The sequence below is a fragment of the Arthrobacter sp. ISL-72 genome (assembly GCF_018613755.1).
Taxonomy (GTDB): Bacteria; Actinomycetota; Actinomycetes; order Actinomycetales; family Micrococcaceae; genus Arthrobacter.
Window position 1 is genome coordinate 54,955 of sequence record NZ_JAGGPP010000004.1, and the last position, 56,241, is coordinate 111,195.

A 56,241-nucleotide genomic window follows, 5' to 3' on the forward strand; every position below is an offset into this window, starting at 1 on the left:
GATCAACCTGGTCCATACGGTAACCGCGCAGCCCGAGGGAAAATCGGACGCGGTCGACGTCGGCAGGTGTGGCCTCGGCAGGAAGCAGCACGGGCGGCAGCGAGGCCACCGGTTCATCAAAGCCGTCCAAAAGCGCCGCGTCCCCGGACCGCCGGCGCCGGAAAATGCCCGACGCGGAATCAGCTCCGAAGAACAATGCGGCGCCGATCAGCGCGATGGCGAGGAAGATCAGGAAGAAACTCACAGGACCCATCGTGCCAGACGCCGCCGCACCCGCTATTCCGGACGCTGGTTCCCGTTCGGTGCGCCCCCCGCACCGTTGCTGGTGCCATCCACCGGCGACGGGCGGATGGCACCGTGGATGACGAGGTCCACAGCGTGTGCCGGCTCGTCGACCACCTGGATGAGGTCAAGGTCCTTCTCGGAAATCATGCCCTCCTCCACCAGCGTGCCCCGGATCCACTCGAGCATCGGCCCCCAGAAGGCGGCGCCGAGCAGCACGATGGGGAACGACGTGACTTTCCGGGTCTGGACCAGGACCATGGCCTCAAAGAGCTCGTCCAGGGTGCCCAGCCCGCCCGGCAGCACGATGAAGCCCTGGGCATATTTCACGAACATGGTCTTCCGCGCAAAGAAGTAACGGAAGTTGATGCCCAGGTCCACCCACTGGTTCAGCCCCTGCTCAAAGGGAAGCTCGATGCCGAGGCCCACGGAGACCCCGTTGCCTTGAACGGCGCCCTTGTTCGCGGCTTCCATCGAGCCAGGCCCGCCGCCGGTAATGACGGCCACACCGGCTTCGGCCAGTTTGCGGCCCACTTCAACACCGAGCTCGTAGTAGACGGAACCGGGCTTGGTACGGGCGGAACCGAACACGCTGACAGCCGGCCCCAGGTCCGCGAGCGCTCCGAAGCCCTCCACGAACTCGCTTTGGATCCGCAGCACGCGCCACGGATCCGTATGGACGAACTGCCCGGGGCCTTTGGTGTCCAGCAGATGCTGGTCAGACATCTCCACAGCCGCCTGTTTGCGGCGAAGCTCCAGCGGACCCTTGTGACGGGTGGCAATGGGAGGTGCTGTAGTTGCTGAAGGCTGCGGATCGGTACTCATCCACCAAGGCTAGCGCGGTTCCACCGGCACGCCACCACCGCGTGGCCGATCCTATGGACTGCGGCTCGCAGCCCGCTGACCTGCAGGTATCTCTTGAATCACGATCTGTAGGAACTTGGAGTGATTGGCGTCATAAGTGGCTAATGTTCGCTAGATTCTCTCTTATGACTACTCAAGTGCCCGGCGATTCGCTCGTCTCCCTGAAAGCCGTGAATAAGCACTACGGCCAGTTGCACGTACTCAAGGACATCAACCTTAACGTCCGCAAGGGCGAAGTTGTCGTGGTCATCGGGCCGTCAGGTTCCGGTAAGTCCACGCTCTGCCGGGCCATCAACCGCCTGGAGACTATCGATGACGGCAAAATCGCCATCGACGGTAAGGAACTGCCGGAGGAAGGCAAGGAACTCGCCAAGCTGCGTGCCGACGTCGGAATGGTCTTCCAGTCCTTCAATCTCTTCGCGCACAAGACGATCCTGGAAAACGTCACCCTTGGCCCCATCAAGGTAAAGGGCATGTCCAAGGGGCAGGCGGACAAGGACGCCATGGCGCTCCTGGAACGCGTGGGCGTGGGACACCAGGCGCCGAAGCTTCCGGCCCAGCTCTCCGGCGGCCAGCAGCAGCGTGTGGCGATTGCCCGCGCCTTGGCCATGAAGCCGAAGGTGATGCTGTTCGACGAGCCCACCTCGGCACTTGACCCGGAAATGATCAACGAAGTCCTTGACGTCATGATCCAGCTGGCCAAGGAAGGCATGACCATGGTCGTCGTGACCCACGAGATGGGCTTCGCCCGCAAGGCCGCCGACCGCGTCGTGTTCATGGCCGACGGCCAGATCGTCGAGGACTCCACGCCTGAAGAGTTCTTCACGAACCCGCAGAGCAACCGCGCCAAGGACTTCCTGTCCAAGCTCCTCACTCACTGATCACCCGAGACCGCACCTACTCATTTCGCACCCAGGCCACTACCGTGGCCGCCAATGAAAGGAAATGTCATGAAGGCATTTTTGACCCGACGGAAGTCCTTTGTGGTTGCAGCATCGGCAGCTCTCGCGCTGACCTTGAGCGCCTGCGGCGGGGGCGGCGGCGGCACCACCAGTAACCCCAGCGTCGCCGAAAAGCCGAGCTTCGCGGCCGGCAGCACCATGGAGAAGCTCGCCTCTGCCGGAACGATCAAGATCGGCACCAAGTACGACCAGCCGCTGTTCGGCCAGGTGGGCCTGGACGGCAAGCCGGTCGGCTTCGACGTCGAGATCGGCAAGCTGGTTGCCGCGAAGCTGGGCATTCCGGCGGACAAGATCGAGTGGTCCGAGACCGTGTCGGCCAACCGCGAACCCTTCATCGAACAGGGCAAGGTGGACTTGGTAATCGCCACTTACACCATCAACGACAAGCGCAAGCAGGTTGTCAGCTTCGCCGGACCGTACTACGAAGCCGGACAGGCACTTATGGTCAACAAGGACAATGACACCATCAAGAAGCCGGAGGACGTCGCCGGCAAGAAGGTCTGCTCCGTGACGGGCTCCACCCCTGCCGCCACCATCGTGGACAAGTACAAGGCCGTGCTGGTGCCGGCCGCGACGTACTCCGCATGCCTGGAGCCGCTGCGGAACAAGCAGGTTGAAGCAATCACCACGGACAACGTCATCCTCGCCGGTTTTGTGGACAAGGAGCCGGATGCCTTCAAGCTGGCTTCGGATGAAACCTTCACCAAGGAGCCCTACGGCATCGGCCTGAAGAAGGACGACACCGTTTTCCGCAACTGGATCAACGACCAGCTGGAAGAGTTCGGCAAGGACGGATCGTACAAGAAGGCCTGGGAAGCAACCGCCGGCTCCGTCATCAAGACTGCCCCGGAACTCCCGACCATCAACCGTTACTAATTACCGACGGCGGTTGCCGGGTCAGCTGCTCCGTGCAGCCCCGGCAACCGCCACTCCTTTTTCGCCCGCCTACGCCCAGAGCCGAAGGATCCTATGGACGTCATCATCGAAAACCTCCCGTTATATTGGGAAGGCCTTCTCCGCACCCTTTTCCTGTCTGTCGTCTCCGGGATCATCGCGCTGGTACTCGGGACCTTCCTGGCCGCAGCCCGTGTCTCCCCCGTGGCCGCCCTCCGCGGCTTCAGCACGGTCTATGTGGAAGTTCTCCGGAACACTCCCTTGACCATTGCGTTCTTTTTCGCGGCGATCGTCCTGCCCCGCCTCGGCGTGACTTTCGAGCAGTTCGAAGTGGCCGCCATCATCGCCCTTAGCGCCTACACGTCGGCCTTCATTGCCGAAGCTGTCCGTTCCGGCGTCAACAGCGTGCCGGTCGGCCAGGCTGAAGCAGCGCGCAGCATTGGCATGAAGTTCGGCCAGGTGCTGTCACTCATCATCCTGCCGCAGGCCCTCAGGACGGTCATCCCGCCGATGATCAACATCCTGATTGCCCTCGTGAAGAACTCCTCGGTTGCGGGCGCATTCTTCGTCCTGGAACTGTTCGGCTATGGCCGCCAAATGGCCAACGCCAACGGAGACCAGGTCATGGCCGTGCTGCTGGGCGTGGCGTTCTTCTATCTGCTCCTCACCGTTCCGCTGGGCATCCTCGCCAGCACGGTGGAGCGAAAGGTGGCGATTGCCCGATGAGTTCAGTCCTTTACGATGTTCCCGGCCCCAAGGCGCGCCGGGTATCCCTGATCGGTTCGGTGATCGGGTCAGTCCTGATCATTGGACTGCTCGCCTGGATCATTATGACCCTCGCCCAGCAGGGCATCTTCGAAGGACGCCGCTGGGCGATCTTCACCCGCGGGGATGTCTGGATGCTGCTCGGCAACGGCATCGGGGCCACGCTCAGCGCGGCCGCCATTGCTGCGGTCATCGCCTTCCCGCTGGGCCTGATGCTCTGCCTGCTGCGGATCTCCCTGGTTCCCTGGATCCGGATCCCCACCCGGGTGGTCCTCGAGTTCCTGCGCGGCATGCCGGTTGTCCTGATGATGCTGTTCGTCCTGCTGGTGTTCGGCACCAGTTCCTTCATCGCCGTGGTGGCCGGCCTCGTGCTGTACAACGCGGCCATCTTCGCGGAGATCCTCCGAGCCGGCATCCAGTCACTGCCCAAGGGACAGCGGGAGGCCGGCCTGACAATCGGTTTGACCAGCTTCCAGTCCCGGATGCTCATCGAGCTGCCCCAGGCCGTCCGCCGCATGATGCCCTCACTGGTGGCCCAGCTGGTGGTGCTGCTGAAGGACACCTCTCTCGGATACATCGTGGCGTACGGCGAACTGCTCCGTGCCGTGCAGGTCATGGCGGACTTCCTGGGCAACGCCTACCTGTTCCCCATCTTCTTTGTGGCCGCCGCCATCTACATTGCGATCAACATCTGCGTTTCCCGCTTGGCAGTGTGGATCGAGCGCCGCGGCTCCAAGAAGGCCGCCGGCGGCGTGGCCAAGGCTGAAGCCGCCGCTGTTGAGACTGCCGCCAAGTAAATCCCGGCAAGCAAAAGGAGGGCCGGATCCGCCAGGATCCGGCCCTCCTGCGTCCCCCGGGTGCCGCTGGTTAGCCCAGCCATGTCCGCAGCGCCCGCAGGCACTCACGGATGGCGTCGGCGTCGACGTGTTCGTTGTCCTTGTGCGCCAGGAGCGGGTCGCCGGGTCCGAAGTTCACGGCCGGGATGCCCAGCTCGCTGAAACGCGCGACGTCGGTCCAGCCGTACTTGGGCTTGGGCTCCGCGCCGACGGCGGCCACGAAGGACGCGGCGGCCGGGTGGTTCAGCCCGGGCCGGGCGCCGGCGGCGGCGTCCGTACGGACGACGTCGAACCCGTCGAGGAGTTCGCGGACGTGGGCTTCGGCGTGGTCGGTGGACTTGTCGGGAGCGAAGCGGTAGTTGATTTCGACGACGCAGCGGTCCGGGATGACGTTACCGGCGGTGCCGCCATGGATTTTTACGGCGTTGAGGCTTTCCCGGTAGTCCAGGCCGTCCACATTGACGGTGGCCGGCTTGTAGGCCGCCAGCCTGGCCAGGATGGGTGCGGCGGCATGTATGGCGTTGCTCCCCATCCAGGCGCGGGCGGAATGCGCGGCTTCGCCAATGGTGGTCGCTTCGAAGCGCATGGTGCCGTTGCACCCGCCTTCCACTGTTCCGTGCGTCGGCTCCAGCAGGATGGCAAAGTCGCCGTCAAGCAGCTCTCCGTGGTTGCGCACCAGCCGGCCGAGTCCGCTCTTGACCGCTTCCACTTCCTCATGGTCGTAGAACACGAAGGTGACGTCCTTGCTCGGTTCCGCCCCGCCGTCGAACATTGTTGCGGCCAATGCCAACTGGACCGCGACTCCGCCTTTCATGTCCGTGGTGCCGCGGCCGTACAGAAGCCCCTCCCCCGGTGCCCCGGAGGGCCAGAACGAGGGCACGGTGCCGAGGGCTCCTTCGGTGGTGGGCAGCGGCACCGTGTCCAGGTGCCCCGCCAGGATGACCCGCTCCGGGCGGCCAAGGGAGGTGCGGGCAATGATGGAGTCGCCGTCCCGGACAACGGCAAGCTGCGGAATCTGCAGCAGCGCATGTTCGACGGCGTCGGCCAGCTCCTTCTCGTTGGCCGAGACACTGTTGATGTCGATGAGCGCAGCAGTGAGGAGGGCGACGTCCTGGCGGAGATCCAGGCGGACAGAGGCGGTTTGAGCAGTCACGATGACAGTCTAGTTCGAGACCTGCTCCCGCCTCTCGATAGACTGGGGCCATGACTGAAACCGCTGCTGCTTCCGCCGTGCCCGCTGACAACTCCGCGTCCACCGACGCCCGCTCCGCCTATGGCTATGGTGTGGCCACCATCTCCACCCGCAATGGCGAGTCCACGGTGCTGGATGTCTGGTTCCCGGCCCCGTCCCTCGGAACCGCAGCGGACAGCCTCCAGGACGTTGAGAACGCTGATCCGGTGCTGGCCGAGATCGCAGCGGGCGGCGCCGATGCTGACCGCGGCACTGAGCAGCAGGTGGTGTTCGCCCAGGTGAACCTCGACGAAGCCCCTGCGGACACGGTGGATGCCTACCTCCGCCTGCACCTGCTCTCGCACCGCCTGGTCCAGCCCAACACCATCAACCTGGACGGCATCTTCGGCAAGCTCCCCAACGTCGTCTGGACCAACTTCGGGCCCGCGGCCGTTGAGGGCTTCGAACTGACCCGCGCGAAGCTGCGCAAGCGCGGTGCCGTCACCGTCTACGGCGTGGACAAGTTCCCGCGCATGGTGGACTACGTGGTTCCCGCCGGGGTCCGCATCGCCGACGCCGACCGCGTCCGGCTTGGCGCCCACCTTGCCGAAGGAACCACGGTGATGCACGAAGGTTTCGTGAACTTCAACGCCGGCACCCTGGGCACCTCCATGGTGGAAGGCCGCATCTCGGCCGGAGTCGTGGCGGGGGACGGCACCGACGTCGGCGGCGGCGCATCGATCATGGGCACCCTGTCCGGCGGTGGCAAAGAGAAGATCTCCCTTGGCGAGCGCGTACTGCTGGGCGCCAACTCCGGAGTCGGAATCAGCATCGGTGACGACTCGGTGGTGGAGGCCGGCCTGTACGTCACGGCCGGGACCCGTGTCAGCGTCGTGGGGCCGAAGGACGCCGACGGCGAAGACACCACCAAGGTGGTCAAGGCCGTGGAACTCTCCGGTGTGCCCAACCTGCTGTTCCGCCGCAATTCCACCAGCGGCGGCGTGGAAGTGCTTCCCCGCAAGGGCCAGACCGTGGAACTCAATGAGGCACTCCACGCCAACTGATCCATCCGCCCGCCGAAGTTCAACCGGCCCGTCCAGGGCCTGAGGGAGTAGCCTCGTGTCACGGAAACGTGGCCTGCGCCGCCTGGCAGTGCTGGGGCTGGCCCTGGCCCTGGTTGCCGGAGCGCTCTATACGGCCTTGGCCATCATCCAGCGTTCGGAGACGCTCGTCGCCGAAAAGTGCACCGTCACCGTGGGATCGCGCACTGCTGAACTGGCTACCGACCAGGCGGCCAACGCCGCCCTGATCACCGCCGTCGCCGTACGGCGTGGCCTGCCTCCGCGCGCGGCGAGCATCGCCCTGGCCACTGCCATGCAGGAATCAAAGCTGCGCAACATCGAGCACGGTGACCACGCCGGCCCCGATTCCCGCGGCCTCTTCCAGCAACGGCCCTCGCAGGGCTGGGGAACCGCGGAACAGGTGATGGACCCCTATTACTCCACCGGGGTGTTCTACGATGCGCTGGTGAAGATCCCGGGGTACGACTCCCTGGAAATCACGGCTGCCGCCCAGCAGGTCCAGCGGTCCGCCTACCCGCAGGCCTATGCCCAGCATGAGGACATGGGCCGGGCCTACGCCTCGGCCCTGACTGGGGAGTCGAGCGAAGCACTGGACTGCACCCTCAAGTCACCCGAAGGCCCCGGTGATGCCCAGGCTGTGCTTGACGAGCTGAATACGGCTTTCGGGAACGTCCCGGCGACGGCGGATGGCAGCACCATCGTGCTGGAGGCGAGCGGCCGCCAGGCCTGGGCGGTTGCTCAGTGGGCCGTGGCGAACGCGAAATCCCTGGCCGTAACGGAAGTCCGCGTGGAGGGACGAAGCTGGGACCGGTCGTCCCGGGACGGCTGGCAGGTTGCGGACGCGCCGTCCGGCCAGGTCACGGTCACGGTCGCAGCCGCTCCCTGAAATCGGAATGCGGCCCGCTGGATCGGGGCCAATGGATCGGCCCGCGGATCTTAGACCAGCAGCTCCACGACGGGCTGGACGTAGCTTCGGAACACCTCCGGCTGGGACAGCAGTTCCTTGCTCATGATGATCTTGTCCGGCTCCAGGTACCAGGCCCGCGGTTCCGTGAGCGGCAGTTCGATGATGGTCAACGTGAAGTCGCGCGAACTGCGGCCCACCTCCAGCAGCCGGTCCTCCACCATGTCGCCAAGCAGCTGCGGGGCGCCGCTGGCCTCCCGTTCGGCTTCCAGCTCGGTGTATTCGGAGCGGCGTTCCCGCGCCCAGGTCAAGGCCGAACCGAAATGGGCCTGCAGCACACGCTGCAGGGCCGGGGAGTTCCCAAAGGCATCAAAGTGGGGCGGCGTGACATCCGGGGTCATCTTGGGGTGCGCCTTCAGCAACTGCTCCCACCAGGCCTCCCATTCAGTCTTCAGCGCGCTGAACCCGCCTACTTCGGACGTGAGGTTGCTGTGGTCCACCGGCCGGATCTTCGGTGCCAGGTGGCAAAGTGCAGGGTGCCCGGCGCTGTCGAGTCCGGCGGCGTCGCGAACATACAATGCGATGAGCATGGGACCCGAGGTGTCCATGGTGATACGCCAGCCAGGACCGCCTGTGTCGTGCATCCGAATGGCCTCCCTTGTTTACTGTCCCAGTGTATTCCTCATGACTACTGACGTTAATGGCTGGCCGCAGACTCACCCAGGCTCTGCAGGTGGGAGGACAGAACGTCCCGGCACATGTCCTCATTCATCCATTCCGGCTGGAGCAGGGCGTGCATGGTGAGCCCGTCCAGCGTGGCCAGCAGCCGCTCCGCCTCGATGACCAGCGACTGTTGGCCCTGGCCGTCGCTTTCGGATTCCCCCGGTGGCCGGAGCTCCATGATGAGCCACCCGATGACGGCGGCCACAGCCCGGTGGCTACGGTCGGCTTCTCCCGCGAGGAAAGCCCTGATCCGGGCAGCATTCTTGAACGCCATCCACACGCAAGCGTCAACGGCCCGCTCCTCATCAAGCGGGAGGAACTGGCCCAGCAGGGTTAACACGCCATCCCGGTGCTCCGCGGTCCCGGGGACCAGCTGCGTCAGCTGATCGCGGGCCTGTTCCAGCCGGCCGGTGATGCGGTCCACCACCACGCCGAAGGAGTGGGCCAGCAGCTCGTCACTGCTGGAGAAGTAGTGGCGGACCGAACCCACCGCCAGTCCGGCCTCATCAGCCACTTCGCGCAGCGAGGCCCGTTCCAGCCCGTCCGCGGCGATGATCCTGAAAACTGCTTCCACAACTTCCTGTCGCCGGGCTGCGGCATCAACAATTTTCGGCACTCCTACTTTTTAGCACAGGTGTGCCGCCAAAGTGCGGGCAACACGGGCAGACGGAGGCCAATTGGGATAGCGTTGAGCCCATGAGAATTCTGGTTACGGGCGGCACCGGCTACATCGGGTCGCACACAGTACTATCCCTGCAGGAAGCCGGCCATGAGGTTGTGGTCATCGACAATCTGGTCAACTCAAGCGAGGAGTCGTTGCGCCGCGTAGCCGAGCTCAGCGGCAAGGAGGCGGTGTTCCACAACGTCGACCTCGTGGACGAGCAGGCCGTGGATGCCGTGTTCGCCCGCGACCGGATCGATGCCGTGATCCACTTTGCCGGCCTCAAGGCAGTGGGCGAATCCGTTACCCAGCCGTTGAGGTACTACTACAACAACCTCGTGGGCACGCTGAACCTGATCCGGGTGATGGACCGGCACGATGTCCGCTCCATCGTGTTCAGCTCCTCCGCCACCGTGTACGGCGAGCACAACCCCATCCCGTATGTGGAGAAGATGGAGATCGGTGCTAACAACCCCTACGGCCGGACGAAGGAGCAGATCGAGGACATTCTTTCTGACGTCGGTGCCGCGGACAGCCGCTGGCACATCGCCCTCCTGCGGTACTTCAACCCGGTGGGAGCACACCCGTCGGGCCGGATCGGCGAGGACCCCCAGGGCATCCCCAACAACCTGGTGCCGTTCATCGCCCAGGTCGCGGTGGGGCGCCGTGAAAAGCTGATGGTGTTCGGCGGCGACTACGACACCCCCGACGGCACCTGCCTCCGTGACTACATCCACGTCGTCGACCTCGCCGAGGGCCATGTTGCCGCGCTCAACCACGTGGCTGACCGTACCGGCGTGTTCCGCTGGAACCTCGGCTCCGGGAAGGGCTCCTCAGTGCTGGAGGTCCTGCGCTCCTTCGAAAAGGCGGTGGGCAAGCCGATCCCCTATGAGATCACCGGCCGCCGCGCGGGAGACCTCCCCGCGTTCTGGGCCGACGCCACGTCCGCGCTGGCGGACCTGAGCTGGTCCACCACCAAGACCGTTGACCAGATGTGCGAGGACCACTGGCGCTGGCAGAAGAACAACCCGCTCGGCTACAACTCCTGACGCCCCGTTGATCAACTAAAGCGGAAACAACGACGCCGGCCGCGCACCTGAGGTGCGCGGCCGGCGTCGTTGATTAATTCTTTGTCTACTGCATTGGGCGTACCGGGCTAGCTGGCCGGGTAGTTGCGCTCGGGCTCTCCTGTGTAGAGCTGGCGCGGACGGCCAATCTTGGTGCTGGGGTCATTGATCATTTCGCGCCACTGGGCAATCCAGCCCGGCAGGCGGCCAATGGCGAACAGCACGGTGAACATCTTCTCCGGGAAGCCCATGGCCTTGTAGATCAGGCCGGTGTAGAAGTCCACGTTCGGGTAGAGCTTGCGCTGGATGAAGTAGTCATCACCCAGGGCCTTCTCTTCCAGGCGCATGGCGATGTCCAGCAGTTCGTCATTGCCGCCGAGCTTGCCGAGCACCTCGTGGGCGGTGTCCTTGACGATCCTGGCCCGCGGATCGTAGTTCTTGTAGACGCGGTGCCCGAAGCCCATCAGGCGGACGCCGTCCTCCTTGTTCTTGACCTTCTCCATGTAATCCTCGGGCTTGATGCCCTCGGTCTGGATCTGGCGCAGCATCTTGAGGACCGCTTCGTTGGCACCGCCGTGAGCCGGGCCGAACAGTGCATTGATGCCCGCGGACACCGATGCGAAGAGGTTGGCGTTCGACGAGCCGACCAGGCGCACCGTGGACGTGGAACAGTTCTGTTCGTGGTCCGCGTGCAGGATCAGGAGGAGGTCCAGGGCCTTCACCATCACCGGGTCCAGTTCATACTGTTCAGCCGGGAGGCCGAAGCTGAGGCGCAGGAAGTTCTCCACGAGGTTCATGGAGTTGTCCGGGTAGAGCATGGGCTGGCCGATACTCTTCTTCAGCGCGTACGCGGCGATGACCGGCATCTTGGCCAGCAGGCGGTACGTGGAAACTTCGACGTGCTCGGCGTTGAAGGGGTCCAGGGAATCCTGGTAGAAGGTGGAGAGGGCGGACACGGCCGAGGACAGCACGGGCATCGGGTGGGCGTCGCGCGGGAAGCCGCCGAAGAAGCCCTTGAGCTCTTCGTGCAGCAGTGTGTGGCGGCGGATGCGCTGATCGAAGGCATCCAGTTCGGTGGGCGTCGGCAGGTTGCCGTAGATCAGTAGGTAGGAAACTTCCAGGAAGCTGGAGTGCTGCGCCAGCTGTTCGATCGGGTAGCCGCGGTACCGCAGGATTCCGGCATCGCCGTCGATGTACGTGATTGCCGAAGTGGTGGCCGCGGTGTTCATGAAACCGGGGTCAAAGGCAACGGCGCCTGTCTGCTTCAGCAGTTTGGAAACGTCATAGCCTTCGTTTCCTTCTACAACCTTGATTCGGGGGAGTTCGAGCTCGCCGCCCGCATGGCGCAGGGTTGCGCTGGTGGTCTCAGTCATGGAGTCTCCTCATGAGGCGTCTGGGCCTCTCTGTAGAAAGCTTGATCCAACCTCCGGTGGAGCCCGCCCGCGGAGCCTGCATGGACAGGGATTCCAACGGCCGGGCTGCCTTCTTGTAGAAAGCCACCATTGATAGTCAGTTAAAAAGTACCGCTCCGAGGCAAGGTGGCACTAATCCGCTAGTGCCGAAATGCCCCAAAAACGCCTCCATTGTGTTGCGTGTCACACCATTGTTACGGACCTGGGGCCCATTAAGGAGCAGCGGTCAGACGCGCCACTGCCGCGTCGATCCGCTCATCCGCGGCGGTGAGCGCAACCCTGATGAAGCCGTTGCCTGCATCCCCGTAGAACACACCCGGGCCAACCACGATTCCCAGCTCCGCCAGCCGGCCAACTGTGTCCCAGGTGGCCTCGCCCGCACTGCACCACAGGTAGAGCCCGGCCTTGGATTCGTGGATGGTCAGCCCGAACTCCTCCAGCGCGGGAACTATCCGTTCGCGCCGGCTGCGGTAGAGGTCCTTTTGCGCCTGGACGTGGGCGTCGTCGCCCAGTGCGACGCGCATCGCTTCCTGTACCGGGTAGGGAACAATCATTCCGGCGTGCTTGCGGCTGTTGACCAGGTTGGCCATGAGGAGCGGATCGCCGGCGATGAAGGCTGCACGGTACCCGGCAAGGTTCGATTGTTTGCTTAGCGAGTAGACCGCGAGCAGGCCCTCATGTGATCCGCCGGCAACACGCGGGTCCAGGATGCTGGGTACTGGCTGGCCGCCGCGCTGGACGTCCCACTCCCCCCAGCCAAGCTCCGCATAGCATTCGTCGGACGCCACCACGGCGCCAAGCTCACGTGCCTGGTCCACGATCCGCTTCAGTGAATCTGCGTCACGCACGCTTCCCGTGGGGTTGCCCGGCGAATTCACCCAGACCAGCCGGACGCGCTGCCGTGTCTCGTCATCAAGTTCGTCGAGGTCGTCAGCGGCAACCTGCTCGGCACCGGCGAAAGTCGCCCCGATGTCGTAGGTGGGGTAGGCCACGGTAGGACGGACGACGACGTCGCCTGGCTTGAGGCCCAAAAAGAACGGCAGCCACGCCACCAGTTCCTTGGAACCGACAGTCGGCATCACGTCCCGTGGATCGATCCCGGCAACGCCGCGGCGGCGCGCGAACCAGTCGGCGATGGCCCCGCGAAGCGCCGGAGTGCCGTGCACCGTAGGGTACCCGGGGGCGTCGGCGGCCTGCTGGAGCGCTTCCTGGATCAGGGCAGGCGTGCGGTCCACGGGGGTGCCGATGGACAGGTTGACCGCCCCGCCGGGGTGCTCGGCGGCCTTGGCAAGATACGGTGCCATGGCCTCCCACGGGTAATCGGGCAGGCTGAGGCCGAAGCTGCGTACCGCGGACGTCACGCCAGGTGCCTCAGTGATCCTGGTTCTGGGGCGGCAGGGCGGCAATCATGGGGTGGTCGGTATGGGTGTTGCCGACCTTCGCCGCACCGCCGGGCGAACCCAGGTCGTCGAAGAATTCGACGTTGGCCTTGTAGTAGTCGGCCCACTCGTCCGGAGTGTCATCCTCGTAGTAGATGGCCTCGACGGGGCAGACCGGTTCGCAGGCACCGCAGTCGACGCATTCGTCCGGGTGGATGTAGAGGGACCGCTCACCCTCGTAGATGCAATCGACGGGGCATTCTTCAATACATGCCTTGTCCTTGACATCTACACACGGCTGCGCGATTACGTACGTCACGTCCCTTGCCTCTCCACGTTGGTTCCGGCACCCGGCCGGTGATCACTTCCGGCCTGAGCGCCGGGCTGCTGACTTCAGAGCCTATTATCTACCAGCTTGCTCCCGCGAACCTAGCCGGGCGTCATACAAGCCGGGCATCACAGGCTCAGCATCCTAGTATGAAGTGGTGAATCCGCAGAACCCCGCTCCCCGGCAGTTCCTTGAAGGCGCGTCCCTGGGCACAAGGGTGGTAGTCCGTTACAGGATATCCGACGGGCTGACGGACGCACTCGGCGAGCTGGTGGGGATCAGCGCAACGGAATGTACGGTCCGGACCCGACGGGCCGACGTCGTTATTCCCTTGGCCCTGGTGGTGGCGGCGAAGCCGGTGCCGCCGGCTCCGCCGCGGCGCGCTCCCCGGACCGCACCCTAACCGGCAACTGCGCCGGACGGGCAGCACCGGACTGGCAGCACGGCGCAGTGATCGACAAGCGTCAATCACTGGTTGGCTACACTTTTCCTTATGGATCGGCCGGTGCAGGACACTGATGCGGACGTTGCGGCCAGGGGACGTGCCCTGAGCTCTCCGCTGCGACTGAGGATCCTCCGGCTGTGCCTGCACAAGTCCCGGACCAATAAGGAAATAGCAGATCTTCTGGACCTCAATCCGGCGTCCAGCCTGCACCATGTCCGGACGCTGGTGCGGACCGGTTTCCTCATGCCGGAAGAGCGCCGGAAAGGCAAGCGGGGTGCCGTCGAGGTTCCGTACATTGCCAGCCGAAAGTCGTGGCACACGCCGGTGGACAATGTGGCTCCGGTCCTGATCGAGACGTTCCTGCAGGAGACCCGGGATCTTCCGTCGGAGGACATTGAGGTCTGGCGGCTCGGAGTGAAATTCAATGCGGCACGCCGGGAGGAGATGCTCGGCAAGCTGCGGGCGATTGTCGAGGAATACGTCCGGCTCCCCGCTGACGACGACGGCGAGGCCACCTCGCTGATGATCGCCCATCACCGGGATCCAACCGCCGGCTGAGCCGCCGGCCGGGGCCGGTTCAGCTCGCCGTTTGCGGGTGCCGGTACCGGCGGCACCAGACAAGCATGACGACGGTTGCACCCGCAATGCCGTAGATCCAGATGTTCCCGGGAAGATCCCCCGCTATGAGCCGCTTGCCGGGCTCCAGCATGGACCACCAGCCCGCCAGCATGTAGCAGACCATGCCGCACACCGCCGTCGGGATCAAGGACCTGCAAGCCGTCCCAAGGAGCAGCTGGACGGAACCGAGAAGGACCAGCGCTGCCACGGCGCCCCAGGGTAGAACGATGCCGGAGAGCATCCACTGCTGGCGGTGCAGGGCCGTGCCTGCGGCAGCTACAAAAAGAGCTGCCGGCAGGGCGGCGGCGATGCCGCCTGCCATGCCGGCAGCTCTATTGTTCACGAGGCTGATGACCGGAACGGGCCGGGATCAGGCTTTGGCGCGGGCGCGGTTGGCCTTGGCACGCTCGTTGGTGTCCAGGATGACCTTGCGGATACGGATGGACTCCGGGGTAACCTCAACACACTCGTCCTCGCGGGCGAACTCGAGGGACTCTTCGAGGGTCAGGTCGCGCGGCGGCGTCAGGTTCTCGAAGGTGTCGGAGGAAGCTGCACGCATGTTGGTGAGCTTCTTTTCCTTGGTGATGTTCACGTCCATGTCATCGGCGCGGGAGTTCTCGCCCACGATCATGCCCTCGTAAACCTCGGAGGTGGGCTTCACGAAGAAGGAGCCGCGTTCCTGCAGGTTGATCATGGCGAACGGGGTCACAACACCGGCGCGGTCGGCGACCATGGAGCCGTTGGTGCGGTACTCGATCGGGCCGGCCCACGGCTCGTAGCCCTCGGCGATGGAGGCTGCAATGCCGGCGCCGCGGGTGTCCGTGAGGAACTTGGTCCGGAAACCGATGAGGCCGCGGGCCGGAACGATGAATTCCATCCGGCACCAGCCGGTGCCGTGGTTGGCCATGTTGGTCATGCGGCCCTTACGGGCGGCCATGAGTTGGGTGACAGCGCCGAGGTACTCTTCCGGCACGTCGATGGTCATGTGTTCCATCGGTTCGTGGATCTTGCCGTCGATGGTCCTGGTGACCACCTGCGGCTTGCCGACGGTCAGCTCGAAGCCTTCACGGCGCATCTGCTCAACCAGGATGGCGAGTGCGAGCTCGCCACGGCCCTGGACTTCCCAGGCGTCCGGACGCTCGGTGGGGAGAACCTTGATGGAGACGTTACCGATCAGTTCCTTGTCCAGGCGATCCTTCACCTGGCGGGCCGTGACCTTGGCGCCCTTGACCTTGCCGGCCAGCGGCGAGGTGTTGATACCGATGGTCATGGAGATCGCGGGATCGTCCACCGTGATGAGCGGCAGCGGCTGCGGGTTCTCGGCGTCGGTCAGGGTCTCACCAATGGTGATTTCCTCGATGCCGGCTACGGCGACGATCTCGCCCGGGCCGGCAGATTCGGTAGGAACACGGTCCAGTGCCTTGGTAGCCAGGAGTTCCGTGATCTTGACGTTCTTGAGTTCACCGTTAGCACGTGCCCAGGCAACGGTCTGGCCCTTGCGCAGGGTGCCGTTGTAGATACGCAGCAGCGCGAGGCGGCCAAGGAACGGCGAGGCGTCCAAGTTAGTGACGTGCGCCTGGAGGACACCGTTCGGGTTGTACGTCGGAGCGGGGATGTGCTCGATGATGGTCTGGAACAGCGGCTCCAGGTCTTCGTTCTCCGGAGCGGTGCCGTCAGCCGGCTGCTCGAGGGAGGCGCGGCCTACCTTGGCGGCGGCGTAGACAACCGGAACTTCGAGGATCTTGTCCAAGTCCAGGTCCGGAACTTCGTCGGCGAGGTCGGAGGCCAGGCCCAGGAGCAGGTCCATGGACTCGTGGACAACTTCTTCGATCCGCGCGTCGGGGCGGTCGGTCTTGTTGACCAGCAGGATCACCGGCAGGTGCGCGGCAAGGGCCTTGCGGAGCACGAAGCGGGTCTGGGGCAGCGGGCCCTCGGAAGCGTCAACCAGGAGTACCACGCCGTCAACCATGGACAGGCCGCGCTCCACCTCGCCGCCGAAGTCGGCGTGGCCGGGGGTGTCGATCACGTTGATGGTGATGGTCTCGCCCTTGGAGGACGGTCCGTTGTAGGCCACCGTGGTGTTCTTGGCCAGGATGGTGATGCCCTTTTCGCGCTCCAGGTCACCGGAGTCCATGACGCGGTCTTCGAGGTGGTTGTGCTCGGCAAAGGAGTTGGTCTGCTTGAGCATGGCGTCGACCAGGGTGGTCTTGCCGTGGTCAACGTGGGCCACGATCGCGACGTTGCGCAGATCACTGCGCGATGCAGTGGCTACCGCGGTGTTGGTGGTGGTTTCAGACATGCGTTATTGCTCGATTCAGTGGTGAAGTCAGCTGTGGTATCGCGACATTTCCAACCGGAACGCACGACGGATGAGACCCTTTGGCACAGGGCACCTTCTACAAGTCTAAGCGCTAGGTCATTTATTGGCCTAAAAACCCGAAAACGCCGTCCCTTTGGGGGCTGTTACCAGATCGTCACTGGCAGGGTGGTAAACAGTGCCCAAAGTTACTGGATTTTCCTAAAGTCATGCCCCATCATTACGGGGATAACAGCACTGCAAAGCCCGGAGACATAGATGCGAATCGCCTCGGCTCTGACCCGCTTCGTCGCTCCTATGATCGCCGCGGGCGTTCTGATGGCCGGCTGCGGGCAGACACCACAAACACCAGACGCAGCCCCCGAAGCGAACGGTCCCGACACCAGCGCCGCTGCCCGGCAGCAGTCCGGACAGGCGTCCGGGCAGCCGACCGGGAAGGCATCCCCGCAAGCGTCCGGGCAAGCGTCAGCCAAGGCCGCTCCCGCGAAATCAGCAGCCGCGCCCGTCGCTGCCGCGCCGGGCGAACCGGTGGCTGCCGGCTCCGCGGCGAAGGCGCAGCTGGTCCCGGAGCCCGACCCCGCCACCATGGTTCCCGGGTCCGTCTATAAGAACCCGGCGAACGGCCGCAATGAGGTCATTGTCGCCAACATCAAGCGGACCGCCGTCCTCATCGGCGATTCCCAGTCCGAACCCGAAGACGGCTGGCCCCGCCAAGGCCTGGCCAAACTCGGCTACAGTGTCCATTTCTGCGGCCGCGGCGGCACGGGCTTCGTTGCCGCCAACGGCAAGACCGGCAATTACATCGACGCGCTGCAGCGCGGTGACTGGCTGCTCCCCTACGGCGCCCCGCCCCTTGTAGTCATTCAGGGCGGCGGAAACGATGCCGGCCGTGGCGCCACGGACGCCCAGATCGTGGCCAACGCAGAGCGCCTGATCGCATCCCTCAAGCAGCGGTATCCGGGTGCCAGGTTTGCCATGATCGGCACCCTGGCCCGGGGCATCTACTACGGCGGCGGCCGCCGTTCACAAGTGGACGCGCTGCTCGGCACGGTGGCCGCCAAGCACGGCTTTCCGTTCGTCAGCGTGGGTGACTGGCTGACCACCTACGATCTGGCCAAGGAGCTGGCGGACGCGGTGCACATGAACGCCGAAGGCCGAACGGCGCTCGGCGGCCTCCTGGCCGCAAGGCTCCAGGAAGTGGGTGTCCAGGGCCCGGCCGCGACGCCCGCTACAGCCGCCCGCTAATTCGCCGGCAGCTGGGCGCGCAGTTCCCTTCGCTCACGCTGCTTCTCGGGGTCCGGAAGGGGTACGGCGGCGAGCAGCCGCTGCGTGTACGGTTCCTGCGGATCCCGCAGGATCTGGTCGCGGGTACCCTGCTCAACGATCCTGCCCCGCTGCATCACGCAGATGCGGTCCGCCAGCACGTCCACTACTGCGAGGTCGTGGGTGACGAACAGGCAGGCAAAGCCGAGGTCCTTCTGGAGGTTTTGGAACAGTTCAAGAACTTTTGCCTGCACCGACACGTCAAGTGCCGACGTCGGCTCATCCGCCACCATCAGCTTCGGCTTGAGCGACAGCGCCCGCGCGATGCCCACCCGCTGCTTCTGACCGCCGGACAGCTCATGCGGATACCGGTTGCGGTAGCTCCTGGGCAGCTCAACCTGGTCAAGAAGGGCTTCGATCCGCTTCTGCAAGGCACCTCCCTTGGCCTCCCCGGCAAGGAACATGGGCTCGCCGATGCTCTCGCCGATGGGCAGGCGGGGATTCAAGGACGACGACGGGTCCTGGAACACCATGCCGATGTGCCGCCGCAGGTGGTGAAGTTGTTTACCGTTCTTTTTGGCAGCGGAAATGTCCTGGCCGACCACCCGCATGGTGCCGCCGGCGACGGGAAGCAGTCCAACCGCGGCGCGCCCGATGGTGGTCTTGCCCGAGCCCGATTCGCCCACAAGGCCCACCACCTGGCCCGGATAGATCACGAGGTTCGCCCCCTCGACGGCCCGGAAGGCAGGCACCCGGCCCTGTTTCGGGTATTCGATGGCGACGTCAGTCAATTCAAGTACAGGGTCGCCCTGGGGCCGGACTGCAGCCGCGGCAGCGAGGGCCGCGGCGTTCTCGCGCTCCCGTCGGACCAGTTCCTCGTGGTCCACCGATTCCAGGTCGGCATGCGTGGCGGCAGCCAGGGCTGCGATGACATCCACTACCTCGCCTTGCTCGGCGCCGCCCTGGCCGAGGTGCGGCACAGCGGCCAGCAGTGCCTGGGTGTATTCGTGCCGCGGATTGCGGAAGATCTGTTCGGCCGTTCCTGTTTCCACAATCAGCCCCCGCCGCATGACGGCGATCCGGTCAGCCAGGTCAGCCACTACGCCCATGTCGTGCGTGATGAGCACAATGGCGCTGTCCAGCTTGTTCCTCAGGTTGCGCATGAGGTCCAGGATCTCCGCCTGGACCGTGACGTCCAAGGCCGTGGTGGGCTCATCCGCAATCAGGAGTTTCGGGTCGCAGGACAGCGATTGCGCGATCATGGCCCGTTGCCGCTGCCCGCCGGACAGCTGATGGGGGTAGGACTTGAACGCCTTCTCCGGATCCGGCAGTTCCACCAGTTCCAGCATCCGCAGGGCACGTTCCTTGGCCTGGTCCGGTGACACTTCGTTGTGGAGCCGCACCGTCTCAACGATCTGGGCGCCCACCGTGGACACCGGGTTAAGGGCTGTCATCGGTTCCTGGAAGATCACGGCCACATCCTTGCCGCGGACATCCCGGATGTTGGCGGCGTTGGCGCCGAGCAGCTCTTTTCCCGAGAGGCGGACGCTGCCAGATACCCGGCTGTTGCTGGGCAGGAGGCCGAGCAGGGCCATGGAACTGGCGCTCTTGCCGGAACCGGACTCCCCCACGATGGCCAGGACTTCACCCGCCCGCACCTCGTAGTTCAGGCCGATCGCCGCGGGCACCCATTTCTTCTCCACGCCGAAGTCGACACTGAGATCGCGGACCTCAAGGACCACCGACCCTTTGGCCGGCTCCTGCGCCGGGACGGTGCCCCTTCCGGGGGTGATGTTGTCAGTCATGACGGGTTCCCTTCCACCCAGACCACGACGGCACCGGAAATTAGTGCTGTGGCCTGGAATCCTGAATTATTAGGTGCATGAGCAGTGTGCCGCACGCCGGAAATGTTGAAGTCTTCAAAGCCCCCGCGAACAAATGGTTCGCCTGGCTTTCCTGGTTGATTGCAGCCCTTGGCCTCGCCGTCACTGCGGCCGTCGGCGGGCCGGCGGCCCTGCTGGGTGCCGGCCCGCTGCTGCTCGTTGCGTTCCTTGGCTGGCTGCTGTTCTGGATGCCTTCCGTGGTGGTGCACGACGGCGGCATCACCTTGGAGAATCCGTTCCGGTCCGTTGACGTTCCGTGGGCCGCCCTGGTGAACGTCGATACCCGCTACGCGCTGACGCTGGTCACCCCGGCCAGGAACTACGTCTCCTGGGCTGCCCCCGCTCCGGGCATCTGGGGAGGACGGAACGCCCGCCCGGAGGACCTCAAGGGGCTCCCCTCCGCCACGTACGGACCGGGGCAATCCGTGCGCCCGGGCGACCTGAAAACCACCGACTCGGGCCAGGCGGCCCGCCTGGTCCGCGGCCGCTGGGAAGAGCTGGTGGAAGCAGGGGCCCTGGACGCAGGAAACGCCGAAACCACGGCCGTCAGGGTGGCCGTTCGCTGGACGGCTGTCGCCGCCACCGTGGTGCTCCTGGCCGCCAGCTACTGGAGCGTCGCAGCCCTGTAGGGCGGATGCCGGGACGTACTGCATTCTCAGTCGCCTGCAGACCCGTCGGCTGTGGTCGCGCCGCCTGCGGGTGCCGGAACCTTGTCCGGCTCCCCGGCAGGCTTTGTGCCCCGGGCCTTCTTGGCGTTGAACTTCTTCTGCCGCGGATCGAACGCGTCCCGGAGGCCGTCGCCGATGAAGTTGATGCTGAGGCAGATCAGGACAATGAAAAGCCCGGGGAACCAGAAGAGCCACGGCCGGGTGGAGAAGGCCTCCTGGTTCTGCGAGATCAGCAGGCCCAGCGAGGTGTCCGGCGACTTCACGCCGACGCCGAGGTAGCTCAGTGCCGTTTCCAGGAGGATGGCAGCGGACATGGTCAGTGTGACGTTGACGATCAGGACGCCGATGGCATTGGGCAGGATGTGCTTGAAAATGATCCGTGCATTGCTGGCGCCTGAAATGCGCGCCGCGTCAACGAATTCACGTTCCCGGAGCGTGAGGAATTCCCCGCGCATCAGCCGGGCAAGGCCCACCCAGCTGACGAGGCCCAGGAAGATTCCAAGGATCAAGATGCCGTTGCTGGCCGCGAAGCCCGAAAACCATCCGCCCTGGTCCCGGCGGTTGACGCTCTGGGCCACCACGGCAGCCAGGAGCAGGACAGGAATGATGATGATGACGTCCGTGATCCGCATCAGGATCGCTTCCACCCACCCGCGGAAATATCCGGACAGGCCGCCGACCACAGTACCGATCAGTCCCGCGATGATCCCGATCAGGAGCATGATGATGATGGACTGCTGGGCTCCGCGCATGGTCATTGCAAAGAGGTCGCGGCCGATCCTGTCCTGCCCGAACGGGTGTTCGCCCCAGGCGGGCGGCCACAGCGAGGCCGTGGGAACGCCGTCGTTGACGAGGGGCGAGACGTCCAGGTGGTCGTACTTCCACCAGCCCGGGATCCCGGCCCAGCCCACGGAGGTGAAGGCCATCAGGAAGATGATGGCAAAAATGAACAGGCCGGCGATGGCACCGCTGTGGCCCAGGAACCGCTTGCGGACAATCTGCCCTTGGCTGAGCCCTTTCGCTTCTTCCTCGACGGGAGCTCCCGGCGGCCGGGGGTGTGACTGTTCGGCGAGGAATTCTTCCTGCTGGGTTGGCTGGCTCATGCCTTAATCCTTACGCGGGGATCGAGTGCGGAATACGCAAGGTCTGCTATCAGGTTGAACACCATCGCGGTCACGGCCACGCAGACGAAGACGCCCATCACGGGGTTCGGGTCGGTGTGCATGATGCCGTCCAGGAAGAGGAACCCCATGCCTCGCACGGAGAACACGGTCTCGGTAATGACGGCACCGCCGATCAGCGCCCCGATATCGAACGCCACGATCGTTGCGATGGGGATGAGCGCGTTGCGGAACGCGTGGCCCATCACGACGGACCGTTCGGAGAGGCCCTTGGCCCGGGCCGTCCTGATGTAGTCCATGTTCATGATTTCCAGCATGGATGACCTGGTGAACCTGGTGTAGCTTGCCAGCGACACAAGGATGAGTGCCGTGGTCGGCAGAATGAGGTGCGTGAAAGTGTCCAGGGTCAGGACCCAGAAGTCACCCTGGATGTTGGGGGTGCCGGCCCCGATGGTGGCGATGGGCCGGCCCCGCACCCTGCTGTTGCTGAAGTAGCTGGGCCAGGCCTGCATGAACCTGTCCATCAGGATCAGTCCGCCCACCAGGAAGGCCGTTATTCCGGCGGCGCGCATCGACTGGCCTCGGTCGTAGCCGCCCATCAGGTAGCCCGTCGCCACGCCGACGCCGATGGTCGCGACGCCGAGCAGGACGATCATGACCGCCGTCGCCTGGTTGAGCAGTGGCTGGACGGCGAAGTAGGCGACCACTCCCAGACCCACCACGATGAGGGAAGACTGCAGCGCCTTCCTGTTCTTGAGCCCGGACACCAGCAGCGTCACGGCAAAGGCAAGGCCAACTCCCGCAATGGCGATGACCACCGGTCCAAGACCCGGATTGCGGAACCACTGGACCACGGAGAAATAGATCAGGATGAGACTGACGGCGAGGAACACCATGCCGCCCGAAACCACCCGGCGGCGGGCCGCTCCACCCACGGCAACGGCAACGATGATGCCTGCGACGGCGCCAATTCCCAAGGCCACCGGCAGCGGAATTTCGGGGTTGCGGAGGAAATCGTTGAAACCGATGGCACCGTATTCCTTCAGCAGCACGGCAACCCAGAAGATGGGAAGCGAGAAGAACAGGAACGCCATGAACGTCACCCCGTAGTCCAGCGCACTGTACTGCCGGAGCGCCGTAATGATGCCGAGGGCAATACCTATGAGGATTGCGAGGATGGTGGCGCCGGTGACGAGGGTCAGGGTCTGCACCAGCGCGAACCCGAGGGCCTCGGTGATTGGCTGACCGGCGATGTTCTTGCCCAGGTCGCATGAACCGGCGAACGGAACCAGGCAGCGGGCCGCTCCGCCGAGCCATTTGAAGTACCGGAGCGGGGCAGGAGTGTCCAGATCCAGAAGCTCGCTGCGCGAATCCATCAGCTGTTGTTTATTGGGAGCGCTGCTGGCGCGGAATTCTTCCAGCGGATCCCCTGACGACGCTGTCAGGAGGTACACGAGGAAGGATGCCCCGAGAAGTATGAGGGCGGCGGTGATCAACCGCCGGACGATGTACGTCACCATGTTGAAAAGCCTCGATATCCGGGCCGGGATCTTACCGGGCCCATCGCAGAATCGGTCCGGCTTACCGCGTGAGGTGGGCGGGGAGCCGGCAGAACGCCGGTGGTGCCGGAGAAGGCGCCGGGACGTTGGTGCTGTTGTCCCGGCGCCTTCTCCTGCTGTTCTTTCGCTGAGCTTGGGCCTTTACTTCTCGGCCCACTCCCAGAAGTTCCACCAGACACCGGTCTGGTTCGGCATGAACTTCACGCCGGTGATGCGGTCGCTGTAGGCATCCACACCAACGGACTGGAAGAGCGGAAGACCGTAGGCGGAGTCCCAGATCTTCTTGTCGATCTGGATCTGGAGTTCGTCCTGCTTGCTGCGGTCGGTGGTGACGATCAGTTCGTCCATCAGCTTGTCCGCTTCGGGATCGCTGAACTGGTTGAAGTTGGATCCGTTGCCGCTGCGGAAGATCTGCGGAACACCGGAAACACCGACGCCCGGGTTGATCCAGCCGAAGATCGTGGCATCGTAGCCGCCCTTGCCCAGGGCCTTGCCCCAATCTGAACCACCCAGGCCGCCGTCAACGATCTTGAAGCCCGCCTTGGTGGCCGACTCGCGGATCAGGGAGAAGGCGTCAACACGGTTGGGGTTGTCCTTGTTGTACATGATGCGGATCTCAGGAGTCTTTCCGGCGAGCAGTGACTTGGCACCGTCAATGTCCGCGTCCTGGTAGGCCGAGGAACCGTTGTTCTTGGTGGACTCCTCGTAAGCTGCCTGGGCGGGAACAAAGAGCTGCGAGTCGAGCGGCTTGGCTTCCGGATCGAGCTTCTTCACGATCTTGTCCACAATGTCCTTGCGCGGGACGGTCTTCATAAACGCCTCGCGGACGCTCTTCTCGGCCAGCGGTCCCGAGTAGTTCAGGTCGATGTGGTCGTAGGAGAGCTGGTTGCCCTGCTCCACGGTGACGCCCTGGCTTTCAAGCGCCTTGAGCTGCTCGATGGTGTCTGCGGAGGCCTGCGGGGCAATGATGTCCGCTTCGCCGTTCTTCAGTGCCTGCACCTGGGCCGGGGCGGAACCGATGTAGCGGACCGTGATTTCGTCCAGGCTGGCTTCAGGGCCCCAGTTGTAGTCCTTGTTGCGGACCATGGTCAGCGACTGGTCCTGCGTGACACTCTGGACGATGTAGGGACCGTTGGAGAGGAAGATGCTGGGATCGGAAGGCAGCGTCTTCGTGTCGAAGCCGGTGTTCCAGAGGTCAGACATGGCCTTCAGCTTTGCATCGGCCGGCTTGGGTGCCTTGGGATCGCCCTTCGGCAATTCCTTGAGGTAATCCACGAGCGCCTTGGCGTCGCTGAGGCCGGCTTTCTTGGCCAGGACGTGGGCAGCGATGTCGATCCCGGGGCCGCCAAGGACTGTTTCCCAGTCAGCGAACGGCTTGGAGTACTTGATGGTCATGGAGCGGTTGTCGTCCCCAAGTTCAGGGAAATCGGTGAGCTTCAGGCCCGTGGGGTCACCGGCGTAGGAGAAGTAGGACGTGCCTGTCTTGGCCTCTGAATCCGCATCGTCGTAGTAACCCGAGAAAGCCGCCCACTGCAGCAGGAGGTCAGCAGCCGTCACAGGCGTGCCGTCAGACCATTTCACTCCCTCGTTGATGGTGTACTTCACCGTCAGCGGGTCGTCGGAAGTCTTTTCCATCTTTCCGAACTTCTCGTTGCGGACAACGTTCAGCTGGTTATCGATGTAGTAGAAACCCGAGTGGGTGGCGTAGCTGATCTTCGAGTTGATGTCAGTGTTGCCGTCGGCGGTGTTCGGGTTGAATGTGTTAAACGCGTTCACCTCGACAACCGTGGCTGAGCCACCCTGTTTGCCGGCTGTGGCACTGGTCGGGGTTGTCCCGCCAGTGTTGCCGGCGCAGGCGCTGAGAGCTAGCGCGGCAGCAGCCGCGACGCCTATCGCTGTGGAAATACGACCGAAGCGCATTCCGCCTCCTATGTTTCTGTGGTTTGAAAAGACCGCCGCTGTAGGCGCCGGCCAGACCGCCCATTCCCCCAGTAAGAATGTGGCTGGTCTCACATGAGCAGTAGCCTAGACCCGAAAGTAATCCCCATGGGACCAAAGTTGCCCATGGGTAAAGGTTGTTACCGAGCTGCAACAATGCGCCCGCAGCGGGCTTTTAATCGTTGCGGAACCGGGAGCCGGAACAGCCGCGCAGGGAACCTCTCCAATCACAACAAAAGCCCCGATTCTAGGGAATCGGGGCTTTCACCGTTAATGCTCAATCACTGACTCTGACTGTGGTGCGCTGGCTGCTACACGTTGAAGCGGAACTCCACCACGTCGCCGTCGGCCATCACATATTCCTTGCCTTCGATGCGGACCTTGCCGCGGGCCTTGGCCTCCGCCATCGATCCGGCTTCAAGGAGGTCATCGAAGGAAACGACTTCGGCTTTGATGAAGCCGCGCTGGAAATCGGAGTGGATCACGCCCGCTGCCTGCGGAGCCGTGTACCCCCGGTGGATGGTCCAGGCGCGGGTCTCTTTCGGGCCCGCGGTCAGGTAGGTCTGCAGTCCCAGGGTGTGGAACCCGACGCGGGCCAGCTGGTCGAGGCCCGATTCGTCCTGGCCGTTCATTTCCAGCATTTCGCGGGCTTCTTCCTCATCCAGCTCGACGAGGTCGGATTCCAGCTTGGCGTCGAGGAAGATGCAGTCAGCGGGGGCCACGAGAGCGCGCAGCTCCTCCTGCTTTTCCGGGCTGCCCAGAATGCCTTCGTCCGCATTGAAGACGTAGATGAACGGCTTGGCCGTGAGGAGGCTGAGCTCCTTGAGGTGCTCCATTTCCAGCTTGTCGCTCTTGACCGAGGAGAAGATGGTGTCGCCGCGTTCAAGGACCACCTGCGCGGCCTTGATGGCGGCCAGTTCGGCGGCCTCGCGCTTCTTGATCTTAACTTCTTTTTCGATCCGGGGAATGGCCTTTTCGATGGTCTGCAGATCGGCCAGGATCAGCTCGGTGTTGATGGTTTCCATGTCCGAGCGCGGATCAACCTTGCCGTCAACGTGGATGACGTCGGGATCATCAAACACCCGAACCACCTGGGCGATGGCCTCGGCCTCGCGGATGTTGGCGAGGAACTGGTTGCCCAGGCCTTCTCCCTCGGAGGCGCCCTTAACGATGCCGGCGATATCAACGAAGGACACCGCTGCGGGGAGCAGCCGCTGCGAGCCGAAAATGGCTGCGAGCTTCTCCAGGCGGGGATCGGGCAGGTTCACGACCCCGACATTCGGCTCGATGGTGGCGAACGGATAGTTCGCCGCGAGCACCTGATTCCGGGTCAGTGCGTTGAAAAGAGTTGATTTGCCGACGTTGGGCAGTCCGACGATGCCAATAGTAAGAGCCACGAGCATTGATTCTACCGGTAATCGGCGCGGAACCATGCGGCGGTTCGTTCCCTCCCCTGCCGGGATCAGCAGGCAGCCCGGGCGGGATGCGTGCCTCCTGAGTGCGTCTGCGGCAAAAATGTCACAGGCCCGTGCCACAGTGAACACATGGATGGTTTTGCACTGATACTTGCCCTGCTGATGCTGATTCTCGGCGCCGTGATAAGCGCGGCCTGCACCTATGTTGTGTTCCGCCGGCGGAACACCGCGTTGGAACATGATTTCGACGGCGTCTCTGCCCGCCTTTCGGAGGTGAGCGCCCAGTTCGCGGCGGCCGACGCCGAGCGGCGTCTGTTGTCCGCACAGAACCGGGAGCTGGGCGAATCACGCAACCAGGACGGGAGCGTCCTGCGGGCCCTGGCACCCGTGGCCGAGAAGCTGACGGCGGTGCAGCAGCAGGTGTCCCTGCTGGAACGCGACCGGCTGGAGCAATACGGACAGCTGGCACAGCAGCTCCATGAGGCCCGCCTCTCCGACGAGCAGCTTCTGCGCTCAACCCACGCCCTTGAATCCGCGCTGCGCTCCAACAGTGCCCGCGGCCAGTGGGGCGAAGTCCAGCTCCGGCGCGTGGTGGAAGCCGCAGGCATGCTCCGCCACGTTGATTTCCACGAGCAGCACCACAGCACCGGATCCGGGAGCGCTGTCCGGCCCGACCTCGTGGTTCAGCTGCCGGGAGGCAAGCAGCTGGTGGTGGACGCCAAGGTGCCCCTCGCGTCCTACCTCGAGGCCCAGGATCTCGGGTCTTCCGCGGGACGCCAGGCACAAGGGCCGGGCTCCCCCAACGGACAGGGACCGCTGCTGGCAGCACACGCCAAGGCCCTGAAAGCACACGTGGACGCCTTGAGTAACAAGAAGTACTGGGATATCCCGGGCAATTCCCCGGAACTGGTGATCTGCTTCCTCCCGGCGGAGTCCATCCTGGCGGCCGCCTTGGCGGCGGATCCGGGGCTGCTGGACTACGCCCTTAACAAGAACGTGGTGCTGGCTTCCCCGGGCACCCTGTTGGCAGTGCTGAAGTCCGTGGCATTCACGTGGCGCCAGGACGTGCTGACTGACAGCGCCCGCGAACTCTTCGAGCTGGCCCGGCAGCTCTACGAACGGATGGGGACGCTCGGCGAGAACGTCACCAAGCTGGGGTCCTCACTGAAGACTTCCGTAGACCGCTACAACTCCATGGTGGGAACGCTGGAGGCCCGTGTCCTTCCGACGGCCAGAAAACTCAATGCGCTGGACGTCGAGGGGCTCACCACACCTCCCGCCGTCGAGGCGACCCCCCGGTCGGTGGCCGCTCCCGAGCTTCAGGACGAGGAGTCAGCCGCGTAGCCGGGACCTCAGGGATTGCCCCGGTACCGCAAGGGTTGCCGGCACTTCAGGGAGGGTCAGGCCCGCGCTCCGCGCCGTCCGCCCAGGGCGCGGGTCACGTCCCCGGATTTCTTCAGCGTTGCGCGGAGTTCCTTCGGCAGGGAGAAGAGCAGGTCTTCCTCGGCGGTCACAATTTCTTCCACGTCGCCGTAACCGTAGTCAGCCAGCAGGCGCAGCACATCCTTGACCAGAACCTCGGGAACGGACGCGCCGGAGGTCACGCCAACCGTGGCAACCCCTTCGAACCAGGCCTCGTCCACTTCGTTGGCGAAGTCGACGCGGTAGGAGGCCTTTGCACCGTATTCCAGGGCGACCTCCACGAGGCGGACCGAGTTCGAGGAATTGGCTGAACCCACAACGATGACCAGGTCCGCCTGCGGGGAAATCTTCTTGATGGCCACCTGACGGTTGGTGGTGGCGTAGCAGATGTCGTCGCTGGGCGGATCCTGCAGTGTGGGGAAGCGCTCCTTCAGCAGCCTGACCGTTTCCATCGTTTCGTCCACGCTCAGGGTGGTCTGCGACAGCCAGATGACCTTTTCCGGATCCCGGACCGTCACTTTGTCCACCTCGTGCGGGCCGTTGATGATCTGGATGTGCTCGGGCGCTTCGCCGGCGGTGCCTTCAACTTCCTCATGGCCGTCATGGCCGATGAGGAGGATGTCGAAATCGTCCTTGGCGAACCGGACAGCCTCCCGGTGCACCTTGGTCACCAGCGGACAGGTGGCGTCAATGGTGCGAAGACCCCGGTCCTCTGCCGACTGCACCACGGCGGGCGAAACCCCGTGGGCCGAAAAAATCACCAGGGCGCCTTCGGGGACCTCATCGGTCTCGTCAACAAAGATGGCGCCCTTCTCCTCGAGGGAGCTGACCACGTGAACGTTGTGGACGATCTGCTTACGCACGTAGACCGGCGGGCCGTAGTGCTCCAGGGCTTTCTCAACCGCAATGACCGCCCGATCCACTCCGGCGCAATAGCCGCGGGGAGCCGCCAGAAGAACCTTTTTGGGACCTGAAACCGGCGCCGCAGCCAGCACGTCCTCAGGCGAACGGCGCCTGCGCGGAATGGAAGGCATGGGGATGGAGACAGCTGAGGTGGTCATTGTTCAATGCTACCGGGAACCCTGGGGGCGCCCGGCGCCGGCAGCAACGCGGAGAGTGACGCCGGCCACGATAAGGACGGCGCCGGCAATAACGGTGGCCAGGATCCATTGCCCGAACCGGTCAGAGGACGCCGCGATGAATTCGCTCTTGAAGAGATCCGCCACTTCGTCCCCGCTGGCTGCTCCGCCCACGGCGAGGGCCGCCGCGTCAGAGCCGAGTTTCCAGACCGCCGCCAGCACCAACGCTCCGGCACCCGTGCCCACCAATACGGTCCAGCGCCGGCGTGCGGCAATGAGGGCAAGCAGCAGCGCGGTGCCGGAGCCCGCAGCAAGGGCATAGCCGATGGGAGCGTACGCCGAAGCCTGGTCCGCGAGCTGACGCTGGCTCGGCTGCCCGATGTTGATGAGTGTTTGGTCCGGCGCTTCCAACGGCACGTTGGTTGCCTCGGAAATCTGCTGGGTCAGGAGGCCGACCAAAGGCGCCACATCCAGCGTGAGCGACGTGGACGGCGTGTCCTCCGGGGTGGCTTCACCGGCGGCGGCGAAGTTAAGCCGGTGGCTCTTCCTCAGCGTTTCCTCCCAGGCCGCCGGATAACCGGGCATGGTTGTCAGGGACGTGGCCGCAGAGTCCAGGATCGGCTGCACCAGGTTCGCGAGCGGCTCAGGAATCTGCCCCTCCGGATCGATGCTGCCTACCGCTGCCGAGGCCAGCCTTTGTTGGAAGACGGCGTCCTTGCCCAGCGGCGCGGCCAGTGAAACAAAGCCGTCCTCCTGCACAATGTTCCGGTCCACCCAGATGGCCGGGAGGGCGACGGCGGCCAGCAGCAGTCCAAGGATGACGGCGGCAGCTGAGACAAAAGAGCGCAAGGGATTCCTAGGGTTTGGTTTGGCGGTACTGCCATCCTAGGTGCGCCGGCCGGGAAGCAAAAATGTCGGCCGACAGTGGTAGAGCTATGGATAGAGTTGATTCGGTTTGATGCCCGCCACCCGCAAAGGATTCCCATGCCCACGGCTCCCTCCCCGTCACGGTCCATCCGTGGCTGACAATACGCCTGCGGCTACCACGCTTCCCGCGACGGCCGCCGACACAAGTCCGGACAACCCGTGGCCACTGCAGCTGCTGTCCCAAAAGCTGAAGGCCCATATCGACCGCACCCCGTCGGCATGGGTCGAGGGCCAGGTCATCGAACTGAACCGCCGCGGCGGCAGCGCCTTCATGACGCTCAGGGACGTCGATGCCGAGATTTCGCTGCCCGCCTCCATCTGGTCCAACCTGCTGGACCGCCAGGAGGTTCCCTTGGAACGGGGCTCCAGGGTGGTGGCGCTCATTAAGGCGGAGTTCTGGCTCAAGACCGGACGCCTGAACATGGCCGTGAAGGATATCCGGCCCGTGGGGCTGGGGGATCTGCTCGCACGGATTGAACGGCTGCGCCAGGCGCTGTCGCGTGAGGGCCTTTTTGCGGATTCACGCAAAAAACCGCTGCCGCTCCTCCCGCACCGGATCGGGCTGATCACGGGACGGGACTCGGACGCCAAGAAGGACGTGCTGCGCAATGCCGCCCTCCGGTGGCCCGCGGTCGAATTCGACGTCCGGGAGGTGGCAGTGCAGGGTAATACCGCTGTCGCCCAGATCGTTGGGGCGCTGCGGGAACTCGATGCCGACCCCCACGTCGACGTCATTGTCATTGCCCGCGGCGGCGGCGCGCTCGAGGACCTCCTGCCCTTTAGTAATGAGGACCTGATCCGGGCCGTCTCGAACGCGTCCACCCCCGTGGTCAGCGCGATCGGCCACGAAGCCGACCGCCCCATCCTGGATGACGTCGCCGACCTCCGGGCGTCCACGCCAACCGACGCCGCCAAGAGGATCGTTCCTGACGTTGCGGAGGAACTTGCCACGGTACGGCAGGCCAGGGACCAGCTCCGGCGGGGCGTGACGCGGCTCGTGGAACGGGAATCGGACCGGCTGGCCTCGCTGCATTCGCGGCCTGTCCTTGCCGCGCCGGAAGTCATGGTCAATGCGCGCGCCGAGGATGTTGCGCGGCTCAGCAGCCGCTCCCGGGCCGCCATCAGTACTGCAGTGCTGCGGGCAGCGGACAAGATCCTGCACCTCCGTAACCAGGTGCGCTCCCTCTCACCGCAGCAGACCCTGGACCGGGGCTACGCCGTGGTCCAGGTCGCGGGGACAGACCCGGCGACCGACTCACCACGGGCAGTCGTGCGGCAGCCTTCCCAGGCCCCTGAGGGGTCCGATCTCTTCGTCCGGGTGGCAGGAGGCAGCTTCTCCGCCCGGTCAACCGGCGGCCACCGGATATCCGACAGCTGAACCAGCCCCGGCCCGGACGGGCACCGATCATTTACCACCACCAGCAGGGAGCAACACATTGACAGCGGAGAAGAAACCGAACGCGGACATCGAAGCGCTGAGCTACGAGGAAGCCCGCGAACAACTCGTGGCGGTAGTGGGAAAGCTGGAAGCCGGGGGCGCCAGCCTCGAGGACTCGCTCGCTCTGTGGGAGCGGGGCGAGGCCCTGGCCAAGCGCTGTGAGGAATGGCTGGAAGGCGCCCGGAAACGCCTGGCCGCCGCCCGGAACCAGGCCGCACCCGAGTCCTAGTTCAGGACTTTTCCACTAGGCGGCGTTCCAGTGCCACGTCAAACTCTGCGGCCGGCCATTCCAGTTGCAGGTCTTGCATCGCCTGGAGCAGAAGCTGCTGCACGGCGATGCGCGCGTACCACTTCTTGTTGGCCGGGATCACATGCCAGGGCGCTTCAAGCGTGTTGGTGGCATCGATCGCCGCCTGGAAGGCTTCCATATAGTCGTCCCAGAAGACGCGCTCATCCCTGTCGCCCCGGCTGTATTTCCAGTGCTTCGCGGGGTTGTCCAGCCTTGCCAGGAGCCGGGCCTTCTGCTCGTCCCCGCTGATGTGCAGCATCACCTTGACCACTGTGGTCCCGGAGTCGGTCAGCCGCCGCTCAAACTCATTGATGGCCACGTAGCGACGCTTGATTTCCTCCGAAGTGGCCCAGCCATGGACGCGGTGGATCAGCACATCCTCGTAGTGGGAACGGTCAAAGACCCCCACCATGCCCGCGGCCGGCACTTCCTTCTCGATGCGCCAGAGGAAGTCGTAGGACTTTTCCTCATCGGTGGGGGCTTTGAACGCCTTGAACTGCACGCCCTGGGGATCCATGGCAGCCATGACGTGTTTGACGATGCCGCCCTTGCCCGCGGTGTCCATGGCCTGCAGAATCAGCAGGACGCGTTTGGTGCCGCCGAACCGGGACTCGGCAAACAGCTTTTCCTGCAGCTCGGCCAGTTCGTCATCCATGCCGGCCAGCAGGGCACGGCCGTCCTCCTTGCCCCCGCTGTAGCCCGGCGTGGAGTCAGGATCGACGCTGGCCAGGGAAAAGCCTTCCCCTACCCTCAGGGTTTCACAAGGGTGCTCTTTGAAGCCGACGACGCCGTCCATGGGTATCCTTTCCGCAAAGTCCACGGGAACCAAGCGCCCGTCAGCTCAGGCTAGTTCCCCTGGTACCGGCTCAGGAAGTCCCCCATACGACCAATTGCTTCTTCAATGTCCTTGACGTTGGGCAGCGTGACCATCCGGAAGTGATCCGGCCGCACCCAGTTGAAGGCGCGTCCATGGGAAACAAGGATCTTCTGCTCTCGAAGGAGGTCCAGGACGAATTTTTCGTCGTCGCGGATGTGGTAGACCTCGGGATCCAGTTTGGGGAACAGATACAGTGCTCCCCTGGCCTGCTGCGTGCTCACGCCGGGGATGGCATTCAGCATGTCGTAGGCCTTGTTCCGCTGTTCCAGCAGGCGGCCGCCGGGCAGGATCAGGTCGTTGATGCTCTGGTATCCGCCCAGCGCCGTCTGGATCGCATGCTGGGCCGGCACGTTGGCGCACAAGCGCATGTTGGCAAGCAGGCTGATGCCTTCAAGGTAGTCGGCGGCGTCCTTCTTGGGACCCGAAATGGCCATCCAGCCGGCCCGGTAGCCGCACACCCGGTAGGCCTTGGACAGACCGCTGAACGTCAGGCACAGCACGTCGTCGCCCGTGAGGCCGGCGAGGTTCACGTGGACGGCGTCCTCGTACAGGATCTTCTCGTAGATTTCGTCTGCGAAAAGCACCAGCCCGTGCCTTTCGGCGAGGGCCACGATCTTCCTGAGGGTCTCTTCCGGATACACGGCACCGGTGGGGTTGTTCGGGTTGATCACCACGATTCCCTTGGTCCGCGGCGTGATCTTGGATTCCAGGTCCTCCAGGTCGGGCTGCCAGCCGGACTCCTCGTCGCAGAGGTAGTGTACCGGCCGGCCGCTCGCGAGGGCCACGGAAGCAGTCCACAGCGGATAGTCCGGCGTGGGAATGAGGACCTCGTCGCCGTCGTCGAGGAGCGCCATGAGGGACATGGTGATGAGTTCGCTGACGCCATTGCCGAGGTAGATGTCGTCCACATGAATGTTCTGGATCCCGCGGGTCTGGTAGTACTGCGAGACGGCAGTCCGGGCCGAGAAAATGCCGCGGGAGTCACTGTAGCCCTGGGCATGCGGCAGGTGGCGGATCATGTCCACCAGGATGGCGTCCGGCGCTTCAAAACCAAACGGGGCCGGGTTTCCGATGTTCAGTTTGAGGATGCGGTGACCCTCTGCCTCCATCTGCTGGGCGGCCTGAAGAATCGGTCCACGGATGTCGTAGAGGACATTATGAAGCTTGGTGGACTGCTTGAATTCTGCCATCCATCAAATATGCCATATGGAGGATGTACTTCCGCTGAGACTTGACTCACAGCCCGGGCGAGCCGCCGGACGCCCGGACTCAATCATGTGGACACGACGACGGCGCCTGCCGGACCCCGTGGGGTCCGGCAGGCGCCGTCGTGCGTTATTGCCTGTTTGGCCGCTTCGGCTACTTACCGTCGGCGCTACTTAACCAGGCCCTTGTCCTTGAGCCAGGCCGCTGCCGCGTCCTTCGGGTTCTCCTTTTGGGTGCCGCTGACTGCGCGGTTGAGGTTGATCAGGTCTTCCGTGGTGAGGATTTTGGACACGGAGTTAAGTGTTTCCTTCGCCTTGTCCGTCACCTTGGCGGTGTTGTACAGCGGCAGGACCTGCTGGGCAATGAAGTTGTCCTTGGGGTCCTCCAGAACCACCAGGTCATTGTCCGCGATGGCTGGCGTGGTGGTGTAGATGTCGGCCACCTGGACCTTGTCCTCGAGCAGCGCCTTGAGGGTGATGGGCCCGCCGCCGTCGCTGAACGGTTCCAGCTTCTTGGGCTCGCAGCCGTAGTTCTTCTTCAAGCCGGGCAGGCCGTAGGCGCGTTCCGCGAAGGTGGCCGGTGCTCCCACCACCAGTTCGCTGCATACCTTGGCGAGGTCTTCAATCGACTTGAGCTGGTACTTTTCCGCGGTCGCCTTGGTCACCACCATGGCGTCCTTGTCCTCGGCCTTTGAGGGATCCAGCACGGCCAGCCCCTCAGGCAGTTTGTCCGGAAGGGCCTTGTAGATGTCCTCCGCCGAAACCTCGGTGGCTTCCTTGTCCACGTGCAGCAGGAGGTTGCCGCTGTAGTCCGGGATGACGTCCACCGAGCCGTCCTGGACAGCTTTGAAGTACACCTCGCGCGAGCCAATGTTGGGCTTGGTGCTGGCGGTCAGGCCCGCGCCGTTAAGGGCACCCGCATAGATCTCGGCCAGGATCTGGCTTTCGGGGAAGTCGGCGGATCCGATCACCAGCGCGGAGCCTGATGCCGAACCGCTTGTGGGGGGCGCGCTTTCCAGCGGATTCGAACCGCCACCGCATGCGGACAGAGCCAGGGCCAGTCCGACGCCGGCGGCGAGCCCGCCGAAAGCGCGGCGGCCCAGGATACTAGGGTTGGTTTCCTTCATGACGTACCTCCTTGAACAACAGGCTCCGCGGACACGGGGTCTGTGAGATCAACCGGTGCCTGCTGGCTCCGGCCTGGCGTGGCAGGGACTCCCCCGGACAGGAAGAGCCGCTGGAAAACTGCGAGCAGCAAATCGACCGCGATGGCCAGGGCCGCTATCAGCAGCGAACCGCCCAGCATCTGCGGAAAATCAGACAGCACCAGGCCGTCGAAGAGGTACCGGCCCAGGCCGCCGAGGTTGATGTAGGCCACCACTGACACCGTGGCAATCACCTGGAGCACCCCGGTCCGGAATCCGCCGAACATCACGGTCAGCGCATTGGGAAACTCCGCCCGGAACAGCACCTGCAGTTCGGTCATGCCCATCGCCCGGGCGGCGTCCACAACATTCCGGTCCACACTGGCAATCCCGGCATAGGTGCCTGCCAACAGGGGAGGCACCGTGAGAATCACAAGGGCCCAGATGGGAGGCATCAGTCCGATGCCGGCCAGGAGGACGAAGAGGGTCAGCAGGCCAAGGGTGGGCAGGGCCCGCAGCGCTCCGGCCAACGCGACGACCGCCACGCGGCCGCGGCCGGTGTGGCCGACGTAGAGACCGACGGGGACGGCTATGGCGCCGGCGATCAGCATCACCAGGCCCGTGTATTGGAGGTGTTCGGCCAGCCGCACCGGAATTCCCGCGCTTCCGGTCCAGTGCAGCGGGTCGCCGAGCCAGTCAAAGGTGTCCGAGAAGACGTTGCTCATGCGGAGGCGCCTCCTGTCCGCACATCGGACAGCCGCTCGGCAGCCTCGGGGAGCCCGGCCTTGTCCTTCGTCGGCACTGCCCTGATCCACGGGGTCAGCAGCCGTTCCAGCAGCACCAGCACCGCATCCATCAGGAGGGCGAGCACCAGGATGGCGATGATGCCCACCAGCACTTCGGTGATGAAACCGCGCTGCAGGCCGGAGGTGAAGAGCATCCCGAGGTTCCCGATGCCCAGCAGGGCGGCCACGCTCACCAGTGAAATGTTGCTGACGGACACCACCCTCAGTCCGGCGAACAGCACAGGAAGTGACAGGGGCAGATCGATCTGGAGGAAACGCGCGCCGGGTTTGAACCCCATGGCAACGGCGGCCTGGCGGAGATCGTCATCCACGGAGTCGAACGCGTCGAGGGCGGCCCTTACCAGCAGGGCCACAGCGTAAATCGTGAGGGCAACAATCACGTTGACGGGGTCCAGCACCCTTGTTCCCAGGATGGACGGGAGGATGATGAACAAGGCAAGGGACGGGATCGTGTAGAGCAGGGACGTTGCCGTAACCACCACCGATCGCAGGGTCCTGTTGCGCCGGGCGAACTGGGCCAGCGGAACCGAGAGCAGCAAACCAAAGACCATTGGCAGGATGGCCAGCGTCAGATGCTGGCCTGCCAGCTCGAACACCCGCCCGCTGTTGGCGAGGAACCATTCCATCAGAGGGCTTCCTGCCGGACCAGCCGTGCCGACTCGATGACGGCAAGCACCTCATCGGCCTTGAGGACGCCGGTGAGCCTGCCGTCCGAGTCAACGGCGACGCCCAGCCCTGAGGGCGAGGAAAGGGCTGCGTCCAGGGCCCGCCGCAGGGACTCTCCCTGGCGGAAAAGCGAGCCGCCAGGAATGAGCACGGAGCCGGCACCCGGGCTGGTCCAGCCCAGCGGGCGGGAGTCCGCGTCCACCACGAGCAGCCATTCGTCCCCCGCGAAACCAGCCGCCGCGGAGCCGAGTTCGCTGTGACCGACCGTCGGGACGTCATGGAGGATAACGGCGTCGGACGGGCTGAACGCGAGGTGACGGAACCCCCGGTCCTTGCCGACGAAGGATGCCACAAAGTTGTTGGCGGGGGCACGCAGGATTTCTTCCGGCGTCGCGTACTGCGCCAGTTTGCCGCCGGTGGCGAAGACGGCCACCTTGTCCCCCAGCACAGTGGCTTCGTCGATGTCGTGGGTGACGAACACAATGGTCTTCGCCAGGTCCCGCTGTAGGCGCAGGAGCTCCTGCTGGAGTTCGTCGCGCACCACGGGGTCCACGGCACTGAAGGGTTCGTCCATCAGCAGTACGGGTGGGTCAGCCGCGAGCGCCCGCGCCACGCCGACGCGCTGTTGCTGGCCTCCGGACAGCTGGGAGGGGTACCGCCTGCCGAGCACCGAAGCCAGCCCGACAACATCAAGGAGTTCCTCGGCCCGTTTGCGCGCCTCCGCCTTGGGGACGCCCTTGAGCCGCGGGACGGTGGCGATGTTGTCCAGCACGGAGCGGTGCGGCATCAGCCCGGATGACTGCATGACGTAGCCCATGGACCGGCGCAGCTGCGCCGCCGGAACGGAGGTGACGTCCTTCCCGTCCACCGTGATGGTGCCCGAGGTGGGCTCCACCATGCGGTTGATCATCCGCAGGGAGGTGGTCTTTCCGCAGCCGGACGGGCCCACGAAAACCGTGATGGAGCCTTTGTCGATGGACATGGTGAGGTTGTCCACGGCCGGCTGCCCGCTCTGGTATCGCTTGGTGACGCTCAGGAATTCAATCATGGCTTCAGCCATTTCCGGGCTTACCTAACTGTTGGCGGCAACATCGGACGGACAAGCCACAAAATCATAAGCTCGCTGATTTTCGGCTGTAAAGAAAGTAATACACAGCGTAGCCAGCGGTCCGGACAAAGTCAGCGGTGCCGCGGCTACCGTAAGCATTCGGTGACCTACGCGTTTGGGATGGGTGGCAGCCGCGCTGCCACCCATCCGCTGCCGCCGAACGTGCCACCGCCCCGTCAGCGCCTGCAGGCCGCGCATCAGCTCCGTTTGCGTTTGCCCCGCTTTCCGTCCCTGCCGCTGCGTTCAACAGCCTGCTCCTGGCTGTAGCGTTCGGCAGCCCGCTGGCTCTTGCCGGCCACCACCACCTTCTGGTGCCACTCCCGCTGGTATGCGCGCCGGGCCGCTGCGTCGTGCCTCCGGTTGAGCGCCGCGAGCTCCCGTTGGAGCTTGAGGTAGCTCTCCCACCGGCGCGTTTCCAGGGTCCCGCCGGCCAGCGCCGCCTTGACGGCGCAGCCGGGTTCGCGTTCGTGGGCGCAGTCGGCGAAGCGGCACTGACCGAAGAGCCCTTCGAGGTCGCCGAACATCTCCCCCATGCCGTCGTCCGCGTCGAAGAGCCCGAAGCCGCGCACGCCCGGGGTATCCATGAGCACCGCTCCGCCGGGCAGCGGGACGAGCTCTCGGGACGTCGTGGTGTGCCTGCCTTTGCCGTCCCCGGCCCGGACCGTCCCGACCTCCTGCGCGTGATGCCCCGCAAGGGCATTGATCAGCGTGGACTTCCCCGCACCGGACGGACCCAGCAAAACCAGTGTCCCTCCGGCGGGAAGGTGTCCGAGCAGTTCGTCAAGGCCATCGCCTTGCTCCGCCGAAGTGGTAACCACAGCCACGCCGGCGGCCTGCAGGATGACCTTTCCGACGACGTCGTCCGCGATGCCGGCAAGATCCGCTTTGGTGATGATCACCAGCGGTGTGGCCCCGGAATCCCACGCGGCCACCAGCGTCCGCTCCAGCCGATTGTGGGTGAGCGGGCGGTCCACGGGGACCACCACGCCCACCACGTCAACGTTGGCACCAAGGACCTGGGCATCCGAGGATGCTTCAAAGGCCCGCTTGCGGCTTAGCTCCGAATGCCGGGGCAGCACTCCGACGACGGCGCGCTCTCCCGCGGTATTGGCACCGAGCCATACCCAGTCTCCGGTGGCCGGTGCTTCCCCGCGGGCAGGGTACGGAAGGTGCCAGAGCGCGTCCGTACCGGCAACCAAAACCCTGTTCCGGTCGACCCGGACCACCCGGCCCGGGCTCTCCCCGTTGGGGACGGGGTGTTCGTCAAACAGTTTTGCCGTCGCGGCCGTATAGCCGAACCGGACCGGACCGGCCATCGCAGGCGGCCTGTGGGTAGCTGTTGAACTATCTGCGGTCAGCACGTGACCTGATGTTGTTTTCAATGGAGAACCTCTGCTGAGGCCCCGGGTGCACGGAGTCCGATGCCGAATTCAGGACACGTAGGTCACTCGGCGGGAACGCCGGAAGGCGCGGTCAGGACGTGCGTTCGGCCGGGGCAGGAATAATGACATTGCTGGCGCTCATGGCGCGCACAAATATTGCAGTCATCGTCTCCACCTCCCCCGCTTCAATGTCCGGGCCTTCAAAGCCGGACCGTAACGCTTCGCCCGGCACTTCCGCCGGCGGCTTCTCAAGGGTAAGCCGACCGGCCCCGCCTTGGCTAGGGCTGCTCCTGCTCAGCCACCAGCTGCAGGACGCCGAAGACCGGATCCTGGTCCAGGACCCGGACATCCGTGACGGCCTCAGCGGCAAGGCTGCGCTTGAAGGACTCCTGCAGCCTCACCACGTTCATGCCCAGGCCGCTGCCCAGGATCACCGGGCCCTGGATGCCCAGTTTCCGCAAAGACTGTGCGGCCAGTCCGGCGAGGTCCCTGCCTGCCTGCTCGACAAGGGCCTGGCTGGGAGCGTGGCCGGCGTCGGCAGCCTCCACCACGAGCCTGGCCTGCTGCGCCCAGTAGCGGCGCCCCGTTTCCGGCGAATGGAAGAGTGCTATCAGCTTGTTGGGGTCATCGATGTTGCAGGAGCGCAGCAAAGCCGTGGTCAGTTCGTCCGGTGCAAGGCCCTGGTTCATGCGGCGGAGGCTGTGCCGGACAGCTTCCCGCCCCAGCCAGTAGCCGCTGCCCTCGTCCCCCAGCAGATACCCCCAGCCGCCGGCCCGCGCTTCCTCGCCCTGCCCGTTCCGGCCCCAGGCTGCCGAGCCGGTGCCTGCGATGACCGCTACCCCCGTGCTTGCCCCGCCGGCCGCCAGCAGCAGCCGCGAATCGTGGACCACCGTGATTTTGGCGCCCGGGGCATGCGGGGCGATCAGGGCTTCGAGCGCGGCTGCGTCTCCCTCCGTGTCGATTCCTCCCGCCCCGGCGTAGACCTGTGCCACCGCTCCTCCGCCTATCCTGGCGAACAGCTCGGCCAGGTTAAGCGCCGCTTCCTCGCGGCTGACGTTCTGTACATTTGAACTGCCCACGCTTTCGTCGGCCACTACGTGGCCGTCTTCGAAGCGGACGCCGCGCGTCTTGGTGCCGCCAATATCCAGGCCGATCACGGTGCCGGAAGCGGCGGCGGAAGTCGCGGCAGGGGCCCCGCCGATGGATGGAACAGAATCCGCCGCCGGCAGGTTGTCAGAATTAGTCACCAGAACAGACTACTGAGTCACTACGGGGAGCAGGGCATGACGCGCGCCATTTTCGGTACAAGGATCATCGCGGCGCCCATGGCAGGAGGCACGTCCACGCCCCGGTTCGTCCAGGCGGTGCACCGCGCCGGCGGCCTGGGCTTCCTCGCCGCGGGCTACAAGACCGTTGAAGCCATGGAAGCCGACATCCGCGAGGTCCGGTCCGCCGGTGCGCGGTTCGGCATGAACCTCTTCGTCCCCGACCCGGACCAGCTCAATCCGCCGGCCGCACTACGGGAACAACTGGAGGACTACCGGCGGAGCCTTGAGCCCGACGCCCGGCGGTATGGCGCGGAAATTCCGGCACTGCGGTTCGACGACGATGACGCATGGCAGGCCAAGGTCGATGCCCTGCTGGCGGACCCGGTGGAAATTGTCAGCTTCACCTTCGGACTCCCGGAGCAGGCCCAAGTCCGCGCCTTTAAGCGTGCCGGCACCACGGTCATTGCCACCATCACCACCACGGCCGAGGCCATGCTGGCAGTGGAACGGGGAGCGGACGTCCTCGCAGTCCAGCACGGCAGTGCAGGGGGCCACAGCGCGGCTTTCCTTGCCGCGGGAAACCCCGCAGGCTTCCGTGCCCCGCTCACGACGGCGGAATTGCTCGCCGCCGTGCGGACCGTCGTCGGGGTTCCCCTCGTGGCGGCCGGCGGGATCATGGATTCAGCCGGCCTCGACTCGGTGCTGGATGCCGGCGCAGCGGCTGCCCAGCTGGGCACCGCGTTCCTCCGCAGCGACGAAAGCAGCGCCCGGACGCTCCACAAGGACGCCCTCGCCAGCGAGCGCTTCACGGAAACCCGCCTGACCCGCGCCTTCACCGGGAGGCAGGCACGGGCCCTGGTCAACTCCTTCGTCAAGGACCATGAGGACGCACCCGAGGGGTACCCGGCGGTTCACCACCTCACAGCTCCGATCCGCGCCGCGGCCGCCGCTGCGGGCGATCCGGAGAGGCTGAATCTTTGGGCGGGAACCGGATACCGGCAGGCACAGGCCGCTCCGGTCGCCGAAATCATGGCCGGGCTGTCAGCCTTCTGAACGGGCCCGGATGAGTTCCGCCAGCAACGCAGGCCCTTCGGCCAGGACAAGTTCCCGGAACAACCCCACCTGGTCCGGTTCGGCCTCGTGGCCGCCCCGCCGTTCACGCCAGGCCAGGCCGATTTCACGGAAAGCCAGTGCCGATTCCAGCGGCATTTCCACCCAGCCAAGATTGCCGGCACGCGGTGCCAACGTGCTGCCGGATGCCAGCCCGCCGGGCGGGAGGATGCTGACGCCCAGCCCGGCGGACACGAGGCCGCGCGCGGTATGGGTGTCCTGGCTTTCGAAGGCAATCCGGGGGCGGACACCCGCCTCCCGGAACAGCGCGTCCGTCAGCGAGCGCATGCCGTAGCCCGGCCCCATCGCCACGAACGGATCCTGCCTGATGTCCGCGACCCGTGCCCCCTTCCGGCCGGCCAGCGGATGTTCATGGTGCACCACCAGGCGCAGCGGTTCCCGGTACAGGGCGGCTGAACCGATGCCGCGGCCCGCGGGCGCGACCGGCGCCGTCAGGGCAAAATCAGCGGTTCCCGCGGCGAGCTCGGCCAGGCAGCCGTCCCGGGCACCCTGGCTGAGGTCAAAGGCGGTCTGCGGGTGCCGGCGGCGGAACGCGTTGATCAGAAGCGGCAGCGTCGCTTCGCCGAAAGTGTGCTGGAAGGACACCGCAATCCTGCCCCGCACCACCTCGGACTCGTGCCGCACCAGGTCCAGCCCGGTCCGGAATTCGTTGAGGGCGGCGTCGATGTAGGGCAGCAGCGCCTTGGCCGCCGCCGTCAGCCGCACTCCCCTGCCGTCGCGGATCAGCAGCTCCGTGCCCACCACCGCGCTGGCACGGGCAAGCGCCCGGCTGACGGTGGACTGCGGCATGCCCAGCATTTCCGCGGTCTCCGTCACGTGCTGCGTCCGCCCTAGTTCGGACAGCACGGGAAGCAACGGCAGCAGCTGCGCCAGTTGTTTGTGCTCGATGTCCATCGGAGGCTCCCTGCCTTTGATCCGCTGCAGGCATCTATTCTATGTAAATCATGCATTGGAAGCATTCCTTTCTGCGATCTACGCTGGATTCATGTCCATGCCTTCAGCGCTGAATACGTCACAGCCCCAGCCCTGGAACGGCCATCCGAAAGGCTCGGCCGAGTATGGACGGCTGCTGGCGGGCCTGGCTTTTGCCGGGGTTGCAACCTTCGCGCAGCTCTATTCCACACAGGCGGTGCTGCCGATCATGGCCGCGGACCTGCGGGTCTCCGCGGCCGAAGCAGCCCTCACCATCTCGCTGGCGACGGTGGGACTGGCCCTGACGGTCATCCCGTGGTCTTTCCTGGCCGACAGGATCGGCCGGGTCCGGGCCATGACCCTGGGCATCTCCGCCGCGACGGTGCTGGGCCTGCTGGCGCCGCTGGCTGCCACTTTTCCCGTGCTCCTTGGCCTCAGGCTTCTCGAGGGCATGGCGCTCGGCGGGATCCCGGCCATCGCCATTGCCTACCTCAACGAGGAGGTACACAAAGCCCACGCCGCCCAGGCAGCGGGCAGCTACGTGGCAGGCACCACGCTTGGCGGCCTGGCCGGAAGGCTGGTTGCCGGTCCCGTGGGCGAGCTGTGGGGCTGGCGGGCCGCAACATTGGCCGTCTCGGTCCTGGCCGCCGCGGCTGCCGTCCTGTTCCTGGTCCTGGTGCCGAAGGCCCGCGGGTTTACTCCCGCCCGGGCCAGCGGATTCCGCGGCGCCGCGAGGACGCTGGCGGGCCACCTGCGCAATCCCCGCCTCCTGGCCCTCTATGTGCAGGCTTTCCTGCTCATGGGCGGCTTCGTGGCCGTGTACAACTATCTGGGCTTCCGCTTGTCCGGGGACCCCTTCGGGCTTCCCGCCACCGTAATCAGCCTCATCTTCGTGGCCTACCTGTCCGGGACGGTGACCTCCCGCCTGGCCGGAGGCCTCACGCTGAGGTTCGGCCGGCGGACCGTCCTGCTGGCCGGCATCCTGCTGATGGTCCTCGGCCTGGCGCTGACACTGACGCACTTGCTGGTGCTGATCCTGGCCGGCCTGCTGGTGTTCACCGGTGGATTCTTTGCAGCGCACAGCATCGGTGCGGGCTGGACCGGAGGAATCGCCACCACTGCCCGGGCCCAGGCCGCCTCACTGTACAACCTCGCTTACTACCTGGGCTCGAGCGCCATCGGGTGGGCCGGCGGCCTGGTCTTCCAGTCGTTCGGCTGGACGGCGCTGGCCCTGACGGTGATCGGGCTGGGATGCACGACGGCGGTGATCACCGCCGTCGTGCATCCCAAAGGTGGTGCCGGTCACAAGGAACCGGGCCGCTAGCGCGTTCCCTCGATTGCCTGCAGCAGGTCCGCCACAATGTCCGCGGCATCCTCCAGCCCCACGGATAGCCTCAGCAGCCTTGCATGGGGCTTTGCCTCCGTGGCAACGGGCCGGTGCGTCAGCCCCGCGGGATGCTGGATGAGGGTATCGATGCCGCCAAGGGAAACTGCGTGGGTGACCGTCCTGACCGCCGCCGGGACTCTCTCGGCGTGCTCCGCGCTGGACAGTTCAAAGGCCAGCAGTGAACCGGGGCCGTGCATCTGCGTGCCTACCAGGCCCAGCGGATCGCACTCCTGGAGCCCCGGGTAGTGGACCGCTTTCACCAGGCCATGTCCGGCCAGGGCGGCGGCCACCTTGTGGGCGGTTGCCTGCTGCGCCCGGACGCGTACCGGAAGTGTGGCCAGCCCGCGGTGGAGCAGATAGGCCGGCCAGGGGGTCAGGATCCCACCGGTCACGGCACGGATCCGGCGGAGCCGGGTGGTCCATTCCGGCGAACCCGCCACTACCCCGCCCATGGCATCCCCGTGGCCGCCAAGGAACTTGGTGGCACTGTGCAGCACCAGCGTGGCGCCGTGCCGCAGCGGCTGCTGCAGCACGGGGCTGGCGAACGTGTTGTCCACGAGGAGCGGGACCCCGTCGGCGTCGGCGGCAAGTTGCGCGATGTCAACGAGCTCGAGACTGGGGTTGGCCGGCGTTTCCACCATCACCAGCCCGGTTTCCGGCCGCAGCGCGGAGCGGACACCGGCCGCCGTCGTGAACGTCACCTCGGTGCCCAGAACGCCCGAGGCGAGGAGGTGGTCGCTGCCGCCGTACAGCGGACGGACTGCCACCACATGCCGCTTCCCGGCCTGCACGGCCGCGAGCAGGACGGCCGAGAGCGCAGCCATGCCCGTGGCGAAGGCCACCGCTTCCGGGGCGCCCTCCAAGACAGCCACGCCCTGCTCAAAACGGGCAACGGTGGGATTCCACAACCGCTGATAGACGGTGCTCTGGCCTTCCAGATGCACCCCGCCGGTGGCCATCTGTTCGTAGGCCTGGCCGCCGTCATGCACTGACGGAAGCGGCGCAGTGGTGGAAAGGTCGATCGGCACGGCGTGGACGCCTTGTTCGGTCAGGCCGTTCCGGCCTGCATGGACTGCCAGGGTATCGAGGGAAAGCACGGGACTCCTTTGAAATTATTCGCCATTGAATCCGGCAAGTATCTGGCAATAATTCGGAGATTCACAGTGCGCATGAATGGAATGACCGGAAAGTGCGGGATATGATGAACCAATAACACTTTGAGGAGGACCTGTGAGCAGCGGTGCGAAGAATATTCGGCTCGGCGCGGGAACTGAACCGCTGGATGCCATCGATGAGCGGCTACTGGCCGCGCTCGTCGAAGACGCCCGGATTTCAAACAAGCAGCTGGCCGAGCTCGTGGGGATTGCCCCGTCCACGGCATTGATGCGCACGCGGGCACTGTCCGAACGCGGCATCATCCAGGGTTTCGAGGCGAAACTGAGCCTTTCCGCCATCGGCCGTTCCGTCCAGGCCCTCATCGCCGTCAGGCTCCGCGCCCATGACCGCGAGCAAATCGACAGGTTTACGTCCCGGGTGCCCAGGCTGCCGGCGGTGCTCTCGACCTTCCACACCTCCGGCTCGGTGGACTATCTGCTGCACATTGCCGTGGCGACCACCGAGGACCTGCGCGACTGGGTCCTGGACAACCTGGCAACCGACCCCGTCGTGGGCCACACCGAGACCACGCTGGTGTTCGAGCACATCAAGGGAAACCACGGGCCGCTGCCTGACTGAGCTTCACTGCGACGGCGGGCGCCTAACGCCAAACATGGAGCCCTGAATGCGCGGCGCCCATCAGGTCGCCCCGCAGGACGCCCAACTGCTCCCGGCGGAGCATTGCGGCGCGTTCGCGTTCCGCCCGGTCGGAGTGAATGACGCGCCGGCCTTCGGCCCAGTGGACCAGTGCCGCGCCCAGCCCGGCCGCAGCCGACTCGAGGACCGTTGGCCGGCGGTAGCGGCCGCCTGCAGCTGAACCGGCGGCGGAGACTGTGGTCATGGCTCTTTCCTTTCAGGACTTGACGGCTGTGCGGCGCGTGGCGCGCGGTTCCGGCTACCCGCTGAGGCGGGAACACCGAGGATGGGGAAGGCATTGAGGTGAATCTGCACCGGGCGGGCGCCTTCCTGCTCGCCTTCGCTCCTGATGTCCTCCAGCAGGCGGTGGCCGTAAGCCTCCAGCGCGCTGGTGTACCTTGCCAGCTGATCCGCGGTGAGCCGGGCGTTGGCCGTGCTGATCAGGGCCGCATGGAGCCACTCGGCTTCAAGGCTTTCGCTGCCGTGCGCCATGAAATCCGCCAGGACGGCTTGCCTGCTGTGTTCGAACTCGCGGGTGACCAGCCGCGAAGCTTCCTCCGTCGCCGGGGACGTTGCCAGCTCCGGGGACGTGATCTGGATGGCGCCGCGGGGACGTTCCCACCACCGCTCCCGTGCCGTGCCCTTGCCTTCCACCTCCCGGACAAAGTCGTGCTTGGCCAGCTGGCGAAGATGGTAGCTCGTGGAACCGCTGGACTCGTTCAGCAGCTCACCCAGGCTGCAGGCCGTCTGGGCCCCGTAGCGGGACAGCATCTCGAGGATCTGCACCCGCAGCGGGTGTGCGAGCGCCTTGAGCGACCCGGTGTCCACCTGCCGGACGGGAAAAGCTGGCTCCTGGCCCGACGGCGCACCCTGAGCGGAAGCTGCCAGGGCCTCAGCTGAGCCATCCCTTGGCAATGCTGCTGGTGAGGTTGTCTCAGACGGGTTCTTCATGCCCTAAAACTACGCTTACAAAGAAACCTTTGCAATAGTTTCTTTGCAACTATTTGTTTGCAACGGAGTCTTTGCAATCGCGGGAGGCTTCGGCGCGGCTTCGCCCCCTTGGACCACGCGGCCGCTAGGCCGGCCGGCGGGCAGCGGCCGTGAGGGTGGCGCCTGCCAGGACGAACGCCAGGAGCGCGCACAGCACCACGAATCCGGCGACCGCAGCCTGTAATCCGAACGCCGCCGTCGCAAGTCCCAGGCCGACCACCGGAAGAGCACTTCCAAGGTAGGTGATCACGTACACCGTGCTGATGATCTGCGCATGTCTCGAGGCTTCAACCTTGGCCGCCACCTCGTTGAAGACGGTCCGGAACGACACGCCCTGGCCGACCCCTGCCGCCACGCTTGCCGCAATGAGCAGCCACGGGCTGCTCCAGGCGGCGGCCGCGGCAATCAGGAGCACGGACACACCGAGCACGGCCAAGCCGGCCGGCACCACGAACCTGCCGCGGACTGCCAGCAGCTGGCTGGCGGCCGACGCGCCGAGAGTCAGCCCTGCCAGCACGCCGATGAGCGGGCGGGAGTCGGCGTCGACGATCTGAGCGAAATAGCCCGGTGCCAGTGAGAGGCAGAAGCCGAAGACGGTGAAGCTCAGGAACCCGACGGCGGACGCCAGCCAGAAGGCGCCCCGGGCTTCACTCGAAACGGACGGGCGTCGGGGTGCCAGCACCTTGAGCGGCTGCCGGCCGGCAGCTGACTGGATGGCCGGCCGCGCCTTCAGCAGGTACAGCGGAACCAGCATGGCGATGAGGACCAGCGAGTGAAGGTAGTACGGGGTGGTTGTGGGTCCCGGCAGGAGGGACAGCAGGCCGCCGATGGCCGGACCGGCGGCGACTCCCCCGGCGGATGCCAGCAAGGTGAAGCGTGAAGCCCAGTCGGGGCGGGCAGGCAGCAACTCGCGCAGGGCAGCGGAACTGGCGCCGGTGGCCAGAGCTACGGCGACGCCCTGGAGCGCGCGGCCGGCGGACAGCATCGCGAGGCTGTCCGCGTTGGCGAAGACCAGGCCGCCGGCCAGTCCGACGACGACGGCAAGCAGCAGCGCCGCGCGGCGGCCGATATGGTCGGACCAGTGCCCGGCAAGCATCAGGGTGGACACAAGCGCCAGGACGTAGGCGGAAAAGGCAACGGTGATTCCGAAGGACCCGATGCCAAGATTCGCCTGGAGCAGCGGGTACAGCGGTGTTGCGAGGTTCGCGCCGACGAGGAGCGTGAATATCACAACGCCCGCCATCACCAGCCGGGCCGTGGTGGAAGCGTCCCATGCCCAGCCACCGGCGGTGGCCGGGCGCATTCGGAGTTCGCTGAAGACAGTCATGTGCGTGCCTTTGCCTGCAGTGCCGCCGCGCACGTTCCTTGTGGGTGCGAACGCGGCCGGACGAAAGAAATTGGTAGCTACAGAATGGGTCACTGATGCCCGGGAGGAGCGAAATTCGTGCCAAAATTGATCAAAACAATCAATCCTGAACCGTAATCCTGAACCGAAGTGATGATTTGAACACCCTGGACACCACGGACCTGAAAATCCTGCTGGAACTGATCCGCGATCCGCGCGTCCAGATCGGCGAACTCAGCGACGCCCTCGGCATAGCCCGCAATACCGCGCAGTCGCGGATCCGCCGGATGCTGCGTTCCGGTCTGCTCCACGACGGCGGACGGGAGATTGACCTCGAAGCGGTGGGGTACGACGTCGTCGCTTTCGTAACGATAGAAGTCAGCCACCGGGAGCTCGACGGAGTGGTGGGCGCCTTGCGCCTGATCCCCCAGGTCCTGGAGGTCCACGAGATCTCGGGACGGGGCGATGTGTGGTGCCGCGTGGTGGCAACAGACACCCACAACCTGCAGGCAGCGCTGCGCTCCATCCTGAGGATCAAGGGCGTGATCCGCACGGAGACGGTACTGGCGCTGCACACGCATATCCCCTACCGGACCGAGCCGCTCATCAGCAGGCTCGCCCAAAGCCAGGCGCAGACGGCGGCACGTCCCAAGTGACTGGGATAATGACGCGTGACCATCATCGACAACGCCGTGTATGTGAACGGCCACCGAACGGCCGAACCGCACAGTCTTGAGCAGACCTTTGAGACCCTGGCGGACCGCGGAGGCATGGCCTGGATCGGGCTGTACCGGCCCACCGAGGCTGAAATGTCTGCCGTGGCCCTGGAGTTCGGCCTGCACCGGCTGGCAGTGGAGGATGCGATCTCGGCACACCAGCGCCCCAAGATGGAACGCTACGACGACGTCCTCTTCACCGTGCTCCGCCCGGCCCGGTACCTCGATGAAACGGAAACAGTCGAGTTCGGCGAACTGCACATCTTTACGGGCAAGAACTTCGTGGTCACGGTGCGCCATGCCGAGACAGCCGGCGTGGCCAAAGTACGGGAACGGCTGGAGGGCCGCCCCGAGCTCCTGAGCCATGGTCCGGAAGCCGTGCTCTATGCGCTGATGGACCGGGTGGTGGACGACTACGTGCCCGTCGTTGCCGGACTGGAAAACGACATCGACGAGATCGAGGACCAGCTGTTCAGCGGGGATTCGGCTGTCTCCCGAAGGATCTACGAACTGGCCCGCGAAGTGATCCAGTTCCAGCGCGCCATCCACCCGCTGCCGGGCATGATGCAGCTTCTGAAGCGCGGCTTCGGCAAATACGAGGTGGACACTGACCTGCAGCACCACCTCCGAGACGTCGAGGACCATGTGGAGCGGCTGATCTCCCGTGCCGATTCCTTCCGGGACATCCTCCAGAACGCCCTCACGCTGGACGGCACCCTGACCGCGAACCGGCAGAACGAGGCGAGCGCGGAGCAGAACGAGCAGGTCAAGAAGATCTCGTCGTGGGCCGCGATCTTTTTTGCGCCGTCCTTCGTGGCCGGGGTCTACGGCATGAATTTCGACCATATCCCCGAACTGCACTGGACACTCGGATACCCCCTGTCCATCGCCCTGATGGCCGCGACTGCCGGCCTGATGTACACAATCTTCAAGCGGAAGGGCTGGCTCTAGGAGCCGCCCGGCATGGCCGATCCACTTACCGGCAGCCACCCGCGCACATTCCGGCCGGGCCGGATCATCGTCCCCGGCACCTCCCGGCAGCTGGGCGCGTTCGGCCTGTTCACCCCGGCTCCCGGCCAACGCCGCACAGTGGAGGTGGCCGGCAGGCCGCTGTCGGTGAAGAGCGCGGAAGGGGACCTGCTGTGGATCAGCTTCGGTGAACTCACCGCCGGGAATCCCGCTGCCCGGGACTTCGACGCCCTGGCCGCCCGGTTCGGAGAGTGGGTGGTTGACGGCGTCCCCGGCGCGTCCGACGCCGCGGTCTCGCCGGAGTGGCGGCTGTTCCTGGACGTGGTGGACCTCTTGTTTGACCGAAACGTCACCCTGTTTGTCATCGGTGCTGTGCTCCCGGACGTCCGCGCTGACAGCCCGCTCGCCCTGCTGCTCCGCGTTGAATCGGACGAAGAACTGCCGGATGAGCAGTCGTCCGGCTGCTAACTCGGCGTCGGCGGAACGATCGTCACGGTGCCGGCCTCGCCGTCGACCTCTATCTGCTGGCCGCTCGCGATCCGGCGGGTCGCCACCCCGGTGCCCAGCACCGCGGGGATGCCGTACTCCCTGGCCACAATGGAGCTGTGGCTCAGCGGTCCGCCAACATCAGTGACCACGGCCGAGGCCATGGCAAAGAGCGGGGTCCAGGCCGGGGTGGTGATCCGCGCCACCAGCACCTCTCCCGGCCGCATCCGGGGGAAGTCCTCGGGACCGGCCAGAACCCGGGCAGGAGCACGGACCCTGCCCTGCCTGGCGCCCACACCCTTGATCGTGTTCCCCGGCTGGTCCTGGGACCCCTCGGGCATCATCCCTGCCAGGGACCGCTGCAGCCACCGGATCTCCGGCAGCATCTGTGGAGCGGCGGCCTTGCGCTGGCCCCGCCAGCGCAGCCTGCGCTCATCGACCGATTCAGCCAGCACCGGTCGTTCCGGGCCCGTGATGGCGGCCGGTCCGGCAGGGTCGGCCAGGCCGAATCCGACCGCGCTGCTGATTTCGCCGTGGCGAAGCCAGAACACATCGTCAGGTTCCGTGATGACTCCCGCGGCGACCAGGCGCCCGCCCAGTTCGCGCAGCATCCGGCGCATCAGCGGCCAGCCGAGTCCGACGTCGGCCAGCGCATCTTCGCGGACCGGCGCCGGCGCCTGCGCCCACCGCAGCATCCGTGTAAAGGCTGCTTTGCGGGCAGGGTGCAGCCGGGCAAGGACGTTCCTGGTGAGCTTCTCGCGGCGGGCGGCGGCCAGCTGCTGCCTCCGGTGCGGATCGGTGCCTTGTCCACGCAGATAGAACTTCAGCGCATCCAGCAGCGGGGACGGGTCGTCAGCCGGCACCGGGTTGATGAAGTCCAGGTTGTAGACCGCGTGGCCGAAGCAGTCCAGGTGGAGCTGGAAGCGGTGTTCCCACTGATGCCACAGCCCGGGATCCATCCCTGCCGGAGGAACCCCTGATCCCTGTGCCCGGGCGAGAGACGTTGTTCGCGTCGCCAGGATGGCCGCTGCGAGGCCCGGAACTCCGCGGGACCACTCGGCCACGTCGTAGAGGGCTTTGTCCGCCCGGATGGGTTCGCTCTCGTAGCCGAGCAGGAACGCCGCTGCCGGCGGATCACCGTCCCGCCGGATAAAGGTGTTGTAGAACTTCTGGAACGCGAGCTCGCCGGTCGCGGCGATGGGAATGACGGACTGGACGGCGGTGTAGTAGACCGTTCCCGCATCAAGCAGCGCTGTCACCCCCGCGAGCAGTTCCTGGCCGGAGAGGTCCGCGACCGGCTTCGCCGACCAGGATTGCACCGCATGCACGTAGCGCGGGTGTGAATAGTCCCGCCAGCCCTCGATCCCCATGTGCGCCTCGCCCCGGAAAAGCGCGCGGGCGGCCGCCGGCATCTTGCCGATGAGCCGCAGCAAACCGGACGTCCGGTAGTAGTAATAGGCGTAGCCGTTGATGGCAGGCAGGCCCAGGTCGCCGTCCCGGAAGCCGCTCTTGCCGAAAGCCTCGCCCAGCAGGGCCTGGAGCGACCGTGAGACCGAGCCGTCAATCAGGTCCGCAAACAAGGGCGACAGCGGATCGGGAAGCTGCTCGACGATGCTCGCCCGGAAGTAAAGGCCCTTCGGGTAGGGTACGGCCCAGTCGCTGGGCACCTCACCGGCGGGCTCGGGCAGGGCCGTGACGGGGCGGGACTGCAGGATGAAGAATTCGCCGTCCGCCCGCGCCCACTCGATGTCCTGCGGAGTGCCGAAGTGCTGCGCAATCCGTCGTCCGTAGCCGGCGAGGCTGGCTGCGGCGTCGTCGTCGAGGACGGGTTGGTGCCGGCGTGAGGCCGGAACGGGTTCCTCCCGGGTGCCCTGCTCGGCATAGACAGTCATGACGTCCTTGTCGGCGGTCCGGCGGGAGACCACTTTCCCTGTTGCTGCGTCGACCACGATGTCGTCGGTGGAGACGGCGCCGCTGACCACGGCCTCGCCCAGCCCCCACGCAGCGCTGATCACGGCCTGGTCCCGGCGTCCGGTGGCGGGATTCGCGGTGAACATCACGCCGGCAGCGTCTGCGGCCACCATTTTTTGGACCACCACCGCCAGCCGGACCTGGTCCGGCCGGATGCCTTCCCGGGCACGGTAAGCCATGGCGCGGGAGGTCCAGAGGGAGGCCCAGCAGTTGATGACCGCTTCGATCAGGGCATCGGCGCCGCGCACGTTGAGATACGTGTCCTGCTGGCCCGCGAAGCTGGCGGTGGCGAGGTCCTCGGCGGTGGCGGAGGACCGCACCGCCGCGGCGGTCTGTCCGGCTCCGTCGGTGTCCAGTTCGCGGTAGGCATCGCGGATTTCTCCAACTACCGCCGCCGGCATCACACTGCCGGTAAAGAGCCCGCGGATGTGCCCGGACGCCTCATCGTAGTCACTGGCTCCTGTGAAAGCCGGCAAGGAGGCATGCTCCTGAATGCGGTCGGCCAGGACGTTTTCCCGGATGTACAACTCGTAGGCGGCGGTGGTCAGCACGAAGCCCGGCGGAACCGGCAGGCCGGCCCGGACCAGTTCGCCCAGTCCGGCACCCTTGCCGCCGGCCCTGGCGACGTCGTCCCGCCCGGCCTCGCCCAAATCGTCGATGTACCTCATGACCGCAGCCTCCTATCCGGCCGGGGCTTTCCGGGCAGCTCCTGGTTCACAACATACTGTGTGTGCGGCGGGGATCTCCATCCGCGGCGTGCTGAAAACCGTCAGCGCCGACCGGCGGTAGTAGCCCTGATCCAGTCCAGTCCGTAGGGAACGGAAGCAGACAGGTTCAGGTAGGCGGCGGCGGGCGGCAGTTCAATCGCATTCGTGACCCCTACCAGTCTCGCTTCACCGTGGTCGGACCAGATGACCGGGCCGCCGCTGTCACCGCGGTTCGCGGTGGTGTGGGCAGAATAGGTGCAGAACTGCCAGGGACCCGCAATGTCCGGGCAGGCCTCGGCCGGGACTGTCGTCAATTGCGTCTCAACCAGCCGGGCCGCAGGATCACAGGGTGCGGCCGCCACGAACGGGTCTCCCGTGCAGCCGTAGCCGGCAACGGTGACCTCTGCCCCGAGCGGCGCCGGCGTGGACGCCAATTCGATACTCGGTTCGGAAACAGGCGATTGCAGGAAGAGCAGCGCGATGTCGTTCTTGATCAGGGCGGGGTCATAGCCCGGCATCGGCACGGCCGTTGCTACGCCGACCGTGTACTGGGAGCGGCTGAGGCCGTAGTGGAAGGTCACGTTGATTGCTGACGGACTGCGTCCGTTGCTCCGGATACAGTGTGCTGCCGTGACGACCGTGTCCTCGGTGATCAGGGACCCGGTGCAGGATGCGATTCCTTCCGGGTAGGCCAGCTCCACCCTGACGGCCCACGCGTAGTCGTCCGAATCCGCCCTGCTGCCGTTGAACACGGCGAGCGCGGGGACCGCTGTTGCTGCCGTGAGGGCTGTTGCGGTGAGGACTGCAACCAGCTGTGCGATGATGCGCCGGCGAAGGCGCCCGGGGTTCCGAAGTCCGCGGCTAACGGGGTTCCGGAGTCTCCGGCCGGGCGATGGCTGCGTGGGACTTTCCTTGCTCATGAGGTGGCTCCTCATCGTTGCCTGAAAATATTGCGGATGTGGTGAAGGAACTGTCACGAGTCCAGGTTCCCGGAGATCACACATCTGCCCCCAGTCGCAGCACCCTTACTCTGCTCCTACGCGTCGACGGCCGTCAAGGCCGGACGGATGCGGGCCGCACGCCCCTGCAAGGTGGCGAGGCGGTGGCTAGGCGGCCCGCACTTCAATCTCGCTGGGCGGGGCCGTCTCCGCCCCGAAGACCAGATACCCCGTGGCGATCTTTTCGGTGAAGAACCTGTCGTGGCTGACCGCCACGACGGCTCCCGGGAAGTGCATCAGCGCTCTTTCCATGACCTGCGTGCTGGACAGGTCCAGGTGGTTGGTCGGTTCATCCAGCAGCAGGACCGACGCGCCGGACAGCAGGCATTGAGCCATTGCAACACGCGCCTTTTGCCCGCCGGAGAGGTTGCCGATCTTTTGTTTGAGGTCCGCTTCGGAGAACTGGAACATCGCAAGGAACCTGTTGACTGACTTCCTTGTGGCGCTGAAGGCCAGGCTGTCCGGCAGGGCGTTGACCGCATGCGACACGGTGTCGGCGTCGTCGAGCTCCTCGAGCATCCAGTTGTAGGAGACAAAGCCGGGCCCCTTGGCCCACGAGACCACGCCGGCGTCTGCCTCTTCCTCGCCCGTCAGTACTTTCAGGAGGGTGGATTTGCCGCTGCCGTTGGAACCCAGGACCACGATCCGGTTGCCCCGCCTGATCTCGAAGCCCAGGTCCTGGAAGAGCGCCTTGCCGCCGTAGGACTTGCCCAGCCCCTCGACCCGGCAGAGTACGTCCTTGACGTGCAGGCCGCCATAGATCTCGGTGACGATCTGGTCCACGGGACGGGGCGTTCGCGACTTCTTGATCTTGGCCAGCTGGTTTCCCAGCCCGCGGCTGGCGGCTTTGGCAGCCTCGCGGCGGTCGGCGATGCCTTCGGCCTCGAACGCCAGAAGCTCGGATTCGTGCACGAACTGCTGCTCGAGGGATTTAAGGCGGAACTGTTTCTGCACGATGTATTCGCCGAAGTTGCCCGCGTACTCATGCAGGTGGAAGTTCTCCATTTCGATGATCCGGGTCACCACGGCGTCAAGGAACGTCCGGTCGTGCGAGACGATGACTGCGGCGCCTTTGAAATCCCGGAACCAGTTTTCAAGCCATTCGACGCCGGCCACGTCCAGGAAGTTGGTGGGCTCGTCCAGGAGCAGCACAGCCGGGTCCTCCAGGAGGATCTTCGCCAGCGCAGCCCGGTTGCGCCAGCCGCCGGAGAGCTCGTCGATGGAGCAGACCCGGTGGGCTTCGCTGAAGCCCAGGGTCGTCAGCGCCTTGTCGATCCGCCGGGGGTAGTCCCAGCCGTCAAGGCGCTCCATCTCCTCGAAGAGTTCGGCCTGGCGGGCGATCAGCCGGTCCAGCTCTGCATCCGCGGGATCCGCGGAGATGGCCGCATCAATGGACGCCAGTTCCGATTCCACGGCTTTTATTTCGGAGAACAGCCCGTTCAGGACCTCGGTTATCGTTGATGTGCCGTTCAGTTCCGAGAACTGCGAGAAGTAGCCAATCCTGGTTCCCGGTTCCACTGTGACGGTGCCGCTATCAGGCGTGATCCGGTCAAGGATCAGCTGGAGCAGCGTGGTCTTGCCCGACCCGTTCTTGCCGATCAGCCCCGCCCTGTCGCCCGGTTCAAGCCGGAAGTACGCCTCACGCAGCACCGGGGTGTTGTCGAATCGCACGCTGACGTCTTGCAGCCGGACAAGGCTCATTGCTGCTGTCCTCTCAGGGGATGGATCGGTGGCGGGCGGTCCGGTGGCGCGTGGTTCCGAACCGGTAAAACGAAAGCTCCCCCACCCGGCGCTGGCGCCGGATGAGGGAGCTGATTGGTGGAGCTAAGGAGATTCGAACTCCTGACCTCTTCGATGCGAACGAAGCGCTCTACCAACTGAGCTATAGCCCCCGACCATTCATAGGCTAGCGTCCGCCGCCCCATGATTCAAAACAGCTCGCCCCCGGCCCCCGCTGCCAGATGGGTTCGCCGAAGCCGATACTGCTGGTAGCCTCTGATCGGGATGACGTCTAGCACGGCCCCGTGACGCGGAATTTCTTGCCTGGTGGTTCCTGCACGGATTGGATCCCGGTTACCTGGAAACCTTGGGGGAATTTCTTGGCGCGCCTTATGCACCGTTGTCGATCCGTCATCACGTTGGTCGTGGCCAGCATCGCTTTGGGTCTCCTGACCCCGGCCGCCGGTCAGGCAGCTTTAGCCGACAGCGAGGTTGTTGCCGGCGTAGGCATTGCCCAGCATCTGTCCCGCTCTCCGATGCCGGCCGTGCAGGCGCCTTCACTGCCCGGCGCGGTGGAGGCAGAACCTGCAGGGCCGGTTACGGCAGCCGGCCTGACAGTGGGCCCGCTGAGCGTCGAGCACCTGAACAATCCCCTGGGCGTGGACGCAGCCAGACCCCGGCTCAGCTGGGAACTCGCCTCCGGAGAACGCGGCAAGTCCCAGACCGGTTACCAGATCCAGGTGGCCGGCAGCGAGGCCGCGCTTGCATCTGCTCCCGACGTCTGGGACAGCGGCCACGTCTCAGGCGATAACCAGTCACTCGTGGCATACGCCGGGCCGGCCCTGTCCTCGGCCACGCCGTATTTCTGGCGCGTCCGCGTCTGGGACGAGGACGGAGTGGAATCTTCCTGGAGCCCGGTGTCCACTTGGACAACCGGACTCCTTGACGCC

At 65.3% G+C, this 56,241-nt stretch carries 54 protein-coding genes and 1 tRNA gene (2 of these 55 cut by a window edge); 21 read left to right on the plus strand and 34 right to left on the minus strand.

Translation table 11 applies throughout. From position 1 onward, the window contains the following. Window positions 1-253: the 5' portion of a DivIVA domain-containing protein gene (locus J7I92_RS03225; RefSeq protein WP_214837263.1), read on the minus strand. The gene continues 107 nt to the left of window position 1, outside the view; only the first 253 of its 360 coding nucleotides appear in the window; it begins with the start codon at window positions 251-253; its stop codon lies beyond the left edge, outside the window. 23 nt (window positions 254-276) lie between these two features. Next, a complete protein-coding gene (locus J7I92_RS03230; RefSeq protein ID WP_214837268.1) occupies window positions 277-1,107 on the minus strand; it encodes a TIGR00730 family Rossman fold protein in 831 nt (276 codons plus the stop codon). A gap of 164 nt (window positions 1,108-1,271) precedes the next feature. On the opposite strand from J7I92_RS03230, the gene J7I92_RS03235 reads away from it, so the two are divergent. The 4 genes from J7I92_RS03235 to J7I92_RS03250 all read left to right on the plus strand — a co-directional run bounded on the left by J7I92_RS03235 (window position 1,272) and on the right by J7I92_RS03250 (window position 4,564). Then, window positions 1,272-2,027 (plus strand): amino acid ABC transporter ATP-binding protein, encoded by a 756-nt coding sequence (locus J7I92_RS03235; protein WP_214837271.1) that lies wholly within the window; start codon window positions 1,272-1,274, stop codon window positions 2,025-2,027. Between the two features lie 69 nt (window positions 2,028-2,096). Further along, entirely contained in the window at window positions 2,097-2,984 is an 888-nt protein-coding gene (locus tag J7I92_RS03240; protein ID WP_214837274.1) for a glutamate ABC transporter substrate-binding protein, read from the plus strand. A 93-nt stretch (window positions 2,985-3,077) separates the two neighbouring features. Next, on the plus strand, window positions 3,078-3,728 hold the full coding sequence (locus J7I92_RS03245) for an amino acid ABC transporter permease (RefSeq protein WP_214837278.1): 651 nt from the start codon (window positions 3,078-3,080) through the stop codon (window positions 3,726-3,728). Then, complete coding sequence (locus J7I92_RS03250) at window positions 3,725-4,564, plus strand: amino acid ABC transporter permease (protein ID WP_214837281.1); 840 nt, start codon at window positions 3,725-3,727, stop codon at window positions 4,562-4,564. The genes J7I92_RS03245 and J7I92_RS03250 overlap by 4 nt, the downstream gene beginning before the upstream one ends. Window positions 4,565-4,634: 70 nt before the next feature. Here the strand turns inward: J7I92_RS03250 and dapE are convergent, their stop codons facing one another. Then, window positions 4,635-5,756 (minus strand): succinyl-diaminopimelate desuccinylase, encoded by a 1,122-nt coding sequence (dapE, locus tag J7I92_RS03255; RefSeq protein WP_214837283.1) that lies wholly within the window; start codon window positions 5,754-5,756, stop codon window positions 4,635-4,637. Window positions 5,757-5,806: 50 nt separating this feature from the next. Between dapE and dapD the strand changes: the two genes are divergently transcribed. Both dapD and J7I92_RS03265 read left to right on the plus strand, forming a co-directional pair. Continuing rightward, the gene (dapD, locus tag J7I92_RS03260; protein ID WP_214837286.1) at window positions 5,807-6,838 is read left to right on the plus strand and encodes a 2,3,4,5-tetrahydropyridine-2,6-dicarboxylate N-succinyltransferase; all 1,032 of its coding nucleotides are present in this window, start codon (window positions 5,807-5,809) and stop codon (window positions 6,836-6,838) included. A 55-nt stretch (window positions 6,839-6,893) separates the two neighbouring features. Further along, window positions 6,894-7,742 carry a hypothetical protein gene (locus tag J7I92_RS03265; RefSeq protein ID WP_214837289.1) on the plus strand — a complete coding sequence of 283 codons (849 nt, stop codon included), beginning with the start codon at window positions 6,894-6,896 and terminating at the stop codon, window positions 7,740-7,742. Between the two features lie 50 nt (window positions 7,743-7,792). Here J7I92_RS03265 and J7I92_RS03270 read toward each other — a convergent pair whose 3' ends face one another. Together J7I92_RS03270 and J7I92_RS03275 are read right to left on the minus strand one after the other, a co-directional pair. Further along, a complete protein-coding gene (locus J7I92_RS03270; RefSeq protein WP_214837292.1) occupies window positions 7,793-8,404 on the minus strand; it encodes a hypothetical protein in 612 nt (203 codons plus the stop codon). 53 nt (window positions 8,405-8,457) lie between these two features. After that, window positions 8,458-9,099, minus strand: a complete 642-nt coding sequence (locus tag J7I92_RS03275) for a TetR/AcrR family transcriptional regulator (protein ID WP_214837295.1) — start codon at window positions 9,097-9,099, stop codon at window positions 8,458-8,460. Window positions 9,100-9,179: 80 nt separating this feature from the next. Here J7I92_RS03275 and galE point away from each other — a divergent pair, with 80 nt between their 5' ends. Then, a complete protein-coding gene (gene galE, locus J7I92_RS03280; protein ID WP_214837298.1) occupies window positions 9,180-10,193 on the plus strand; it encodes a UDP-glucose 4-epimerase GalE in 1,014 nt (337 codons plus the stop codon). Window positions 10,194-10,300: 107 nt separating this feature from the next. Here the strand turns inward: galE and J7I92_RS03285 are convergent, their stop codons facing one another. The 3 genes from J7I92_RS03285 to fdxA all read right to left on the minus strand — a co-directional run bounded on the left by J7I92_RS03285 (window position 10,301) and on the right by fdxA (window position 13,321). Then, window positions 10,301-11,584 (minus strand): citrate synthase, encoded by a 1,284-nt coding sequence (locus J7I92_RS03285; RefSeq protein ID WP_043482784.1) that lies wholly within the window; start codon window positions 11,582-11,584, stop codon window positions 10,301-10,303. A gap of 251 nt (window positions 11,585-11,835) precedes the next feature. Further along, window positions 11,836-12,984, minus strand: coding sequence for a succinyldiaminopimelate transaminase (gene dapC, locus J7I92_RS03290; protein WP_214837301.1), 1,149 nt, complete (start codon window positions 12,982-12,984; stop codon window positions 11,836-11,838). Window positions 12,985-12,994: 10 nt separating this feature from the next. Beyond that, on the minus strand, window positions 12,995-13,321 hold the full coding sequence (gene fdxA, locus J7I92_RS03295) for a ferredoxin (RefSeq protein WP_055796733.1): 327 nt from the start codon (window positions 13,319-13,321) through the stop codon (window positions 12,995-12,997). A gap of 166 nt (window positions 13,322-13,487) precedes the next feature. Between fdxA and J7I92_RS03300 the strand changes: the two genes are divergently transcribed. Then, window positions 13,488-13,733 (plus strand): hypothetical protein, encoded by a 246-nt coding sequence (locus tag J7I92_RS03300; RefSeq protein ID WP_311380066.1) that lies wholly within the window; start codon window positions 13,488-13,490, stop codon window positions 13,731-13,733. 90 nt (window positions 13,734-13,823) lie between these two features. Then, window positions 13,824-14,333 (plus strand): helix-turn-helix domain-containing protein, encoded by a 510-nt coding sequence (locus tag J7I92_RS03305; RefSeq protein ID WP_214837304.1) that lies wholly within the window; start codon window positions 13,824-13,826, stop codon window positions 14,331-14,333. A 19-nt stretch (window positions 14,334-14,352) separates the two neighbouring features. On the opposite strand, the gene J7I92_RS03310 is transcribed toward J7I92_RS03305, so the two are convergent. Further along, window positions 14,353-14,715 carry a hypothetical protein gene (locus J7I92_RS03310; protein WP_214837308.1) on the minus strand — a complete coding sequence of 121 codons (363 nt, stop codon included), beginning with the start codon at window positions 14,713-14,715 and terminating at the stop codon, window positions 14,353-14,355. Window positions 14,716-14,763: 48 nt separating this feature from the next. Next, window positions 14,764-16,692 (minus strand): translational GTPase TypA, encoded by a 1,929-nt coding sequence (gene typA / locus J7I92_RS03315; RefSeq protein ID WP_214837311.1) that lies wholly within the window; start codon window positions 16,690-16,692, stop codon window positions 14,764-14,766. 276 nt (window positions 16,693-16,968) lie between these two features. Here typA and J7I92_RS03320 point away from each other — a divergent pair, with 276 nt between their 5' ends. Next, the gene (locus J7I92_RS03320; protein WP_214837314.1) at window positions 16,969-17,955 is read left to right on the plus strand and encodes an SGNH/GDSL hydrolase family protein; all 987 of its coding nucleotides are present in this window, start codon (window positions 16,969-16,971) and stop codon (window positions 17,953-17,955) included. Here J7I92_RS03320 and J7I92_RS03325 read toward each other — a convergent pair. After that, on the minus strand, window positions 17,952-19,778 hold the full coding sequence (locus J7I92_RS03325; protein ID WP_251039404.1) for an ABC transporter ATP-binding protein: 1,827 nt from the start codon (window positions 19,776-19,778) through the stop codon (window positions 17,952-17,954). The genes J7I92_RS03320 and J7I92_RS03325 overlap by 4 nt on opposite strands. 77 nt (window positions 19,779-19,855) lie before the next feature. Between J7I92_RS03325 and J7I92_RS03330 the strand changes: the two genes are divergently transcribed. Beyond that, entirely contained in the window at window positions 19,856-20,485 is a 630-nt protein-coding gene (locus J7I92_RS03330) for a PH domain-containing protein (protein ID WP_214837316.1), read from the plus strand. 26 nt (window positions 20,486-20,511) lie between these two features. Here J7I92_RS03330 and J7I92_RS03335 read toward each other — a convergent pair whose 3' ends face one another. From J7I92_RS03335 to ychF, 4 genes are all read right to left on the minus strand, one after another. Continuing rightward, window positions 20,512-21,627 carry an ABC transporter permease gene (locus J7I92_RS03335; RefSeq protein ID WP_214837320.1) on the minus strand — a complete coding sequence of 372 codons (1,116 nt, stop codon included), beginning with the start codon at window positions 21,625-21,627 and terminating at the stop codon, window positions 20,512-20,514. After that, complete coding sequence (locus tag J7I92_RS03340) at window positions 21,624-23,165, minus strand: ABC transporter permease (protein WP_214837323.1); 1,542 nt, start codon at window positions 23,163-23,165, stop codon at window positions 21,624-21,626. The genes J7I92_RS03335 and J7I92_RS03340 overlap by 4 nt, the downstream gene beginning before the upstream one ends. Window positions 23,166-23,345: 180 nt before the next feature. After that, complete coding sequence (locus tag J7I92_RS03345; RefSeq protein ID WP_214837326.1) at window positions 23,346-25,124, minus strand: ABC transporter family substrate-binding protein; 1,779 nt, start codon at window positions 25,122-25,124, stop codon at window positions 23,346-23,348. 329 nt (window positions 25,125-25,453) lie between these two features. Beyond that, a complete protein-coding gene (gene ychF / locus J7I92_RS03350; RefSeq protein ID WP_214837329.1) occupies window positions 25,454-26,539 on the minus strand; it encodes a redox-regulated ATPase YchF in 1,086 nt (361 codons plus the stop codon). Between the two features lie 147 nt (window positions 26,540-26,686). On the opposite strand from ychF, the gene J7I92_RS03355 reads away from it, so the two are divergent. Further along, window positions 26,687-27,901 carry a DNA recombination protein RmuC gene (locus J7I92_RS03355; protein WP_214837332.1) on the plus strand — a complete coding sequence of 405 codons (1,215 nt, stop codon included), beginning with the start codon at window positions 26,687-26,689 and terminating at the stop codon, window positions 27,899-27,901. A 56-nt stretch (window positions 27,902-27,957) separates the two neighbouring features. On the opposite strand, the gene J7I92_RS03360 is transcribed toward J7I92_RS03355, so the two are convergent. Continuing rightward, window positions 27,958-29,040: a 4-hydroxy-3-methylbut-2-enyl diphosphate reductase gene (locus tag J7I92_RS03360; RefSeq protein ID WP_214837335.1), complete on the minus strand. Its 1,083-nt coding sequence runs from the start codon at window positions 29,038-29,040 to the stop codon at window positions 27,958-27,960. Window positions 29,041-29,049: 9 nt separating this feature from the next. Beyond that, complete coding sequence (locus tag J7I92_RS03365) at window positions 29,050-29,907, minus strand: hypothetical protein (protein WP_214837338.1); 858 nt, start codon at window positions 29,905-29,907, stop codon at window positions 29,050-29,052. Between the two features lie 169 nt (window positions 29,908-30,076). Here J7I92_RS03365 and xseA point away from each other — a divergent pair, with 169 nt between their 5' ends. Both xseA and J7I92_RS03375 read left to right on the plus strand, forming a co-directional pair. Further along, window positions 30,077-31,363 (plus strand): exodeoxyribonuclease VII large subunit, encoded by a 1,287-nt coding sequence (xseA, locus tag J7I92_RS03370; protein ID WP_214837341.1) that lies wholly within the window; start codon window positions 30,077-30,079, stop codon window positions 31,361-31,363. Window positions 31,364-31,421: 58 nt separating this feature from the next. Beyond that, the gene (locus tag J7I92_RS03375; RefSeq protein WP_214837343.1) at window positions 31,422-31,652 is read left to right on the plus strand and encodes an exodeoxyribonuclease VII small subunit; all 231 of its coding nucleotides are present in this window, start codon (window positions 31,422-31,424) and stop codon (window positions 31,650-31,652) included. A gap of 1 nt (window position 31,653) precedes the next feature. Here the strand turns inward: J7I92_RS03375 and J7I92_RS03380 are convergent, their stop codons facing one another. From J7I92_RS03380 to J7I92_RS03415, 8 genes are all read right to left on the minus strand, one after another. Beyond that, complete coding sequence (locus J7I92_RS03380) at window positions 31,654-32,508, minus strand: polyphosphate kinase 2 family protein (RefSeq protein WP_214837345.1); 855 nt, start codon at window positions 32,506-32,508, stop codon at window positions 31,654-31,656. Between the two features lie 50 nt (window positions 32,509-32,558). Then, window positions 32,559-33,779 carry a pyridoxal phosphate-dependent aminotransferase gene (locus J7I92_RS03385; protein ID WP_214837347.1) on the minus strand — a complete coding sequence of 407 codons (1,221 nt, stop codon included), beginning with the start codon at window positions 33,777-33,779 and terminating at the stop codon, window positions 32,559-32,561. Between the two features lie 185 nt (window positions 33,780-33,964). Then, entirely contained in the window at window positions 33,965-34,921 is a 957-nt protein-coding gene (locus J7I92_RS03390) for an ABC transporter substrate-binding protein (RefSeq protein ID WP_214837349.1), read from the minus strand. Further along, window positions 34,918-35,664 (minus strand): ABC transporter permease, encoded by a 747-nt coding sequence (locus J7I92_RS03395; RefSeq protein ID WP_214837351.1) that lies wholly within the window; start codon window positions 35,662-35,664, stop codon window positions 34,918-34,920. Before J7I92_RS03395 ends, J7I92_RS03390 begins: the two co-directional genes overlap by 4 nt. Next, complete coding sequence (locus J7I92_RS03400; RefSeq protein ID WP_214837353.1) at window positions 35,661-36,371, minus strand: ABC transporter permease; 711 nt, start codon at window positions 36,369-36,371, stop codon at window positions 35,661-35,663. The genes J7I92_RS03395 and J7I92_RS03400 overlap by 4 nt, the downstream gene beginning before the upstream one ends. Next, window positions 36,371-37,471, minus strand: coding sequence for an ABC transporter ATP-binding protein (locus tag J7I92_RS03405; RefSeq protein WP_285290056.1), 1,101 nt, complete (start codon window positions 37,469-37,471; stop codon window positions 36,371-36,373). Before J7I92_RS03405 ends, J7I92_RS03400 begins: the two co-directional genes overlap by 1 nt. A 245-nt stretch (window positions 37,472-37,716) precedes the next feature. Beyond that, complete coding sequence (gene rsgA, locus J7I92_RS03410) at window positions 37,717-38,835, minus strand: ribosome small subunit-dependent GTPase A (RefSeq protein WP_214837356.1); 1,119 nt, start codon at window positions 38,833-38,835, stop codon at window positions 37,717-37,719. A gap of 344 nt (window positions 38,836-39,179) precedes the next feature. Then, on the minus strand, window positions 39,180-40,103 hold the full coding sequence (locus J7I92_RS03415) for a BadF/BadG/BcrA/BcrD ATPase family protein (protein ID WP_214838149.1): 924 nt from the start codon (window positions 40,101-40,103) through the stop codon (window positions 39,180-39,182). A gap of 81 nt (window positions 40,104-40,184) precedes the next feature. Here J7I92_RS03415 and J7I92_RS03420 point away from each other — a divergent pair, with 81 nt between their 5' ends. Then, window positions 40,185-41,222 (plus strand): nitronate monooxygenase, encoded by a 1,038-nt coding sequence (locus tag J7I92_RS03420; RefSeq protein ID WP_214837359.1) that lies wholly within the window; start codon window positions 40,185-40,187, stop codon window positions 41,220-41,222. On the opposite strand, the gene J7I92_RS03425 is transcribed toward J7I92_RS03420, so the two are convergent. After that, the gene (locus J7I92_RS03425; RefSeq protein WP_214837362.1) at window positions 41,211-42,194 is read right to left on the minus strand and encodes a LysR family transcriptional regulator; all 984 of its coding nucleotides are present in this window, start codon (window positions 42,192-42,194) and stop codon (window positions 41,211-41,213) included. The two genes, J7I92_RS03420 and J7I92_RS03425, sit on opposite strands and share 12 nt — an antisense overlap. Before the next feature lie 97 nt (window positions 42,195-42,291). On the opposite strand from J7I92_RS03425, the gene J7I92_RS03430 reads away from it, so the two are divergent. Continuing rightward, on the plus strand, window positions 42,292-43,536 hold the full coding sequence (locus tag J7I92_RS03430) for an MFS transporter (RefSeq protein ID WP_214838152.1): 1,245 nt from the start codon (window positions 42,292-42,294) through the stop codon (window positions 43,534-43,536). On the opposite strand, the gene J7I92_RS03435 is transcribed toward J7I92_RS03430, so the two are convergent. Continuing rightward, complete coding sequence (locus J7I92_RS03435) at window positions 43,533-44,696, minus strand: PLP-dependent aspartate aminotransferase family protein (protein ID WP_214837364.1); 1,164 nt, start codon at window positions 44,694-44,696, stop codon at window positions 43,533-43,535. The two genes, J7I92_RS03430 and J7I92_RS03435, sit on opposite strands and share 4 nt — an antisense overlap. Before the next feature lie 133 nt (window positions 44,697-44,829). Between J7I92_RS03435 and J7I92_RS03440 the strand changes: the two genes are divergently transcribed. Beyond that, window positions 44,830-45,333: an Lrp/AsnC family transcriptional regulator gene (locus J7I92_RS03440; protein WP_214837367.1), complete on the plus strand. Its 504-nt coding sequence runs from the start codon at window positions 44,830-44,832 to the stop codon at window positions 45,331-45,333. A gap of 22 nt (window positions 45,334-45,355) precedes the next feature. Here J7I92_RS03440 and J7I92_RS03445 read toward each other — a convergent pair whose 3' ends face one another. From J7I92_RS03445 to J7I92_RS03455, 3 genes are all read right to left on the minus strand, one after another. Beyond that, a complete protein-coding gene (locus J7I92_RS03445) occupies window positions 45,356-45,595 on the minus strand; it encodes a 2-nitropropane dioxygenase (RefSeq protein WP_214837370.1) in 240 nt (79 codons plus the stop codon). Continuing rightward, a complete protein-coding gene (locus J7I92_RS03450) occupies window positions 45,592-46,341 on the minus strand; it encodes a helix-turn-helix domain-containing protein (RefSeq protein ID WP_251039407.1) in 750 nt (249 codons plus the stop codon). Before J7I92_RS03450 ends, J7I92_RS03445 begins: the two co-directional genes overlap by 4 nt. Before the next feature lie 124 nt (window positions 46,342-46,465). Next, entirely contained in the window at window positions 46,466-47,707 is a 1,242-nt protein-coding gene (locus tag J7I92_RS03455; RefSeq protein ID WP_214837373.1) for an MFS transporter, read from the minus strand. 176 nt (window positions 47,708-47,883) lie between these two features. Here J7I92_RS03455 and J7I92_RS03460 point away from each other — a divergent pair, with 176 nt between their 5' ends. Genes J7I92_RS03460 through zapE form a run of 3 tightly spaced genes read left to right on the plus strand, consistent with a single transcriptional unit; the run spans window position 47,884 to window position 49,878 of the window. Next, complete coding sequence (locus J7I92_RS03460) at window positions 47,884-48,381, plus strand: Lrp/AsnC family transcriptional regulator (protein ID WP_214837376.1); 498 nt, start codon at window positions 47,884-47,886, stop codon at window positions 48,379-48,381. A 15-nt stretch (window positions 48,382-48,396) separates the two neighbouring features. After that, window positions 48,397-49,392 carry a magnesium/cobalt transporter CorA gene (gene corA / locus J7I92_RS03465; protein WP_214837379.1) on the plus strand — a complete coding sequence of 332 codons (996 nt, stop codon included), beginning with the start codon at window positions 48,397-48,399 and terminating at the stop codon, window positions 49,390-49,392. A 12-nt stretch (window positions 49,393-49,404) separates the two neighbouring features. Beyond that, the gene (gene zapE, locus J7I92_RS03470; protein ID WP_214837382.1) at window positions 49,405-49,878 is read left to right on the plus strand and encodes an AFG1/ZapE family ATPase; all 474 of its coding nucleotides are present in this window, start codon (window positions 49,405-49,407) and stop codon (window positions 49,876-49,878) included. Here zapE and J7I92_RS03475 read toward each other — a convergent pair. The 4 genes from J7I92_RS03475 to J7I92_RS03490 form a co-directional block, all read right to left on the minus strand. Continuing rightward, window positions 49,875-52,535, minus strand: coding sequence for a PEP/pyruvate-binding domain-containing protein (locus J7I92_RS03475; RefSeq protein WP_214837385.1), 2,661 nt, complete (start codon window positions 52,533-52,535; stop codon window positions 49,875-49,877). The genes zapE and J7I92_RS03475 overlap by 4 nt on opposite strands. 101 nt (window positions 52,536-52,636) lie before the next feature. Further along, window positions 52,637-53,494 carry a trypsin-like serine protease gene (locus J7I92_RS03480; protein ID WP_214837387.1) on the minus strand — a complete coding sequence of 286 codons (858 nt, stop codon included), beginning with the start codon at window positions 53,492-53,494 and terminating at the stop codon, window positions 52,637-52,639. A 186-nt stretch (window positions 53,495-53,680) separates the two neighbouring features. After that, window positions 53,681-55,273, minus strand: a complete 1,593-nt coding sequence (locus tag J7I92_RS03485; protein ID WP_214837391.1) for an ABC-F family ATP-binding cassette domain-containing protein — start codon at window positions 55,271-55,273, stop codon at window positions 53,681-53,683. Window positions 55,274-55,388: 115 nt separating this feature from the next. Beyond that, window positions 55,389-55,464, minus strand: a tRNA-Ala gene (locus tag J7I92_RS03490). 252 nt (window positions 55,465-55,716) lie between these two features. Here J7I92_RS03490 and J7I92_RS03495 point away from each other — a divergent pair. After that, window positions 55,717-56,241 carry the 5' portion of a family 78 glycoside hydrolase catalytic domain gene (locus tag J7I92_RS03495; protein WP_214837394.1) on the plus strand. It continues 5,244 nt past the right edge of the window, so the window shows 525 of its 5,769 coding nt (coding positions 1-525); it begins with the start codon at window positions 55,717-55,719; its stop codon lies beyond the right edge, outside the window.

Bases quoted from the DNA above. Each gene is read 5' to 3' on its own strand.
- J7I92_RS03230 (WP_214837268.1), bottom strand. From the start codon at position 1,107: ATGAGTACCGATCCGCAGCCTTCAGCAACTACAGCACCTCCCATTGCC.
- J7I92_RS03235 (WP_214837271.1), top strand. From the start codon at position 1,272: ATGACTACTCAAGTGCCCGGCGATTCGCTCGTCTCCCTGAAAGCCGTG.
- J7I92_RS03240 (WP_214837274.1), top strand. From the start codon at position 2,097: ATGAAGGCATTTTTGACCCGACGGAAGTCCTTTGTGGTTGCAGCATCG.
- J7I92_RS03245 (WP_214837278.1), top strand. From the start codon at position 3,078: ATGGACGTCATCATCGAAAACCTCCCGTTATATTGGGAAGGCCTTCTC.
- J7I92_RS03250 (WP_214837281.1), top strand. From the start codon at position 3,725: ATGAGTTCAGTCCTTTACGATGTTCCCGGCCCCAAGGCGCGCCGGGTA.
- dapD (WP_214837286.1), top strand. From the start codon at position 5,807: ATGACTGAAACCGCTGCTGCTTCCGCCGTGCCCGCTGACAACTCCGCG.
- J7I92_RS03270 (WP_214837292.1), bottom strand. From the start codon at position 8,404: ATGCACGACACAGGCGGTCCTGGCTGGCGTATCACCATGGACACCTCG.
- galE (WP_214837298.1), top strand. From the start codon at position 9,180: ATGAGAATTCTGGTTACGGGCGGCACCGGCTACATCGGGTCGCACACA.
- J7I92_RS03285 (WP_043482784.1), bottom strand. From the start codon at position 11,584: ATGACTGAGACCACCAGCGCAACCCTGCGCCATGCGGGCGGCGAGCTC.
- J7I92_RS03305 (WP_214837304.1), top strand. From the start codon at position 13,824: ATGGATCGGCCGGTGCAGGACACTGATGCGGACGTTGCGGCCAGGGGA.
- J7I92_RS03310 (WP_214837308.1), bottom strand. From the start codon at position 14,715: ATGGCAGGCGGCATCGCCGCCGCCCTGCCGGCAGCTCTTTTTGTAGCT.
- typA (WP_214837311.1), bottom strand. From the start codon at position 16,692: ATGTCTGAAACCACCACCAACACCGCGGTAGCCACTGCATCGCGCAGT.
- J7I92_RS03320 (WP_214837314.1), top strand. From the start codon at position 16,969: ATGCGAATCGCCTCGGCTCTGACCCGCTTCGTCGCTCCTATGATCGCC.
- J7I92_RS03325 (WP_251039404.1), bottom strand. From the start codon at position 19,778: ATGACTGACAACATCACCCCCGGAAGGGGCACCGTCCCGGCGCAGGAG.
- J7I92_RS03330 (WP_214837316.1), top strand. From the start codon at position 19,856: ATGAGCAGTGTGCCGCACGCCGGAAATGTTGAAGTCTTCAAAGCCCCC.
- J7I92_RS03335 (WP_214837320.1), bottom strand. From the start codon at position 21,627: ATGAGCCAGCCAACCCAGCAGGAAGAATTCCTCGCCGAACAGTCACAC.
- J7I92_RS03340 (WP_214837323.1), bottom strand. From the start codon at position 23,165: ATGGTGACGTACATCGTCCGGCGGTTGATCACCGCCGCCCTCATACTT.
- J7I92_RS03345 (WP_214837326.1), bottom strand. From the start codon at position 25,124: ATGCGCTTCGGTCGTATTTCCACAGCGATAGGCGTCGCGGCTGCTGCC.
- J7I92_RS03355 (WP_214837332.1), top strand. From the start codon at position 26,687: ATGGATGGTTTTGCACTGATACTTGCCCTGCTGATGCTGATTCTCGGC.
- J7I92_RS03360 (WP_214837335.1), bottom strand. From the start codon at position 29,040: ATGACCACCTCAGCTGTCTCCATCCCCATGCCTTCCATTCCGCGCAGG.
- J7I92_RS03380 (WP_214837345.1), bottom strand. From the start codon at position 32,508: ATGGACGGCGTCGTCGGCTTCAAAGAGCACCCTTGTGAAACCCTGAGG.
- J7I92_RS03385 (WP_214837347.1), bottom strand. From the start codon at position 33,779: ATGGCAGAATTCAAGCAGTCCACCAAGCTTCATAATGTCCTCTACGAC.
- J7I92_RS03390 (WP_214837349.1), bottom strand. From the start codon at position 34,921: ATGAAGGAAACCAACCCTAGTATCCTGGGCCGCCGCGCTTTCGGCGGG.
- J7I92_RS03395 (WP_214837351.1), bottom strand. From the start codon at position 35,664: ATGAGCAACGTCTTCTCGGACACCTTTGACTGGCTCGGCGACCCGCTG.
- J7I92_RS03400 (WP_214837353.1), bottom strand. From the start codon at position 36,371: ATGGAATGGTTCCTCGCCAACAGCGGGCGGGTGTTCGAGCTGGCAGGC.
- J7I92_RS03405 (WP_285290056.1), bottom strand. From the start codon at position 37,471: ATGGCTGAAGCCATGATTGAATTCCTGAGCGTCACCAAGCGATACCAG.
- rsgA (WP_214837356.1), bottom strand. From the start codon at position 38,835: ATGGCCGGTCCGGTCCGGTTCGGCTATACGGCCGCGACGGCAAAACTG.
- J7I92_RS03420 (WP_214837359.1), top strand. From the start codon at position 40,185: ATGACGCGCGCCATTTTCGGTACAAGGATCATCGCGGCGCCCATGGCA.
- J7I92_RS03425 (WP_214837362.1), bottom strand. From the start codon at position 42,194: ATGGACATCGAGCACAAACAACTGGCGCAGCTGCTGCCGTTGCTTCCC.
- J7I92_RS03430 (WP_214838152.1), top strand. From the start codon at position 42,292: ATGCCTTCAGCGCTGAATACGTCACAGCCCCAGCCCTGGAACGGCCAT.
- J7I92_RS03445 (WP_214837370.1), bottom strand. From the start codon at position 45,595: ATGACCACAGTCTCCGCCGCCGGTTCAGCTGCAGGCGGCCGCTACCGC.
- J7I92_RS03450 (WP_251039407.1), bottom strand. From the start codon at position 46,341: ATGAAGAACCCGTCTGAGACAACCTCACCAGCAGCATTGCCAAGGGAT.
- J7I92_RS03455 (WP_214837373.1), bottom strand. From the start codon at position 47,707: ATGACTGTCTTCAGCGAACTCCGAATGCGCCCGGCCACCGCCGGTGGC.
- zapE (WP_214837382.1), top strand. From the start codon at position 49,405: ATGGCCGATCCACTTACCGGCAGCCACCCGCGCACATTCCGGCCGGGC.
- J7I92_RS03475 (WP_214837385.1), bottom strand. From the start codon at position 52,535: ATGAGGTACATCGACGATTTGGGCGAGGCCGGGCGGGACGACGTCGCC.
- J7I92_RS03480 (WP_214837387.1), bottom strand. From the start codon at position 53,494: ATGAGCAAGGAAAGTCCCACGCAGCCATCGCCCGGCCGGAGACTCCGG.
- J7I92_RS03485 (WP_214837391.1), bottom strand. From the start codon at position 55,273: ATGAGCCTTGTCCGGCTGCAAGACGTCAGCGTGCGATTCGACAACACC.